The 41,315-nt window shown below is 66.8% G+C and carries 29 protein-coding genes; 14 read left to right on the top strand and 15 right to left on the bottom strand.

What is annotated here, in order from left to right:
- Positions 1-109: 109 nt before the first annotated feature.
- Positions 110-2,008, bottom strand: a complete 1,899-nt coding sequence (lepA, locus tag AWC14_RS22925; protein WP_045376273.1) for a translation elongation factor 4 — start codon at positions 2,006-2,008, stop codon at positions 110-112.
- A 51-nt stretch (positions 2,009-2,059) separates the two neighbouring features.
- Between lepA and AWC14_RS22920 the strand changes: the two genes are divergently transcribed.
- Complete coding sequence (locus tag AWC14_RS22920) at positions 2,060-2,647, top strand: type II toxin-antitoxin system PemK/MazF family toxin (RefSeq protein ID WP_045376216.1); 588 nt, start codon at positions 2,060-2,062, stop codon at positions 2,645-2,647.
- A 3-nt stretch (positions 2,648-2,650) separates the two neighbouring features.
- Here AWC14_RS22920 and AWC14_RS22915 read toward each other — a convergent pair whose 3' ends face one another.
- The 3 genes from AWC14_RS22915 to AWC14_RS29795 form a co-directional block, all read right to left on the bottom strand.
- Positions 2,651-3,079 (bottom strand): CBS domain-containing protein, encoded by a 429-nt coding sequence (locus AWC14_RS22915; RefSeq protein ID WP_045376219.1) that lies wholly within the window; start codon positions 3,077-3,079, stop codon positions 2,651-2,653.
- A gap of 94 nt (positions 3,080-3,173) precedes the next feature.
- Positions 3,174-3,410 carry a hypothetical protein gene (locus AWC14_RS29800; RefSeq protein ID WP_235215850.1) on the bottom strand — a complete coding sequence of 79 codons (237 nt, stop codon included), beginning with the start codon at positions 3,408-3,410 and terminating at the stop codon, positions 3,174-3,176.
- Between the two features lie 33 nt (positions 3,411-3,443).
- On the bottom strand, positions 3,444-3,830 hold the full coding sequence (locus AWC14_RS29795; RefSeq protein WP_235215851.1) for a hypothetical protein: 387 nt from the start codon (positions 3,828-3,830) through the stop codon (positions 3,444-3,446).
- Between the two features lie 166 nt (positions 3,831-3,996).
- Here AWC14_RS29795 and rpsT point away from each other — a divergent pair, with 166 nt between their 5' ends.
- The gene (gene rpsT, locus AWC14_RS22905; RefSeq protein ID WP_045376222.1) at positions 3,997-4,257 is read left to right on the top strand and encodes a 30S ribosomal protein S20; all 261 of its coding nucleotides are present in this window, start codon (positions 3,997-3,999) and stop codon (positions 4,255-4,257) included.
- A gap of 64 nt (positions 4,258-4,321) precedes the next feature.
- On the opposite strand, the gene holA is transcribed toward rpsT, so the two are convergent.
- From holA to AWC14_RS22890, 3 genes are all read right to left on the bottom strand, one after another.
- Complete coding sequence (gene holA, locus AWC14_RS22900; protein WP_082632590.1) at positions 4,322-5,272, bottom strand: DNA polymerase III subunit delta; 951 nt, start codon at positions 5,270-5,272, stop codon at positions 4,322-4,324.
- An 81-nt stretch (positions 5,273-5,353) separates the two neighbouring features.
- A complete protein-coding gene (locus tag AWC14_RS22895) occupies positions 5,354-6,850 on the bottom strand; it encodes a ComEC/Rec2 family competence protein (RefSeq protein ID WP_045376276.1) in 1,497 nt (498 codons plus the stop codon).
- 47 nt (positions 6,851-6,897) lie between these two features.
- A complete protein-coding gene (locus AWC14_RS22890) occupies positions 6,898-7,734 on the bottom strand; it encodes a ComEA family DNA-binding protein (RefSeq protein WP_045376279.1) in 837 nt (278 codons plus the stop codon).
- A 240-nt stretch (positions 7,735-7,974) separates the two neighbouring features.
- On the opposite strand from AWC14_RS22890, the gene AWC14_RS22885 reads away from it, so the two are divergent.
- From AWC14_RS22885 to AWC14_RS22870, 4 genes are read left to right on the top strand one after another with little or no spacing between them, the layout of a single operon-like run.
- Positions 7,975-8,961, top strand: coding sequence for an NAD-dependent epimerase/dehydratase family protein (locus AWC14_RS22885; protein ID WP_045376225.1), 987 nt, complete (start codon positions 7,975-7,977; stop codon positions 8,959-8,961).
- A gap of 52 nt (positions 8,962-9,013) precedes the next feature.
- Positions 9,014-10,171, top strand: coding sequence for an acyl-CoA dehydrogenase family protein (locus tag AWC14_RS22880; RefSeq protein ID WP_045376228.1), 1,158 nt, complete (start codon positions 9,014-9,016; stop codon positions 10,169-10,171).
- Between the two features lie 24 nt (positions 10,172-10,195).
- Positions 10,196-11,287 carry an acyl-CoA dehydrogenase family protein gene (locus AWC14_RS22875; RefSeq protein WP_045376231.1) on the top strand — a complete coding sequence of 364 codons (1,092 nt, stop codon included), beginning with the start codon at positions 10,196-10,198 and terminating at the stop codon, positions 11,285-11,287.
- 2 nt (positions 11,288-11,289) lie between these two features.
- A complete protein-coding gene (locus AWC14_RS22870; RefSeq protein ID WP_045376235.1) occupies positions 11,290-11,712 on the top strand; it encodes a PPOX class F420-dependent oxidoreductase in 423 nt (140 codons plus the stop codon).
- Positions 11,713-11,725: 13 nt separating this feature from the next.
- Here AWC14_RS22870 and AWC14_RS22865 read toward each other — a convergent pair whose 3' ends face one another.
- Positions 11,726-22,678, bottom strand: a complete 10,953-nt coding sequence (locus tag AWC14_RS22865; protein ID WP_045376238.1) for a type I polyketide synthase — start codon at positions 22,676-22,678, stop codon at positions 11,726-11,728.
- Between the two features lie 305 nt (positions 22,679-22,983).
- Between AWC14_RS22865 and AWC14_RS22860 the strand changes: the two genes are divergently transcribed.
- Genes AWC14_RS22860 through AWC14_RS22840 form a run of 5 tightly spaced genes read left to right on the top strand, consistent with a single transcriptional unit; the run spans position 22,984 to position 31,022 of the window.
- Complete coding sequence (locus tag AWC14_RS22860) at positions 22,984-24,405, top strand: condensation domain-containing protein (RefSeq protein ID WP_045376241.1); 1,422 nt, start codon at positions 22,984-22,986, stop codon at positions 24,403-24,405.
- A gap of 7 nt (positions 24,406-24,412) precedes the next feature.
- The gene (locus AWC14_RS22855; protein ID WP_268811698.1) at positions 24,413-27,388 is read left to right on the top strand and encodes an MMPL/RND family transporter; all 2,976 of its coding nucleotides are present in this window, start codon (positions 24,413-24,415) and stop codon (positions 27,386-27,388) included.
- Between the two features lie 44 nt (positions 27,389-27,432).
- Entirely contained in the window at positions 27,433-28,563 is a 1,131-nt protein-coding gene (pe, locus tag AWC14_RS22850; protein WP_057003458.1) for an acyltransferase PE, read from the top strand.
- Positions 28,564-28,611: 48 nt separating this feature from the next.
- On the top strand, positions 28,612-30,339 hold the full coding sequence (locus tag AWC14_RS22845) for an AMP-binding protein (RefSeq protein WP_057003457.1): 1,728 nt from the start codon (positions 28,612-28,614) through the stop codon (positions 30,337-30,339).
- Between the two features lie 32 nt (positions 30,340-30,371).
- Positions 30,372-31,022 carry a GAP family protein gene (locus tag AWC14_RS22840; protein ID WP_085241469.1) on the top strand — a complete coding sequence of 217 codons (651 nt, stop codon included), beginning with the start codon at positions 30,372-30,374 and terminating at the stop codon, positions 31,020-31,022.
- A gap of 25 nt (positions 31,023-31,047) precedes the next feature.
- Here the strand turns inward: AWC14_RS22840 and AWC14_RS22835 are convergent, their stop codons facing one another.
- Positions 31,048-31,950: a ParB/RepB/Spo0J family partition protein gene (locus AWC14_RS22835; protein ID WP_158089924.1), complete on the bottom strand. Its 903-nt coding sequence runs from the start codon at positions 31,948-31,950 to the stop codon at positions 31,048-31,050.
- Between the two features lie 251 nt (positions 31,951-32,201).
- Positions 32,202-33,437: an enhanced intracellular survival protein Eis gene (locus AWC14_RS22830; protein WP_045376253.1), complete on the bottom strand. Its 1,236-nt coding sequence runs from the start codon at positions 33,435-33,437 to the stop codon at positions 32,202-32,204.
- 25 nt (positions 33,438-33,462) lie between these two features.
- On the opposite strand from AWC14_RS22830, the gene AWC14_RS22825 reads away from it, so the two are divergent.
- The 3 genes from AWC14_RS22825 (at position 33,463) to AWC14_RS22815 (ending at position 37,978) form a co-directional block, all read left to right on the top strand.
- Positions 33,463-34,512: an NAD(P)H-dependent amine dehydrogenase family protein gene (locus AWC14_RS22825; protein ID WP_045376281.1), complete on the top strand. Its 1,050-nt coding sequence runs from the start codon at positions 33,463-33,465 to the stop codon at positions 34,510-34,512.
- Between the two features lie 161 nt (positions 34,513-34,673).
- Positions 34,674-35,102 carry an MmpS family transport accessory protein gene (locus tag AWC14_RS22820; protein ID WP_045376284.1) on the top strand — a complete coding sequence of 143 codons (429 nt, stop codon included), beginning with the start codon at positions 34,674-34,676 and terminating at the stop codon, positions 35,100-35,102.
- On the top strand, positions 35,099-37,978 hold the full coding sequence (locus tag AWC14_RS22815) for an MMPL/RND family transporter (RefSeq protein ID WP_081968047.1): 2,880 nt from the start codon (positions 35,099-35,101) through the stop codon (positions 37,976-37,978). The genes AWC14_RS22820 and AWC14_RS22815 overlap by 4 nt, the downstream gene beginning before the upstream one ends.
- On the opposite strand, the gene AWC14_RS22810 is transcribed toward AWC14_RS22815, so the two are convergent.
- The 5 genes from AWC14_RS22810 to nadD are packed head-to-tail and all read right to left on the bottom strand — an operon-like array spanning position 37,975 to position 41,146.
- Entirely contained in the window at positions 37,975-38,808 is an 834-nt protein-coding gene (locus AWC14_RS22810; protein WP_045376259.1) for a DegV family protein, read from the bottom strand. The two genes, AWC14_RS22815 and AWC14_RS22810, sit on opposite strands and share 4 nt — an antisense overlap.
- Positions 38,796-39,527 carry a diglucosylglycerate octanoyltransferase gene (gene octT, locus AWC14_RS22805; RefSeq protein WP_045376262.1) on the bottom strand — a complete coding sequence of 244 codons (732 nt, stop codon included), beginning with the start codon at positions 39,525-39,527 and terminating at the stop codon, positions 38,796-38,798. The genes AWC14_RS22810 and octT overlap by 13 nt, the downstream gene beginning before the upstream one ends.
- On the bottom strand, positions 39,517-40,179 hold the full coding sequence (gpgP, locus tag AWC14_RS22800; protein WP_045376264.1) for a glucosyl-3-phosphoglycerate phosphatase: 663 nt from the start codon (positions 40,177-40,179) through the stop codon (positions 39,517-39,519). The genes octT and gpgP overlap by 11 nt, the downstream gene beginning before the upstream one ends.
- Complete coding sequence (gene rsfS, locus AWC14_RS22795; RefSeq protein WP_045376267.1) at positions 40,176-40,544, bottom strand: ribosome silencing factor; 369 nt, start codon at positions 40,542-40,544, stop codon at positions 40,176-40,178. Before rsfS ends, gpgP begins: the two co-directional genes overlap by 4 nt.
- The gene (gene nadD / locus AWC14_RS22790) at positions 40,541-41,146 is read right to left on the bottom strand and encodes a nicotinate-nucleotide adenylyltransferase (protein WP_268811699.1); all 606 of its coding nucleotides are present in this window, start codon (positions 41,144-41,146) and stop codon (positions 40,541-40,543) included. Before nadD ends, rsfS begins: the two co-directional genes overlap by 4 nt.
- Positions 41,147-41,315: the final 169 nt, after the last annotated feature.

Below are 41,315 nucleotides of genomic sequence, written 5' to 3'. Positions count from 1 at the left end.
GGGTTCCAAAGTCCCATAGAGTGACCGGCGTGGCGGGCGACCCGACCCCATTTTCACGCCTGCGAGGCGGCCCCCGGAAGGGTCAGAGGGCTCGCGCCAAAAGGTGGCGCTACTTCTTCGCCTTGTCGCCCGCCGCGTCGGCCGACAGTGCTGCGACGAAAGCTTCCTGCGGCACGTCGACCCGTCCGATGGTCTTCATCCGCTTCTTGCCTTCCTTCTGCTTTTCCAGCAGTTTGCGCTTGCGGGTGATGTCACCGCCGTAGCACTTGGACAACACGTCCTTGCGGATCGCCCGAATGTTTTCCCGCGCAATGATTTTCGACCCGATCGCCGCCTGCACCGGCACCTCAAACTGCTGGCGCGGAATGAGTTCTTTGAGTTTGGTGGTCATCTTGTTGCCGTAAGCGGCGGCGGCATCGCGGTGCACGATCGCGCTGAACGCGTCGACGGGCTCGCCCTGCAACAGGATGTCGACCTTGACCAGCGCGGCCTCCTGCTCGCCGGCTTCTTCGTAGTCGAGGCTGGCGTAGCCGCGGGTGCGCGACTTCAGCGAGTCGAAGAAGTCGAAGATGATCTCGCCCAACGGCATGGTGTAGCGCAGTTCGACCCGTTCCGGTGACAGGTAGTCCATGCCGCCCAGCTCGCCGCGCCGGGATTGGCACAGTTCCATGATGGTGCCGATGAATTCGCTGGGCGCGATGATCGTGGTCTTGACGACGGGCTCGTACACGGTGCGGATCTTGCCCTCCGGCCAGTCCGACGGATTGGTGACGATCGTCTCGGTCCCGTCCTCTTTGACCACCCGGTACACCACGTTGGGCGAGGTCGAGATCAGGTCGAGGTCGAATTCGCGTTCGAGGCGCTCGCGGGTGATCTCCATGTGCAGCAAACCCAAAAAGCCGCAACGGAATCCGAAGCCCAGCGCCACCGAGGTTTCCGGCTCGTAGGTGAGCGCGGCGTCGTTGAGCTGCAACTTGTCCAGCGCGTCACGCAGATCCGGGTAGTCCGACCCGTCGACGGGATACAGGCCGGAGTACACCATCGGCTTGGGCTCGCGGTAGCCGGTCAACGGCTCGGTGGCGCCGTGGCGGGCCGTCGTCACCGTGTCGCCGACCTTGGACTGCCGCACGTCCTTGACGCCGGTGATCAGGTAGCCGACCTCCCCCACGCCCAGGCCGTCTGAAGCCTTGGGCTCGGGCGAGACGATGCCGACTTCGAGCAGTTCGTGGGTGGCGCCGGTCGACATCATCGCGATGCGCTCGCGCGGGGTGATCTTGCCGTCGACCACCCGCACGTAGGTCACCACGCCGCGGTAGATGTCGTAGACGGAGTCGAAAATCATTGCCCGCGTTGGGGCTTCGGCGTCACCCTGGGGCGGGGGAACCTGCTTGACGACGGCGTCGAGCAGTTCGGGCACGCCTTCGCCGGTCTTGCCGGAGACCCTCAAGACGTCGCTGGGTTCGCAGCCGATGATGTGGGCGACCTCGCCGGCGTAGCGGTCGGGGTCGGCGGCGGGCAGGTCGATCTTGTTGAGCACCGGGATGATCACCAGGTCGCGGTCCAGCGCCAGATAGAGGTTGGCCAGCGTCTGCGCCTCGATGCCCTGCGCGGCGTCGACCAGCAGCACCGCCCCCTCGCAGGCGGCCAGCGCGCGGGACACCTCGTAGGTGAAGTCGACGTGGCCGGGGGTGTCGATCAGGTGCAGGACATGGTCGGTATCGCCCACTCGCCAGGGCAGCCGCACGTTCTGGGCCTTGATCGTGATCCCGCGTTCGCGTTCGATGTCCATCCGGTCGAGGTACTGCGCGCGCATGGAGCGTTCGTCGACGACGCCGGTCAGCTGCAGCATCCGGTCGGCCAGCGTGGACTTGCCGTGGTCGATGTGGGCGATGATGCAGAAGTTCCGAATCTGCGCCGGCGCGGTGAAGGTCTGGTCGGCGAAACTGCTGATGGGAATCTCCTGGTACGACGAGCGCTGCGCTGCTGCGAGCGGGTATGTCCAGGGTATCGAGGCAGCGCCGTCGGGACACAATCGTGCCGGTCGTCCTATCCTGCGAACATGGCGTCACAGTGGAGGACGTTGCAGCGTTTTCAGAGGAACCTCGAGAATTTCGTGTTCAACGAGGCGCCCAGATTCATCCGCCAGCTGCAGAACTCGCCAAGCATCCAGCGCGGCATCAAGCTCGGCATGGACGTCCTCGCCGGCACCGCGGCGTCGCCGCCTACCGAGATTGCCGCGGGCCGGCCGGTCACTCGCACCAGCGTGCCGACCGCGCACCGGGCCCGCAAGCTGGTCTACGCCCCCGATCTGGACGGTCGCGCGGATCCCGGCGAGATCGTGTGGACGTGGGTGGCCTACGAGGAGGACCCCACCCGCGGCAAGGACCGCCCGGTGCTGGTGGTGGGCCGCGACCGGCAGACCTTGCTGGGCCTGATGCTGTCGAGTCAGGAGCGCCACGCCGACGACCGCGATTGGGTCGGCATCGGCAGCGGCAGCTGGGACGACGACGGCCGGCCCAGCTGGGTGCGACTGGACCGGGTCCTGGACGTGCCCGAAGAGGGGATCCGCCGCGAAGGCGCGATCCTGCAACGCGAGATGTTCGACGTGGTGGCCGCCCGTTTGCGGGCCGACTACTCCTGGAGCTGAGTCCTAACCCTGGGTGATGTAGGACTGCAGCTGCGCCTGCTCGGCCTCCAGCTCTTCCATCCGGCTCTTCACCACGTCGCCGATGCTGACGATCCCGATCAGCTTGCCGTTGTCGATCACGGGTACGTGGCGCACCCGGTTCTCGGTCATCAGCATGCTGATGGCGTCGACCGTGTCGGTCTTCTTACAGGTGGACACGACGGCCGTCATGATCTTGGCGACGGGGCGAGAAAGCACCGCAGGCCCGTGGGTGTGCAGCTGGCGCACCACGTCACGCTCGGAGACGATGCCGACGACGCCCTCGGGCCCCACCACCACCATGGCGCCGATGTTGTGTCGGGCAAGCCCCGCAAGCAGTTCGGTCACCGTTGCCTCGGGGTTGATCGTCACCACCGCCGCACCCTTGTTACGCAGCACGTCTGCTATCCGCATCGGGGCCTCCCGTTGTGATCCGGTTCACACCAGGCTACGGCCAACTCGGTCGGCGTGAAAGCGGCTGGGGGAAATGGACGCTGCCGGTCCTGAGTCAGCACGCCGGGGGCCTGGGGTTGCGGCCCAGGCGAGCGCCGGCCGCCAGCAGCCACGCCAGCGCCGAAACCCGGGCGATCGGCAGCATCACTCCCAGGACCGGCCAGATCAGCACCAGCGTCGCCAACCCGCTACAGGCAGCGAGCGCGAGGCCGATCCAGGCCAGCGGCCGCGGCAGTAGCCCCAGCGCCAGACCGGGCACCGACATCCCCGCGACAAGCAGGCCGAGCGCCACGATGTGCGCGGGTCCGCCGAGGAGAAACGCCAGCTAATACAGCGTCCGAGCCAGGGCGGCGTCGTGACCGACATCGGGTCGTGACAGCATCCAGCCCACCAAGCCCGTCAAACCGAGCGTGCCCGCGGCCAGGATTCCGCCGGTCAGGGCGATGGCCCCGGGCACGGCGGAGCCCAGCTCACGCAGCCCGGCGCCGACCGTCGCCGCGTAGACGGCCAGCGGCACCGCAGACGCGAAGACCCCGACGGCGATGACCTGCAGCGCCACCGGTTGCTCGGCTGCGTAGCGGTGAACCGCGGCGGCCGGCCCGTACGGCAGCGGCATCAGGCCGCCGAGGGCGACTCCGATCGCCACGGCTCCGAACAACAGGGTGATGCAGATGGCGGCCCACAGTGCCAGCATCGGGCGGCGGGCGTCCATAACCGAACGATAGGGTGGCGATCGCGTGTTCGACAGCCGTTTCCGCTGGCCAGTGGGCTCGGCTTTGGGAGAACGCCTCGGCTACTGATAACCTGGTCATTCGCTGCGGCCTGCCTGGCGCCTGCAGCCCCAAAACTCCCGCTGAGATCGACGAAGGAACTACCGCGTGGCCAACATCAAGTCGCAGCAGAAGCGCAACCGCACCAACGAGCGCCGGCGATTGCGCAACAAGTCGGTGAAGTCGTCGCTGCGCACTGCGGTGCGTGCGTTCCGCGAGGCCACCGAGGCCGGCGAAAAGGACAAGGCCGCCGAGTTGCTGGCGGCGACCAGCCGCAAGCTGGACAAGGCCGCCAGCAAGGGCGTCATCCACAAGAACCAGGCGGCCAACAAGAAGTCGGCGCTGGCCCGGGCCTTCAACAAGCTCTGAGCCGACGCTCGACCACACGCAAAAAGCACCCTGAAACCAGGGTGCTTTTGGTTTGTCGGCGTTGTCAGCGGCCCCGCTCGGCGACCAGTTCGGCGACCCGCCGCACGGCGGCTTCCAGCGCGTAGTCGGCGTCGGCGGCGGCACCCTTGACGTCGGCGTTCAGCGCGGCCACCCATCTCATCGCCGTCGCAACCATGTCGCGTGACCACCGCCGCGCCTGTTTCTGCGCCTTCTGCACCCGCCAGGGCGGCATCCCCAGCTCGCCGGCCAGGCGGTACGGATCACCCGACAGCGGCCCGACCCGGCCGATGGTGTGCACCGCCTCGGCCAGCGCATCGGCCAACACCACGTGCGGCTCGCCGCGCATCATCGCCCAGCGCAGCGCTTCGGCGGCTCCCTCGACATCGCCGACCACTGCCTTGTCGGCGATGTCGAAGCCCTTCACTTCGGCCTTGCCGCTGTGATAGCGCCTCACCGCCGCGGCGTCCACGCGGCCTCCGGTGTCGGCGACCAATTGTGAACAGGCCGAGGCCAGTTCGCGCACATCCGAGCCGACGGCGTCGAGCAGCGCGTTGACAGTCTCCTGGTCGACCTTGGCCCGCAGCGAGCGGAACTCGTTGCGGACGAAGTCGGCGCGTTCACTGGGCTTGGTGATCCGCGCGCACGGATGCACCTGTGCGCCAAGTGTTTTCAGCTGAGTGGCCAGCGCCTTGGCCCGCCCGCCACCCGAATGCACGACGATCAGCACAGTCCCCGCCGGAACGTCACCCGCCGCGGCGGCGATCAATTCGGCCGCCTCCTTGCCGGCTTCACCGGCCGCTTCGAGAACCACTACCCGCTCGTCGGCGAACAGTGACGGGCTCAGCAGTTCGGCGAGCTCGTAAGTGCCGACTTCGCCAGCCCGCAGCCTGCTCACTGGAATGTCGTCGGTGCCGGTCCGCTGCCGTACCGACCGCAGGACAGCGGCCACGGCGCGCTCGACCAGCAGTTCCTCGTCTCCCAGCACGAGGTGCAACGCCTGGTTCACCGTTCGATCGTGTCATGTGCGGCCGACAATGATCCGCTGGGTCAGTTGGCGGCGACCCGCTGCACTCGGCTACGCCGAGTTTGCGATCGCCGCCGGTATCAGGCCGGACAGCGACCATGCCACCAGCCCCACCGCGCCGACTGCCGCCGCCGCGCGAAACCACCGCCACCGCCACAGCACGACGGTCAGCACCGCGGCGGCGGCGACGAGCACCACGCCCGACGTGCCCGACGGCACCGGCACGCTGGCGGCCGGCACGGCCGCCGCCCAGTGCGCGATGTGCAGCACCCACCACAGTTCCGGACCGGTGAACCGAATCAGCAGCTGCGCGGCCGGCGGCCAGACCATGCACAGCGCGGCGGCGGCGCTGCCCAGCACGGTGATCGGGGCGATCAGTGCGGCGGCCGCGAGGTTGGCCGCCGCGGCCACCAGGCTGACCCGGCCCGAGATGCCCGCGACCAGCGGGGCGGTCACCACTTGCGCCGCCCAAGCCACGCAGACCGCGTCGGCCAGCGGTTTGGGCCAGCCGGCCGATACCAGCCGCGCCGACCAGACCGGCGCGATGACCACCAACGCGGCCGTGGCAACCACCGACAACGCGAAACCGACGTCGACCGCCAGCTGAGGCGCGATCACCATCAACAGCAGCACGGTGGCCGAGAGCGCCGGAATCGCCTGGCGCCGCCGCGAACTCAATAGGCCCGCCAACGCGATGGCGCCCATTACCGCTGCGCGCAGCACGCTGGCCGTCGGCTGCACCACGATCACGAACGCCAGCAGCGCCACCGCGGCCAGCGCGACCGCCGCCCGCGGGCCGATCAGCCGCGCGGTGAACAGCACCGCGCCGCACACGATCGTGACGTTTGCGCCCGACACCGCGGTGAGATGCGTCAGCCCGGCTGTCCGGAACTCTTGGCCGGTGATGGCGGTGACCGTCGACGTGTCGCCGAGCACCAGCGCCGGCAGCATCGCGGCTTGATCGACCGGCAGCACGCGACGCGCCGCGGCGGCGAACCGATCACGCACGGCGTGCGCGGCACGATAAACCGGCGCGGCGCTGCCGGTCGTGGGCGCTCCGATCGCGTTGACCACCGCCACCGTCAGGTCACGGCGGATAGGACGGGTGATCCGCGCCCGAAACTGCACCGGTTGACCCACCATCACCTCATGGAAAGTGGTCGCGGACGCGAAAACCACTACACGACCGCTGATTTCGTGGTCTGCAAGCCGCTGGGCGGTGGCGCGGAACATCAACCGACCGCGCCCCAGCGACACTGCGCTCTCGCTGGGTGTGACCGTGATCCGCGTGGCCGTTCCGAACGCCGCGGTGATCGGGTGGCGCGCGACCGCGTTGGCGCGCAACGCGATCGCGAACCCGAAGCCCGCCCCCACCACACCGATTGCGACCAGACCGATGCCGAACGTGCGCAGTCGCGACGCGCGCGCCGACAGCGCGCCCGTTACCGCGGTCAAAACCCCCAGGGCCGCAAGCAGGTTGCCCACCGGCCAGACGATTCCCGCGGCGGTGACCAGCCAGCCCGTCAGCGCGGCCGGCACCAGACGCACATCCAGCCGCGCCGGCGCCGGGCCGCCGAACGGGTTGTGCACGGCCCTCAGACACGTACCAGTGTGCGCAACTTTTCCAGCCGCGCCGGGCCGATGCCGTCGACCTCGGCGAGCTGGTCGACGCTGTTGAATTTGCCGTTGGCCTCGCGCCACGCCAGGATCGCAGCCGCGGTCACGGGCCCGATGCCGGGCAAGGTGTCCAGCTGTTGCACCGTCGCGGTGTTCAGGTCGATCACCTCGCCCGGCTTGGCCGACGTGGGCCTGGCCGGCTTGCCCGGCGCCGCGGGCGCGGCCGGCGCGGCCGAGCCCGGGTTGACCGAACTGCCCAGCGCGGTCGGTTGCCCTTTCGGCGGCGCGACGCCGACCACGATCTGCTCGCCGTCGCCGACCTGGCGGGCCATGTTCAACCCGATCGTGTCGGCGCCGTCCACGGTGCCGCCGGCGGCGTTGAGCGCGTCGGCGATCCGGGCGCCGGGCGCCAAGGTGACCAGGCCTGGGCTGTGCACCAGGCCGACCACGCTGACCACCACCGGCGGGGCCGGCCCGGCCGACGGGCTCGCACTCGGGCTACGGGTCGCCGACGAGACCATCTCCACCGGCGGCAACTTCGCCGACGCCACTGGCGCCGGCCGATCGCGCACCAGCGTGAACACGGTCACCAGCACGGCGATGGCGGCGATCACCGCCAACGCGATTGCGCCGGCCCGGCCGGGATCGGCGCGTACCCGGGCAAGCAGGCTCTGCTGCGCGGAGCCGTCCGGAATCCACCGCGGCAGCAACGAATTGGGGTCACCGTCGCCGTCATCGTCGGTCGCGTCGTTTCCGGCGTCGGGTTGGGCGCCGAGGCGCCGGTGCAGCCGCTCGGCAGGCAGTTCTGTTCGCATGCGCCGACGGTAGGTGCGCCGACCGTCACCGGCGCTCGCCGCGCGCCGTGCCGAAGCCGGGCTGTGGAGGAACACCGAACTGTGCACAACCCAGGTTTGACGATCGACCACGCGGGTAGCCGGGCGCTATGAATCTCAGGGACGCTGCCAAGCCGCCCGTCGCCGTGGTCGCCTCGGTTGCCGGCATAACCGTGGTCGGCGTCTTCTGGTGGCGCCGGCGCTCCGGCCGGCGGCGCTGACATGGGGCTCACCGTTGCGGTCACCGGGCCGACCGGCGAGATCGGCACCTCCGCGGTGGCGGCGCTGGAGCGGGACCCGGCCGTCGACCGCATCATCGGCATGGCCCGTCGCCCGTTCGAGCCGTCGTCCCGCGGATGGACCAAAACCAGCTACCGGCAGGGCGACATCACCGACCGCGAGGCGGTGGACGCGCTGGTCGCCGACGCCGACGTCGTCGTCCACCTGGCGTTCATCATCATGGGGTCGCGCGAAGAAAGCGCCCGGGTGAACTTGGCCGGCACCCGCAACGTCTTCGAAGCGTGCGCGGCCGGTTCCGCCGAGGGACGCCCCCACCGCCTGGTGTATAGCTCGTCGGTGGCCGCCTACGGGTACCACGCCGACAACCCGGTCCCGCTCACCGAGGACGTGCCGCCGCGGGGCTCGCCCGAGCACTACTACTCCGAGCAGAAGGCCGCCTGCGAAGCGGCCCTCGCGGAGATCACCGCGGGGTCGCCGCTGGAGGTGTTCATTCTGCGCCCGTGCATCGTCGCCGGCCCGCAGGCGCACGCGCTGGCCGAGGCGATGCCGTGGAACCGCATCCCGTACGCGGCCGCCGCGACCCGGGTGTTGCCGCTGCTCAAACCGCCGGTTCCCGACCCCGGTAACCCGCTGCAGCTGGTGCACCACGACGACGTCGCCGCGGCGATCGCGCTGGCGGCGACGGGTTCGGCGCCACCGGGCGCTTACAACATCGCGGGCGACGGCGTGCTGTCCGTCTCCGACGTGGCCGCGGCGCTGGGCGGCCGGCCGGTGCGGGTTCCGGCCGCGGCGGCGACGGCGGCGTCGGGGGTGATCGCCAGGCTGCCGTTCGTGCCCTCGACGGCGGAATGGCTGCACGTGGCGCGCACGTCGGTGGTGATGGACACCACCAAGGCCAAGACGCAGCTGGGCTGGACACCGCGCTACACGTCGGCCGAGACGTTGGGGGCGCTCGCCGAATCGCTGTGAGGACGGGGGCGCTAACGTGCAGGGCAGAGTTCACCGACTACAGGAGACTGCCATGCAACTGGCGCTCACCGCGGAGGAAGCCGCCTTCCGCGACGAACTGCGCACCTTCTACACGACGCAGATCCCGGCCGACGTCCGCGAGCGGGTCCGCCTGGGGCAAGTCAACCGTGACGACATCGCCACCAGCCACAAGATTTTGCACGAGCACGGGCTCGCGGTGCCCAACTGGCCGGTCGAGTGGGGCGGCAAGGACTGGACACCGGCCCAACACCAAATCTGGCTCGACGAGATGCAGTTGGCCTGTGTGCCCGAACCGCTGAACTTCAACGCCAAGATGGTCGGCCCGGTGATCGCCGAGTTCGGTTCCCAGGAGACCAAACAACGCTTCCTGCCGCCCACGGCCAGCCTGGACATCTGGTGGTGCCAGGGCTTCTCCGAACCGGAGGCCGGCTCGGACTTGGCCTCGCTGCGCACCACCGCCCTCCGCGACGGCGACAGCTATGTCGTCAACGGGCAAAAGACCTGGACCACGCTCGGGCAGTACGCGGACTGGATCTTCTGCCTGGTGCGCACCGACCCGCAGGCACCCAAAAAGCAGGCCGGCATCTCGTTTTTGCTGATCGACCTGGACACCCCGGGGATCACGATGCGGCCGATCAAGCTGATCGACGGCGGCCACGAGGTCAACGAGGTGTTCTTCTCCGATGTCCGGGTGCCCGCCGATCAGCTTGTCGGCGAGGAGAATCAGGGCTGGACCTATGCCAAGTTCCTGTTGGGCAACGAACGGACCGGCATCGCCGGGGTCGGCCGCACCAAGGTCCGCCTCGCCGAGGTCAAACAACGCGCCACCGAGACCGGCCTGATCGACGATCCGCTTTTCGCGGCCCGGCTCGCCGAAGCCGAAAACGACGTGCTGGCACTGGAACTCACCCAGCTGCGGGTGACGTCGAGCTCGTCGGGCGGTAAGCCCAACCCGGCGTCGTCGGTGCTCAAACTGCGCGGCAGCCAGTTGCAGCAGACGGCCACCGAACTTCTGGTCGAGGTCGCCGGCCCGGATGCGCTGCCGTTCGACGCCGGCGACGAGATCGCGTCACCGGCATGGGCGCAGCACAGCGCGCCGCATTACCTGAACTACCGCAAGACGTCGATTTACGGCGGCAGCAACGAGGTGCAGCGCACCATTATCGCGTCGACGATTCTCGGCTTGTAGATAAGTAGGAGCGTGAGGTAAGCCATGGACTTTCAGTTGAGCGACGAGCAGGTGCTGCTGCGCGACACCACCCGCGACCTGCTCGCCCGCAGCTACGATCCCGAAAGCCGGCTCAAGGTCGTCGACACCGAGCTGGGGTGGAGCCGCGAGGTGTGGAGCCAGCTGGCCGACACCGGAATACTCGGCCTCGGTTTCGACCCCGCCGAGGCGGGGCAGCTGGAAATCATGGTGGTGCTCACCGAAATTGGGCGCCGGCTGGCCCCCGAACCGGTGGTCCACGCGGCGCTGGGCCCGGGCGCGATCATCGCCGAGCTGGGCACCGAGACGCAGAAGCAGCTGCTGGACGAGGTGGCGGCCGGCCAGCGGCTGTTGGCGTTCGCGCACCTCGAACCGCGCGGCGGCGACGCGACAACGGCTGCGTCGCAGGGTGATTCATGGGTTTTGAGCGGCCGCAAGAATCCCGTGCTGGCCGGCGACTGCGCCGACACCCTCGTGGTCAGCGCCGGATTGCCCGACGGCGGGACGGGACTGTTTGTGGTCGACGCCGGTGCCGTCACCCGGCATCCGTATCAGACGTTCGACGGTCAACGCGGCGCCCAGATCGACCTGGACCAGACGCCCGGCGAACCGTTGGGTGCGGTAGGCGACGCATCGGCGGCCATCCGCAATGCCGTGATCCGCATCCAGTCGGCATTGTGCGCCGAGGCCGTCGGCGCCATGGAAGAAGCGCTTCGGCTGACCACCGATTACCTCAAGACCCGCAAGCAGTTCGGCGTCACACTGAACACCTTCCAGACGCTGACCCAGCGGGCGGCCGACATGTACGTCTCACTCGAACTGGCCCGCAGCATGAACTACTACGCGGCAATGTCGATCGCCGACGGCAACCTCGACCCGGTGATCGCGGCCCGGGCCAAACTGCAGATCGGCCGCTCGGGCCGGCACATCGGGCAAGAAGCGATCCAACTGCACGGCGGCATCGGCATGACCGCGGAATATCCGGTCGGCCACTATGCAGCCCGGCTCACCGCGATCGAGCACACATTGGGTTCGTCGCACGACCAGCTGCATGTCCTCGCCGACCACGTCGGCGACTACGACGTCGTCACCCTGTAGGCATGGCCGAGCTCTCCGCGGACATCGTCGAATTTCTGTCGGCGGGCACTCGCACCGGCATGCTGGGATACGCCGCCTCCGACGGCCGTCCGCTGGTCGCTCCGGTGTGGTTCATCGTCGACGATGGCGAGCTGGTGTTCACCACCGGCCGTAATACCGCGAAAGGCCGTGCGCTGGAACGGGATTCACGCGTGGTGATCTGCGTGGACGACCCGCATCCGCCCTACTCGTTCGTCCAGGTGCAGGGCATTGCCACGACGGTCGAGGATGCGCCCGAGCTGCTCGACATCGCGACGCGGATCGGCGGGCGCTACATGGGCATCCACCGCGCAATCGAGTTCGGCCGGCGCAATGCCGTTCCCGGCGAGCTGGTGGTACGAGTCCGCCCCACCAAGGTCGTCGCCGCGTTCAACATCGCCGACTAGGCGACCGCCGAACTCAACTCGGCTGTGGCGCTGCGACGGATTCCGGCTCGCCCGACTGCGATTCCGATTCCCCCGGCAGCTGACCGGCCAGGTACTCGGCCAGCCCGCCAATTGTCGGATAGTCGAATACCGCGGTGGCATTGATCGTGAACATGCCACCGAACTGGCTGTGCAACCGGTTGCGGAGCTCGATCGCCATCAGGGAATCCGTCCCCAGGTCCAGGAACCGACTGGTTGCGGCGGGCGGTTGAGCGAGCCGCAGGAAACCCTGCACTTCGCGCTGCAGGAACTCGGTGATGAAGCCGGCGCGCTGCGCCACCGGTATCTCCTGCAGTTGGCGAAGCAACTCAGCATCACCGCTGGTCTCCCCGACGGCACTGGGCAACACGAGGTCCAGAATTGGTGGGCGAGAACTGCCCAGCACCTTCATGGCGCGCTGCCAGTTCGCCTTGAGGACGGTGGCCTGCGCGGTTCCGTTCGCCACAACCTCGGCGAGCGCGCCGAGGGCCGCCGAGGGCTCCAGCGGAATCAGGCCTTGCGCAGTGAGATTGGCGCGGGCGGCCTCCGAAGACGCCATGCCCCCTTGTCCCCAGGGACCGAAGTTGACGCCAGTCGCCGGCAAGCCCCGCGCCTGCCGTTGCGCGACCAGCCCGTCGAGCAGCGCATTGGCAGTCGAGTAGTTGGCCTGGCCGGGTGAACCGAGCAAGCTGGACACCGACGAGGACACGATGAAGAAGTCCAGCTCGTCGTCTGCCGTCAACCGGTCCAAGTAGCAGGCACCGAACGCCTTGGGCGCCAACGTGGTTCGGAACCGGTCCAGGCTCTGCTCAGAAAGCAGGGCGTCGTCGAGCACGCCCGCCAGATGCGCCACTCCCGCGAGCGGCGGCAACTCCGCACGAATCCGCTCCAGCAGCGTGGCCACTTCCGACTCGTCGCCGACGTCGGCCGCAAAGGTGTGGATGCGGCACCGGTAGCGCTCGGTGATGTCCTCGATTGCCCGCCGCGCGTCCGCATCGGGTGCGCGCCGGCTGGTCAGCACGATGTCGCCGGCGCCGAGTTGAGCCAAATACGACGCCATGTGCAGGCCGATCGCGCCGAGCCCGCCGGTGACCAGATAGCTTCGATCACCGCGCGGCTGTAGCGGCTTCGGCATTTGCAGCACGATCTTGCCGATATGCCGCGCCTGCTGCATGCGCCGAAACGCCGTCTTGGCCTCCGTCAGTGGGTAGATCTCGGCGGGCAGCGGCGTCCACTCGCCGCTGGCCAACCCGTCCGACACCTCGTCCAGCAGGCCACGAATCCGCTCGGGCTCCTGCACGCAGGCCCAGTCCAACGCGACGATCTCATACGAGATATCGGGACGCGCCGCCGCCATCTGCTCGCGCGTCCAGATGTCGCGCTTGGCGATCTCGACAAAACGGCCATTGCGGGCGGTAGCCCGTACGGTCGCTTCGATGAATCCCTCGTTGGTCAGGCTGTTGAGAACCACGTCAACACCTGAGCCGTCGGTGTCGGCCAGGATCTGGTCCGCGAAATCCGTACTGCGCGAATCGTAGACGTATTCCACACCCAGCTTGCGCAGTGTCGCGCGTTTGTAGGCGCTCGCGGTGGCGAACACGGTCGCGCCTTTCCGTTGCGCCATCTGGATCGCGGCCAGCCCGACACCACCGCTCGCGGCGTGAATGAGCACCCGGTCACCGGGCTTCAGCTGCGCCCAGTCGAACGCGAGGCGTACGGTGAGCGCCGCGGCGGGAATCGTCGCCGCATCAACGGCGCTCAGCCCGTCGGGCAGCGGCGCGAGCAACTGAACCGGCACATTGAACCGGCTGGCGAACGCACCCTGCATGAAACCGTAGACGCGTTGACCGATCTCGAGTCCGGTGACGCCGTCGCCCAACTGTGTGACGACGCCGGCAAAGTCGCCGCCCAGCGGGCCCGGATCCCCGGGGTAGAGGCCCAGCACGTTGAGCACCTCGCGGAAGTTCAAGCCACCGGCCTCGACCCGCACCTGCACACAGCCCTCGGATGGCGGCGCCACTTCGGTCTCGGTCAGACGCAGGTTGTCGATCGCGCCGCGTTCGGTCGGCGCCAGGACGTAATCGGCTGCACGCGGCACCGCGAGGTGACCGCTACGTGACCATTGCAGCAACCGAGGCGTGAAGAACTTTCCTTGCCGCAGCGCGAGTTCAGGTTCGCCGACCGGTGTACCCAGAAGACCGGCCAGCGCGTGCACGGCCTCCTTGGAACCGTCGCAATCGAGCAGCCTGCAACGCAGCGCCGGTTCCTCGTTGACGATGGTGCGCCCCAGCCCCCACAGCGCCGCCTGCACCGGGTCGACCGGCTCGCCCGACTCGGTTGCCACGGCCCGTTCGGTGACGATCCACAGCCCGTCGGGAAGTTTGACTGCCTCGTCGGCCTGCAACGTGTGGACCGCGCTGAGCAGATGAGCAATCTCGCTTTCCAGCCGCGCGGCCGCTTGCGCGCTCGACTCGTCTGCACTCGCTCCCGCGCCGCGCCAGACGATGCCGGAGAACGGCATCCCGCGCTCGTGCGCCGCTGCGATCAGCTTCCCCAGAAGTTCTGGATCCGTCTTCCGGTCGAAAGAGATGCAGCCCGGCAGTTCGGCCGCGAGTTCGTCGAATCCGGCGACCAGCCATGTGCCACTGGTACTTCCGACACCATCCAGCGACGGTGGGGCCGGCACCTCGTGCCAGCCAAGGCTGTACAGCAGCCTGGTGGAATCGCCGCCGAGCCCACGCAACAACGCCTCCCGAGGCGCACGCTTGACCGTGAACTCGCGGATCCCGCCCAGGTGGCGGCCATCTCGATCGACGAAATCGATATCGAAGACTTGGGTTTCGCTGTCGAGGGCGCTGGCATGCCACCTCCCGCGGCAATAAAACCGCCGGGGCATCTTCTCCCGCAACATCACTTGCCCGTAGCGCAGCGGCAACAGCAGATCGTTCAAACCCTGTTCGGCCGCGACGAGCGCCGGAAACGCCGGGAACACGACGCCGGTGCACAGATCGAGCAGCACCGGGTGCATCGGCTCGGTTCCGAGGTGCTCGGCGAGTTCGTCGCCGACGACGAGATCGCCGATCGCCTCACCCTCGCCGACCCACAGCGACTTCAGGGAACCGGACCAGGTTGTCCCCCATTCCAGCTCGCTCGCGGCGAACGACTCGAACAGTTCGGCCGGACGCATGCGGTCCGACCGTTCGATGGCCGCCTCGATGGACTCAGCAGGATCGGGCGCCGGCTCGTCGTCGACACCGCTGACGACGGTGCCGTCCGCGTTCAACGCCCACTCGGCATCACGGACACCGTAGGGCCGGCTGTTCACCCGGAAACTCCAACCCCCGTCCTCGAGCGGATGCAACGTCAGCTGCACCTCGCGAGAGTCCTTCTCGGGCAGGATGATCGGCTCGTAGAAAATAACGTCTTTCACCCGGGCCGGCGGACCGACCGCGGCCAGGGCCATCGCCGCATACGTCGCCCCGGGGACGACCACGGTGCCGTAGATGACGTGATCGGACAGCCACGGCTGCGATTTGACGGACAGCCGGCTGGTGTACACGGTGTCGCCCGAGGCCAGATCCTTTGCGGTGCCCAGAATTCCGGATGCAGCGGCGCCAACCCCTCCGGCTATGGCGAACGCGCCGGTCTTGGGCCAGAAGCGACGGCGCTGGAACGGGTACGTGGGCAACTCGAGCCTGCGCCGCGGCTGCCGATGCAACGCGTCGAATGTGGGCCGATGGCCGCTGACATAGGCCCCCGCCAGAGCTTCTGCGATCTGGCGACGGTCACCGACGCCCTTGCGTAGCGAAACGATCGCACGCGGCGCGGCCAGGTGTTCCGGCCAGACCTGCACCGCCGCCCCGGTCAGCACCGGTTGCGGACCGATCTCCATCAACACCGAGCACCCCAGCGCCGCCACGGTGCGCACGCTCTCGGCGAACTGCACCGGCTGGCGGGAATGCCGCCGCCAATACCCCGCGTCCAGTGGGGTTGCCGCCGTGAGCACGGTGCCGGTGCGGTTGCAGACCAGCGGCAAGGTCGGCGCAGCGAACTGCAACCGCGCTGCGTACGACTCGAACTCGCCGAGCACCGGTTCCAGCAACTCCGAATGGAAGGCGTGGCTGGTTTCCAGCCAGCTGCAGCGGATTCCGTCGTTGCCGAACGTGGCGACTATCTGCTCGAGATCCGCGCCCGGGCCGGACAGCACCGTGTTGGGGCCGTTGTAGGCCGCGACCGACACCCGAGGAAATTCGGTGGCGACTTCCTCGACGTGCTTGGCGTCGGCGAACACGGCGACCATCCGGCCGCCTTCCGGCAGGCTGCCGAACAGCCTGCCCCGCTCGGCCATCAGCCGCGCCCCGTCCTCGAGGCTGAACACCCCGGCGACGCACGCCGCCGCGTATTGGCCGACGCTGTGCCCCAACACCACATCGGGTTCGACGCCCCACGACTGCCACAGCCGGGCCAGGCCCATCTCGACCGCGAAGAGCGCCGGCTGCGCAAACGAGGTGTGCCGCAACGTCTCTGCGACATCCCGGTCGGCGGCGAACAACACCTCCAGCAACGGTCGCGGCAGGATGCCGTCGACCGCGTCCGCGCAGCGAGTCACCGTTTCTGCGAAAACCGGCTCGGCGGCGAACAACTCGCGCGCCATCCCCGGATGCTGGCTGCCCTGACCGGTGAACAGCCATGCCGTCGTCGGCCGGTCGGCGCACTCGCCACGCAGCACGCCGGGCCGCAGCCGGTTCTCGGCCAAGTCGGCCAGGCCGTCTCGGGCTGCCCGGACCGAATCCACCACCAGCGCCGCCCGGTGTTCGAAATGCGATCGCCCCACCCCGGCCGTCAGGCACACATCGGCGACGTCGACGTCCGGGTGGCTGTCCAGCCAGGAGCCGTAACGTTGCGCCAACGCCACCAACGCTTCTGGCGACCGCGCCGAGAGCGGCAGCACGCTCACCGCATCAGCGTGAGCGCCCGACTCGGGCTCCTCGGTGGCCGCCGGTGGTGGCGCCTCTTCGACCAGCACGTGCGCGTTGGTGCCGGTGAATCCGAACGAGCTGACCCCGGCCCGCCGCGGCCGGCCGTTGGTCTGCCACGGAGTGGGCTTGTCCACGACTTGCACCGGCAGCGAATCCCACGGGATGTGCGGCGAGGGGTTGTCGAAATGCAAACTGGCGGGCAGCACTCCGTGTTGCAGCGACAACACGACCTTGATCAGACCGGCGGCCCCTGATGCCGACTCGAGGTGGCCGATGTTGGTCTTGACCGATCCCATCAGCAGCGGACGGCCCGAGTCACGGGCGGCGCCGTAGACCGCGCCGGCGGCCTGCGCCTCGATCGGGTCACCCAGCGGGGTGCCCGTCCCGTGCGCCTCGAGGTAGTCGACGTCGCCGCCGCTCAGACCGGCACGGGCCAGGGCCGTCGCGATAAGCCGTTGTTGTGCACCACCATTGGGTACAGTCAAGCCGCTGGACGCGCCGTCCTGGTTGACCGCGCTGCCCGGGATGACTGCGGCAACCCGGTCGCCGTCGCGCACCGCGTCGCTGAGCCGCTTGAGCACCAAAATCCCGCAGCCTTCGCTGCGGACATAGCCGTCGGCGGAGGCGTCGAACGTCTTGCACCGCCCGACGGGCGACAGCATCCTGGCGCGCGAGGCCGCGACGACGGTGACCGGACTCAGCAGGACGTTCACCCCGCCGGCCAGCGCCAGATCGCAGTCCCCGGAATGCAATGCCTGGCAAGCCTGGTGGACGGCCACCAGCGACGAGCTGCATGCGGTATCGACCGCCACCGCAGGCCCTTCGAACCCCAATGCGAAGGCAACCCGACCGGAAATGGCGTTGAGCGCATTGCCGGTGATGAAGTAGGGCTCGATTTTGTCGATCGACTCGGCAGAGAGCAGATGGGCGTATTCGTTGGCGGCCACGCCGGCGAAGATGCCGGTTCGGCTGCCGCGCAATGCGGACGGTGCGTAGCCCGCCCGTTCGAGTGCCTCCCACACCGTTTCGAGCATCAGCCGCTGCTGCGGCTCGATCCAGACGGCTTCGCGCGGCGAGATCCCGAAGAATTCCGGATCGAATCCGTCGATTTCGTCGAGGAATCCACCGCAGCGCGTGTAGGTCTTGCCGGCAGTATCCGGATCCGGGTCGTAGAACTCGTCGATGTCGAATCGGTCCTCCGGAACTTCCCGGATCGCGTCGACACCGCCGGACAACACCTCCCAGAACGCTTCCGGATTGGGCGCGCCCGGGAAACGGCATGCCACCGCAACGATCGCGATCGGCTCGTCGGTGCGTGTCGGGGCTGTCGACGCCGGCTGGGGCGCTGAAGCTTTTTCGCCAAGCGCAAGCACGTCGCCGAGCAGGTAGTCCACCACGTCGGACAGACGTGGGTAGTCCATTGCCAGCGTCGCCGGGATCTCCTTGCCCACTCCTTGTTCGATGCGGCGCCGCAATTCCACTGCCATCAGCGAATCCATGCCGAGATCGAAGAATCCGGCGTTCTCCCGGATCTCCGCGGCATCGACGCGCGTCACGTCTGCTACCGCGTCGCGCAGGTAATCCGTCATGAGTTTCCTGCGCTGCTGCACGGGAGCATGCGTGAGCCGCTCGACCAATTCGGGCTTGCCCGACGGCGTCGTTGCCGGGACCGCGCTGGGCGCCTCGCGTTCCAACTCCGCCAGGAATGCGCGCCTGCCCGTTTGTTGGTAGAGCGGCAGGAAGCGGGCCCAGTCGATGCGGGCCACCACACCTTGCGCCGACGACGGTGCCGCCATGGCATCGGCCATACCCGCGAGCGCATCGGCAGGCGATAGCGTCCGGACTCCGCGCTGATCCAGCCGCGCGCGAGCCTCCGCGTCGGCCATTCCCGCCGACCACGGACCGAAGTTCACACTGGTGCCGGGAACACCCTGCTCGCGCAGCCGCCAGGCCAGCCCGTCGAGGAAAGCGTTAGCGGCGCCGTAGGCGGTCTGACCGAAGCTCCCCCACACCGAGGCGATCGAGGACGTGCTCAGGAAAAAGTCCAGCTGAAAATCAGCGGCTGCTTCGCTCAAATGCCAGGCACCCCAGACCTTCCCGGCGAAAACACGATCCACTTCCGCCTCGTCGAGGGCGCTCAGCGGTGTGGTACCGACCTCGCCCGCGGCATGCACGATGCCGGCCAACGGCGGAAGTTCGGATCGCACGGTGGACAACAGGCGTGCGACGTCGTGCGCGTCGGAGACATCGGCCGCGGCGACCCGGAATTGGCAACCGTGTTGTTCGCTCGACGCGTCGATGCGCCGTTGTGCCGCTTCGCTGGGCGAGCGTCGGCCGGTCAACACCAGGTGCCGGGCGCCGTGGGCGGCCAGGTATCCGGCGATTTCCAGTCCCAGGGAACCGAGCCCGCCGGTCACCAAATACGTTGCGTCACTGCGCAGTACCAGTGGTGCAGCGCTCGGCTGCTCAACGCGTCGAACCAGCCGGGGAACGTAGACCGCCTGAGCGCGCAGGGCTAGTTGGTCTTCCCTGATCGCCGAGTCGCGCGCAGCGGCCGCTATCTGGTCGATCAGCCGCGACCATTCCTCGGCGGTGCCGTCGGCCAGATCCGCCAGCCCGCCCCATACGTGCGGATGCTCGAGTGCAGCGGCACGCCCGAATCCCCACAGGCAGCTTTGGTCCGGTGACACGGTGTCGGCGTCGGTGACTCGTTGTGCGCCGCGAGTCACCAGCCAGATGGGTGTGCGCACTTCGGCAGCGACGGCGGCGCGGAAGAGTCGCCGTGTTCCGCCCAGGATGTGGTGCTGCATCCGCAACAGCGAACGCATCGACGGCGCGGTGTCGGGGCCGACGGCCGCGAGATGCAGGATTCGTAGGGCCGGTTCGTCTGCTGCCGCAGCGCGCAGTGCGGCCGCGAGCTGTTCCTCGTCCGCGTCGCACACCGGCAGCCCGAAAAGCCGATACTGGTGTCCGCGAGCGCTCAACACGTCCGCCAAAGGCTGAGCGGCAGCGGCATCGTCGCCGATGAGCAGCCACGTGGATGCCTCGCGGGCTTCCGCATCTGCGACCGTGGACCTCTCCCATCGGAACTCGTAGCGGGCGTCCGAGATCGACTGGGATTTGCGCTGCTGGTTGTGTTGTGCGGCAAGCTTTGTCAACACATCGAGGGTCTGACGATCGTCACTTGCGGCGTCGATCAAGGCCGCGAGCTCTTCGATGCGGCCATCCTCCAGAAGGCGAATGGCCTGCGACCGCGCCGCGCCGTGCTGTTGCTGGTCACGGTTGGGCCGATTGTCCCGGAACCAGTACTGGCGATGCTGGAATGGATAGGTGGGCAGGTCGAGCTTGCGCGCCGGGCCCAAGACAGTGCCGAAGTCGGGCTGGTGGCCCAGGACATAGGCGTCGGCGAGGGCTTCGGTGATCTGCCGGTGGTCGGCGGTGTTGCGACGCAACGACGCGATCGCTCGCGGTGCGGTGGCCGGGTCGGGCCATGCCCGCAGCGCGGCGGCGGTGAGCACCGGCTGCGGGCCCATCTCCAGCAGGACTTTACAGCCGAGATCGGCCAGGGTGCGCACGCTCTTGGCGAATTCCACCGGCTGCCGCGCGTGGCGACGCCAGTAGTTGCCGTCCAGCTTGACGCTTCTGCCGAGCGTGGCGCCGGTGCGGTTGCACACCAGAATGCGTTGTGGCGAACGGTAATTGAACTGGTCTGCATATGACTCGAACTCGTCGAGGATCGGGTCGAGCAGCGCCGAGTGGAACGCGTGGCTGGTGTCGAGCCAGTCGCACCGGACACCGTCGGCACTCAGGCGGGCTACCGCATGCTCCAGATCCTGTGCGGGTCCTGACAATACGGTGTTGGCGCCGTTGTAGGCCGCTACAGACAAATTCGGGAACTCGTCGGTGAGGCTCTCCACGCGCTCGGCGGCGGTGAACACCGCGACCATCCGGCCGCCCGCGGGCAAGCTGCCGAAAAGGCGGCCGCGCTCGGCCATCAGCAAAGCACCGTCCTCGAGGCTGAGCACGCCCGCGACACACGCCGCCGAATACTGGCCGACGCTGTGGCCGAGCACCACGTCGGGTTCGAAGCCCCAGGACTGCCACAGCCGAGCCAAACCCATCTCCACCGCGAACAAGGCAGGCTGGGCGTACGACGTCTGTCGCAACGTGTCGTCGCCCTCCGGATCGAAAATCACGTCGAGCAACGGTTTTTCGAGAACATCGGCAACCACTTCGGCGCATCGGGTCAGCGTCTGGGCGAAAACCGGCTCGGTGTCGAACAGCTCGCGGGCCATGCCCGGGTACTGGCTGCCCTGACCGGTGAACAGCCACGCCGTTTTGGGTGCGTCGTCGGATACGCCGCGCACCAAACCGGGCGCGGGACGGTCGTCGGCCAGTGCCGTTAGCAATTCGGTGGCCGATTGCCTGGAATTGACCACCAAGGCGGCCCGGTGCTCCAAGTGTGCTCGCGCTGCCCCGGCGGTGAAGCACACGTCGGCCAACCCGGCCTCCGGGTGTGAGCTCAGCCAGGTGCGGTAGTGATCGGCAAGCTGCACCAAAGCGTCGGGAGTGCGCGCCGACAGCGGAAGTACGCGGAATCTCCGGTCCCCCGGCCCCTCGACCGGAAGCGGTGCCACCGCGCGCTCGCCCGACTCCTCCGGCGCTTCGGAGAGGATGACGTGCGCGTTGGTGCCGGCGAACCCGAACGAGCTGACTCCTGCAATACGGGCCTGCCCGTTGCGTTCCCATGGGGTCGCCTCCTGCACCACCTGCAGCGGAAGCCGGTCCCAGGGAATGTGCGGCGACGGATTGCGGAAGTGCAGGTGCTGCGGCAGCAGCCCGTGCTCGAGCGACAGGACCACCTTGATCACACCTGCGATCCCGGCCGCTGCTTCCAGATGCCCGATGTTCGTCTTCACCGAGCCGATCAGCAGCGGCCGGCTCGCCTCGCGCCCGGCGCCGAGCACCGCGCCCGCGGCCTGGGCCTCGATCGGATCGCCCAGCGATGTCCCGGTCCCGTGTGCCTCCAGGTATCCGACGTCGCTGGCGGCCAGACCGGCGTGTTTCAGCGCCGCGGCGATAACCCGTTGCTGGGCAACACCGTTGGGCACCGTCAAGCCGCCCGATGCGCCGTCCTGGTTGACCGCGCTGCCCCGGATCACGGCCCGGATCCGGTCGCCGTCGCGGATCGCGTCTTCGAGCCGCTTGAGAACGATGACACCGCAACCCTCGCCGCGTACATAGCCGTCCGCAGCCGCATCGAATGTCTTGCACCGGCCGTCGGGCGCGAGCATGTGTGCACTGGAAAAAGTGATCATCGTTGCGGGCGTGAGCAAGACGTTCGCGCCGCCGGCCAGCGCGAGGTCGCATTCCCCCAACCGAAGCGCTTGGCATGCCTGGTGGATTGCCACCAACGACGAGCTGCACGCCGTGTCGACCGCGACCGCCGGGCCCTGCAGCCCCAACCGGTAGCTGATCCGCCCGGCCGCCGCGGCATTCGAGGTCCCGATGGCCATATAGGCTTCGATTTCGGAGTACGTCAGCTCGTCAGATGCCATCCCCAGGTAGTCGTGCGTGGACAAGCCGACGAATACGCCGGCGTTGGTATTCGCCAAAGCCGTTGGTGCGGTGCCCGAATGCTCCACGGCCCGCCACGCCGTCTCCAGCAAAAGCCGATGCTGCGGGTCCATCAACCTGACCTCGCGCGCCGACATACCGAAAAATGGCGCGTCGAACCCAGTTACGTCGTCGACGAAACCTGCCCGCCGGGTCACGACCTTGCCGGGCGCGTCGGGATCGGGGTCGAAGAATTCATCGGCATCCCACCGCTCCTGCGGCACCTCCGAGACCGCGTCCCGGCCTTGGCGCAGCACATCCCAAAACTCATCCGTGTTGGAAGCACCCGGGAAACGCGCCGCGTAGCCGACGATCGCAAAACCTGACTGCTGCTCGCCCTCGGCGGGTGCCATACGGCTGTCCTCTCTGTTGGGGACGGTGAAGATTCGGTCGTCGCGCGCATCCGCGCGGCTCGGTCGCGCATCAGAATTGCTGCCGCGGGCCGGGATTGCAAGTGCGTTGCCGGCACCGGTGCGGGGCACCGTACCGCAAGGTATGGCTCTCGGACAAGTGTTGCGTGCCGCGTGATTTGGCGTGTGCGATCCCAGCGGCTACGGCCGCCGCCGACACTGGGCGACACCGCATGCGAAGAGGGCTATGTTGGGTCTCGCTGTCAGCCCTGACCGCATGAGCCGATCACACCGAGGAGGACGAAGTCTTGCGCATCGGGAAGATTACGATCGGCTCACTCGAGAATTGGACCTTGACCCCGGGCCTCGTCACGTCGTGGCACCCGACGGACGTGGCGCTGGCAAAGGTCCGGCAAGCGCCGGTCAGCTCGGTACCAGTCAGTTACATGCAGGGCCAGCATCTTCGCAACTACCACGAGCGGACCGTCGCGGGGCTGGACTTCTCCCGGCAAATCATCGCTACCTGCGAAGTGCCTGGGCGATGCGACATTTCCGCGATGAACGAGGCCCTCAACGCCTACCTGCGTCGGCACGACACGTTCCGCAGCTGGTTCGAGCGCACAGGCAACGGAGACTTTGTCAGGCACACCATCAGCGATCCCGCAGATATCGAGTTTGCGCCGAGGAAGCACGGCCACATGACGGCTGACGAGGTACGCGCTCACGTCGTGGCCATACCGAATCCGCTGGAGTGGGGCTGTTTCAGCTTCGGGATCGTCCAAAGCGAGAACCACTTCACGTTCTTTGCCGCAATGGACCATGTGCACGGGGACGCGACGCTGATCGGCACCACGATGCTCGAGGCCAACGGCATGTACTCGGCGCTGAGCGCAGGCGGTGAGGCCCTTACGCTTCCCGAGCCAGGCAGCTACGACGACTTCTGTACCCGCGAACGGCAGTACACCTCAACGTTAACCGTAGATTCACCTGAGGTGCGGGCGTGGATCGAGTTCGCCGAGAACAACAATGGCGGCTTTCCTGAATTCCCGCTCCCATTGGGCGATCCATCGGAGCGGTGTGCCAGCGACCTCGTCTCCGAACTCCTGATGGATGCCGAACAGACCGAGCGGTTCGAATCGGCCTGCTCAGCGGTGGGCGCGCGCTTCGTCGGCGGCTTGTTCGCCTGCATCGCGCTGGTGGAGCATGAGTTCACGGGTGCACCAACGTACTACGGTCTTACTCCCCGCGATTCCCGCACCGGCGCCGACAACTTCATGACACAGGGCTGGTTTACCGGCTTGATCCCGATCACCGTGCCGATAGCTGCGGCCTCTTTCGGCGACGCTGCGTGGATGGCACAGGCGTCGTTCGACTCAGGTCTGGACATGGCAAAGGTGCCGTACTACCGCGTGCTGGAGCTGGCACCCTGGTTGAGCTGGCCACAGCCAAATTTTCCGGTGTCCAACTTCTTTCATGGCAACGCTGCTCCACTCAACGCCGTGCTCGCAGCGGCTGACCTGGGACTGGCCAACAACATCGGAATCTACTCGGACGGCCGGTATTCCTATCAACTGACCATCTACGTATTTCGGTACGGCGAAGGCACCGCGATGGCGATCATGTATCCCGACAACCCGATCGCCGAGAAATCAGTTGCCCGTTACTTCGAGGCGATGAAGTCGGTGTGTATGCGGGTCGCCAACCACGGGCACTGGGGACGCGTCGCATGAGGGCAATGTGCAACGGCTAGCCGATTTTGTGGTGCGGTGGCCTTGGATAGTGATCGGGATCTGGGTCACGCTGGCGGTCGCACTCCCACTGACGTGTCCGTCCCTGGGCGAGATGGCCCAGAAACATCCGCTCGCCATCTTGCCCAGCGATGCCCCGTCGAGCATCACGGCCCGAAAGATGACCGAGGCGTTTCACGAATCGGGCTCAGAAGACCTCCTACTGGTGGTCCTGACTGACGACAAGGGGCTTGGTCCCGCCGACGAAGCCGTTTACCGCAAACTGGTGGGCGCGCTGCGCCAGGACACCCGAGATGTCTTGATGTTGCAGGATTTCGTCAGCACGCCGCCCCTGCGTTCGGCCGTGACCAGCAAGGACCACAAGGCGTGGGTGCTGCCGGTCGGGGTCGCGGGCGAGTTGGGCACCCCACAGTCCTACGCCGCTTTCAACCGCATCAGCGAAATCGTCGAAAACACCGTGGCCGGAACATCCTTGACGGCCAATCTCACCGGTCCCGCGGCAACGGTGGCCGACCTTACGGTTTCGGGCAATCGGGATCGCATGCCGATTGAGCTGGCGATCGCGGTTTTGGTGCTGATCGTGCTGCTGGTGGTCTACCGCAGCGCGGTCACCATGCTGCTGCCGTTGCTGACGATCGGGTTGTCCCTGGTGATCGCGCAAGCCGTGGTAGCCGGATACTCCCAACTGACGGGTTCGGGCGTCTCGAACCAATCCATCGTATTTTTGAGCGCGATAATGGCTGGCGCCGGAACGGATTACGCGGTGTTCCTGATCAGCCGCTATCACGACCATTTGCGGTTAGGGGCAGATTTCGACCAGGCCGTCAAGCGGGCGATGATCTCGATCGGAAAGGTGATCGCCGCGTCCGCCGCCACCGTCGGAATCACGTTTCTGGTCATCAGCTTCGCCCGAATGGGCGTGTTCAAGACGGTCGGAACGTCGTCGGCGATCGGGATCGGCGTGGCATTCCTTGCCGCGGTGACGTTGCTGCCGGCGATCCTGGTCCTTGCCGGGCCACGCGGCTGGGTCAAGCCACGGCGCGAGCTGACCGCGCTGTTCTGGCGGCGCTCGGGCATTCGCATTGTGCGCAGGCCCAAGCTGCATCTGGTTGCCAGCGTGCTTGTGTTGATCGCGCTGGCGGGCTGCGCCGCCTTCGTGCGCTACAACTACGACGATCGCAAGGCCGTGCGGGCTTCCGCGCCGAGCTCGATCGGATACGCGGCGCTAGAGCGCCATTTCCCGGTGAACCAGTCGATCCCGGAATACATCCTGGTCTCCTCACCGCGTGACCTGCGCACGCCGCAGGCCCTGGCAGACCTGGAGCAAATGGCACAGCGAGTCAGCCAACTGCCGAATATCGCTGCGGTCAGCGGCATCACGCGTCCCGCCGGAACTGTGCCGAATGAATTCAAGGCCACCTATCAGGCGGGCGCAATCGGCACCGTCCTGGCCGACGGATCCACGCTGATCAACGATCACACCGACGACCTCGATCGGCTGGCCGACGGGGCCGGCACGCTGGCCGACAACCTCAACCATGTGCGCAGCCAGGTCAGCCGGTTCGCTGCCAGTGTGCAGAACGTGGTCGACTCCTTCTCGTCGATGAAAAACCAATACAGCGGCGACACTTTGGTCAAGGAAGTCGACACCGCGGCCAAGCTCGTCGACCACGTCAACTCCCTCAGCAATGCCATGGGCTGGAACTTTTCGGCCGGCAAGAACATGTTTGCCTGGATAGGCCCGGTGCTGGCAGCGTTGCAGGGCAACCCGGTCTGCGATCTCGACGAGTCCTGCAGCGCTACTCGCGGGACGTTCGAACGGCTGGTCGCAGGGCGCGACCAGGAAGACCTCGACGCGATCAGCGATCTGTGGGGGCAACTGCAGTCGTTCCCGGACAAAAAGTCCCTCAACGCATCGGTAGACCGCGTGCGTGGGGCACTCGCAAACCTCACCAAGGTGATGCATTCCATGGGAATGGACCAGCCCGGTGGCCTGCAGGCGAACCTGAACAGCATGCAAGACGGCGCCAACCGATTCGCCGGCGGGAGCCGGCAAGTGGCCGAGGCGGTGACCCAACTCGTCGACCAGGTCAAACAATTGGGTGCCGGGCTCGATCAGGCATCGGCCTTCTTGTTGTCGCTGAAACGTGAGGCCTCGCAACCGGCGATGGCCGGATTCAACATCCCGGCCCAGCTGCTGCACTTGAAGGAGTTCAAGAACGCCGCCAAGATCTTCATCTCAGCGGATGGCCACTCGGCGCGTTACCTGGTTCAAACCAAACTCAATCCGTTCAGCAGCGAGGCCATGGATCAGGTCAACACAATCACCCAGACCGCCCGGGGCGCCCAAGCGAATACCGCATTGGCGGACGCCACGATATCGATGGCGGGATACACCGTCGGGCTCAAAGACACCCGCGACTACTACCGACACGACATTCGGTTCATCATCGCGGTGACCCTCATCGTCGTGCTTTTGACCTTGACGGCGCTGCTGCGTGCGATTACCGCACCGCTGTATCTGGTTGCTTCGGTGGTCATTTCGTACTTGTCGGCGGTGGGCATCGGCACCCTCGTTTTCCAGTTCATGCTCGGCCAGCAGTTACATTGGAGCGTGCCTCCGCTGGCATTCGTGGTTTTGGTGGCGGTCGGCGCCGACTACAACATGCTGCTTGTCTCCCGAATGCGTGAGGAGTCTTCGCACAGCATGCGTTACGGCATCATTCGCACCCTGAGCTCGACCGGCGGCGTGATCACGGCGGCGGGTCTGATCTTCGCTGCGTCGATGTGTGGGCTGTTGTTCTCCAGCATCAGCACCGTGGTCCAAGGCGGTTTTGTGATCGGTGTGGGAATTTTGCTGGATACCTTTGTAGTACGCACCATCACGGTTCCCGCCATCGCTGCCCTCGTCGGGCGGGCCAACTGGTGGCCGTCGCGGCGCAACCCAGTTAGCGCGCACACCTGATGTATGTGAAACTACGAGGCGATGCCGAGCGGTCAGGAGTGCGGATGAAGAAACTCCTCGCAGGAGTCACGGCGCTGGTAACTGTCAGCGCCACAGGCTATTTCGGCGTCAGGACCGCGTCGGCTGACGACACGCCCGTCGGCGGGCCGCCCACCCCCGGCGCGCCGGGCGACCAGACCGCGTTCGCCCTCGGCGGCGCGCACGTTCTCGGCATCCCCTACGACGAGTACATCCGCCAAGAGGGAGCCCAATGGTTCCCCGGCCAGAAGCGCGAAATCGTCCGCTACCCGGCGGGTCAGGTGCAGGGCCACGTACTGGAACGATTGTTCCCGGGCATCGGCAAGATCGGCGAACAACTGCTCCCCGGCCTGGGTCTGGACGGCCCCAGCGTCGGCGAGTCCGTCGACGTGGGAGTAGACAACCTCGATGCGGCGATCCGCACCGGTCGCCCCGGCACCGCGATCGGCTTGTCCGAGGGCGCTTTCGTGGTCGACGGCGCGCAGGCCCGGCTGGCCAATGACCCGACCGCTCCCCCGTCGGACCAACTGAACTTCGCGACGTTCGGCGACCCGGTCGGGCGCCACGCCTTTGGGGAGAGCTTCCTGACCGCAATGTTCCCGGTCGGCAGCGTCGTTCCCGCACTCGACTACACCATGGCACCGCCGTATGAGAGCCAGTACGACACATACCGGTTCGTGGCCGCGTACGACTCGATCGCGGACTTCCCCGACCGTCCGGACAACTTGTTTGCCCTGGGCAACACGCTGATGGGTCTTGCAACCGGTCATACCGCGGTGGCCTTCACCAACCCGAGCATGGTGCCGCCGCAGAACATCCGGACGACGATCAACTCGCGGGGCGCCAAGGACACCACGATCATGGTTCCGGAAAAGCACCTCCCGCTTGTGATGCCCCTGGCTTACATCGGGATTCCGGAAGACACGCTGAACAAGCTCGACGCGATCCTGATGCCCCGGGTGAACGCGGGCTACTCACGCAACGACGACCCGGCGACCGCTCCGGTTCAGGTGGATCCGGTGCACGGGTTCGACCCGGCGGAAGTCACCGCGCCCGCCAACCAGGCGACATTCGGCGGCGGCGCCGACCCACTCTCGCAGATCCTCAGCGGTGCCATGTCCGTGTTATCGCACCGCGCAGGACAGTCTGACCACTGACTGAAAACCGACAGACCGACGAACCAGTACGGACATGACGTGACCCCTATGCCTCAGTCATCCATCCTTTCGATGCTGCACGGACGTGCGAGCCTGCGGCCCAACGACATCGCGTTCACCTTCACCGACTACGACGACGACTGGGCCGGGGTGCCCGAGAACCTGACCTGGTCGCAGTTGTCCCGCCGAACGCACAATGTGGCCCGCGAGCTCAGCTTTCATGGCTCGGCCGGAGACAGAGCAGTGATCCTGGCTCCGCAGTCACTCGATTACATCGCGGCGTTTCTGGGATCCATGCAGGCTGGACTCATCGCGGTGCCACTGCCCTTGCCGCACCGCGGCTCGAGCCACGAGCGGGTAGGCGCGGTTCTTGCCGATACGTCGCCCTCCGTTGTTCTCACAACATCCGCGGTCGCCGAAGATGTCGCCCAATACGTCGACGAGGCACACATGGACTCGGTGCCCAAGATCGTCGAAATCGATTCGATGAATCTGGACGCGGATGGCGAACCAAGCGTTCGGACAGCAGATCTGCCAAGCATCGCGTATTTGCAGTACAGTTCGGGCTCGACCCGACTACCGACCGGGGTCATGGTCTCGCACCGCAACCTGCAGGCGAATTTCGAGCAGCTGATGCGCAGCTTCTTCGCCGACCGCAAAGCCCCAACGGAAGCCACCATCGTGTCGTGGTTGCCCTTCTACCACGACATGGGTTTGGTGCTGGGAGTCTGTGCACCAATCCTGGGCGGCTATCGCGGCGAGCTGACGAGTCCGGTGTCGTTCTTGGAACGGCCGGCCAGATGGGTTCAGTCGCTGGCCCACAATCCTCGCGCGTGGTCGGCGGCACCAAACTTCGCCTTCGACTTGGCTGCCCGCAAAACAACCGACGCTGACCTGGCCGGACTCGACCTTTCAGACGTACTGGGCATCATCAGCGGCGCCGAGCGTGTCGAGCCGGCGACCTTGCAACGCTTCGTCGACCGGTTTGCGCACTTCAATTTTCGGGACCACATGTTGCGTCCTTCATATGGCTTGGCGGAGGCGACCGTGTTCGTGGCCGCTGGCACATGGAGTGAATCGTCGCCGGCGGTTCATTTCGACAGCGAGAAGCTGGGCGCGAACCGCGCCGAGCGGTGTGCCGCCGGCACCGGCACAACGCTGGTCAAATACCAACTGCCGCAATCGCCCATGCTGCGGATCGTCGACGTCGACACCCACCGCGAGTGCCCGCAGGACGTGGTCGGCGAGATCTGGGTGCACGGCGACAACGTCGCCGAGGGCTACTGGCGCAAGGAGCCCGACGAGCAGCGCTGCTTCGGCGCGACGCTCGCCGAGCCTTCGCCGGGAACGCCGGCCGGGCCGTGGCTGAGAACCGGCGACCTCGGTTTTGTCTACGAAGGTGAGCTGTTCATTGTGGGGCGCATCAAGGATCTGCTGATCATCCGCGGGCGTAATCACTATCCCGAGGACATCGAGACGACGGTCCAAGAGATCACGGGCGGCCGGGTCGCGGCGATATCGGTTCCGGTGAACAGTACGGAGAAGCTGGTCACCGTCATCGAACTCAAGAAGCGCGGCAACGACGACGCGACGCACTGGCTCACCAGCGTCAAAAGCGACGTCACCTCAGCGATATCGAACGCACACGGCTTGAACGTCGGTGACCTCGTGTTGGTCCCGCCGGGCTCGATTCCCACCACGACGAGCGGCAAGATCCGGCGCGCCGCGTGCGTCGAGCAGTACCGGCAGGATCAGTTCACCCGGCTGGACGCCTAAGCGGGCCGCGCTGGGCGCACCCCGAGACACCAATGCTGGTCACCGTCCTGGTCATGGCCCTGGCAGTCAGCATCGAACCTTTCCGGATCGGGATGACCGTGCTGATGCTCAACAGGCCCCGGCCGGCGCTGCAGCTGCTGGCGTTTCTCTGCGGCGGTTTCGTGATGGGAACAACCGTGGGTCTGGTTGTGCTGTTCGTCTTTCGACGCAGCCTGCTCGGATCCACGTACTTCACCGTGCCCAAAGTTCAGATCCTGATCGGGCTGCTGGCGTTGTCGATCGCGGTCCTCGTGGCGATCGACGCCCGCGGGCGGTTGGGTTCGCGCCCGGCGCGGTTGGCGACGTCGGGCAGGCGACTGCTGAGCGGGGATTCGCTGTCGGTCGCGGGAATCGCCGGTTTCGGCATTGCATTGCCGTCAGTCGACTACCTGGCGGCGCTCGCGGTCATCCTCGCCTCGGGCGCGGCGGCCCTGACGCAGGTCGCGGTGTTGTTGATGTTCAACGTGGTGGCGTTCGCCTTGATCGAGATTCCGTTGCTGGCCTACCTGTTGGCGCCCCGGGCAACCGCGAGATCGGTGGCGGCGCTGCACGACTGGATTCGATCGCGGCGGCGCCGTGACGTCGCGCTTCTGCTGGCCGCGTTGGGCTGCGGGTTCGTCGCGGTCGGCGTGGCCGGCCTCTGATTGTTGAGGTGCGAGCCTGCGTGAGCTACGAACCGTCGAATTGGTCCGCGATTTCCTGCCACGCACGAGCGTATTTCCGTGCTATCTCGGCGATTGTGCCCGAGCAGTGGATCGGAACAGCTTCAGCGAACTCGTTACAGGCGCTAATTGCCAACACGACGGTGGAGAGCAGCCGCAGCAGGGCGCGTCCTCTCTCAGAAGATCTGACTGACGGATCTTTTCTCAGCCGTTGAAGCAGATCGTGCCCCTGGACTTTGGGCGACACGCGCGACGGAGTTGTGGCCGTCGCCGCCGGCTGAGCGCGCGTACCCGAATCTTTGGCGAGATTATCGGGCAGCGGATTCTTACCGTTGCCGACACGCTGGCGCACGTCGCGCGCCGTGGTGACCGAAACACCCGCCTCGCGGGCTATCTCCCGTAACGACGCGCGCGGATTCATCGACAAATATGCGGCCGCACGTCGCCGCCCATTGACCGGGCTTGCCGGCCGGACTTTTCCGTCCCGACCCAGCCGTGGGCCCAACTGGGAAATTTCCTCAGTTGCACACCCACGCAATTTGCCGACCGTTTTGTTCGACACTCCCGTGATCAGCGCAATGGACCGATCGGACCAGTGCGGGTAGGACCGCACGATTCGCTGCGCCGCCGCCTTGCGTTCGGCGAGGGTCAACGGCAGGCCATGGGTGACATTCAAATGGACGGCGAGCGCGAAAGCGTCAGCGTCATTGCCGTCGAAAAACCTCGCCGGTATCGTGTCCTCGCCGCGCATTTCGGTCGCGCGCAGCCTATGCACGCCGTCGATCACCCACATCGAGGGCCGGTGAACGACTATCGGTGGTAACGGCAACGGTGATTGCGCCAAGATCTTGACGTAGTGCTCGTTCGTCTTGCTCTTCCTGGGTGTGTAGGAATCGCGAATCGAAGCCACCGGAACATTCTCGACTGGCAAAGAATTACTTCGCCGTACCCATTCCCCCACTGCATGCGCTGACGACGGGCCCGAGTTACCGTACGCGTCCATCAAACCGTGAGACGGACTTCCGGTGACCACAGCAATGCCACGATGAACACGTCCTCGCGTACCTACGCTCCAGTATCTTACTCTTGAGTAAGTACCGCAAGCGGTGACCGATTGTCAACGTCGCCCGCGCCGTCGGCTAACCGTGGCCGACGGCAACGTCAGAAGCCGAAGCCCAGCTGAGCAGGCACGTCGCTGGCGAACGCCGCTTCCAGACGTCGCACCAGCGCAGAGTCCTTGGCGCGCAATCGGTTCGCGGCAGCCAACGCCGACGCGTGATGAGCTCCCAGATACAGGCTGCCCAGCACGTCGAGGTCCATCTCGGCCTCGGCGGGCGCGTCGCTGGGCGCGCACCGAGCGCGACCGCCGCTGATTTCCAGCGCGAACCGGCCGCCGTCGCCGCGGAATGCGTCGGACACCTCGAACACCGTCGACAGGTCCGCCTGGTAGGTACGGGCCGTAAGCGCCGCGGGAATGTCCATGATCCGCAACCAGAGATCGTCCTGGCGTCCGGTGGTGCGGGCCAGCCGGCTGTCGGACAAGAGGTAGGGCAACGGGTCGTCCGGATGAGTCTCGACGGCGACGGTCTCGATCAAGTCCAGCCCCAGCAGGGTGCGCCACAGCGCGACATGCGCATCGGTGGTTACCGCCTTGAGTTCGCTCACTCGCGCAAGGCTCTTGTCGTCGTTGTGCACCCGGTACAGCGCATAGCCATCGGGATGCACGAACGCAAACCACGGGGTGCCGCCGCGGCGGGTGGCCTCCCGGTCAGCGAGCAGCTCGTCCCACAAGACCTGCGGACGCGCCAACCCGCCCGGTGTACGCCGGCGCCACCGCTCGTAGATGGCGGCGAGATCCTTGCCGTGCTGCGCAGGCCGCACCAGGCGGACACCGCCCGGGTCGGGGGCGTGGTCGTGGAAGCGGGCGAAGCGGCGGTCGATGGTCAGTGCCTGTTCGATGGTGGCCGGGCCGTACCCGAACCGTCCGTAGATGCCGCCCTCGCTGGCGGTCAGCGCCGCCATCGGATAGCCCGAATCGCTTATCCGCCTGTGTAATTCGGCCAACATCGCGCGCAGCAGGCCGCGCCGCCGGTGGGTCGGTGCGACGGACACGCCGCTGAGCCCGGCGGTGCGCACTACCGCTCCACCGGGCACGGTGAGCTCGAAGTCGAGATACACCGCAAACCCGACGACGGCCTCCCCTATCGAGCGGTCACACACCACCACCGCAGCGTCGGCGGGCGTCAGGGCCCGCCCAGCGGCGATCGAATCCGGGTGAGTGGACACGCCGAAACTGGTGTCGTCCAACAACAGGACCGCGGGCCAGTCGTCGTCGGTGACCGTGCGCAGCGTCAGGGGTTCGGGCAACTCGGCGGTCACAGAATCCGACAGTGGCACAAACGCACCCGAATATCGTGGGGCGGTGACTACACCGCTGCGGGTAATTCAATGGACCACCGGCAACATCGGACGGCGATCGCTACACGCCATCATCGGCAGACCCGACATGGAGCTGGTCGGGGTGTACGCCCACGGGCAGGACAAGGTCGGCGTCGACGCCGCCGAACTGTCCGGCTGGCCGGAGCCGACGGGCGTCAAGGCCACCAACGACATCGACGCACTGCTCGCGCTGAAACCCGATGCCTGTTGCTATAACCCGTTGTGGGCAGGCATCGATGAGCTGGTGCGGCTACTCGAATCCGGCGTTAATGTCTGCACGAGCGCGGCGTGGATCACCGGCGGCAAGCAGACGCCCGAAGACCGGCAGCGCATTCTGGATGCCTGCGAGCGCGGCGGCTCGACGATCTTCGGCAGCGGCGCGCATCCGGGCATCACGAACATGGTGGGCATGGTGCTGTCCGGCTGCTGCGAACGCGTCGACGAGATCCGCATCACCGAGTCGGTGGACTGCTCCACCTACGAGTCGGCGGGCACCCAGACAGCCATGGGCTTCTCGCAAGACCCCGATACGCCGGGCCTGGCCGAAAGCGTGCGGCGGGAAAGTGAGGTGTTCGCCGAGGCGGCGGCGATGATGGCCGACGCCATCGGGGCGAAGCTCGACAAGATGACCTTCGACGTCACCTTCACCGCGGCCACCGCCGACAGCGATCTGGGCTTCATGAAAATTCCGGCCGGCACTGTCGGCAGCGTCTACGGCTACCACCGCGGGTGGGTGGGCGAGCGCAATGTGGTCAGCGTCGGGTTCAACTGGATCATGGGTGATCACGTGACACCGCCGAAGCCGCTCGAACACGGGCATGTCATCCAGGTGTTCGGCCTGCCCAACATGCGCACGGTGATTCACTGTCTGCCGCCGAAGGATTGGACGGAGCCGGGTTTCATGGGCCTGGGCATGATCTACACGGCGATGCCGGTGACCAACGCCGTGCCCGCTGTGGTGGCCGCCCGACCGGGAATCGTGACGCTCGCCGACCTGCCACCCGTGACGGGCCGGGCGACGGGGACCCGGTGAACGCTCCCGTGCCCTACGGTTTACGATACTTAGGCAGGCGAAGGTTCCGTTGACGACGGCGACAGCGGATCGCACCACGGACACCTTTGCTGCCTGGGTCGATCCGTGGCTGACACACTCGTACGAATGATCGTGGACCTGGAGGTGACGGGGTGAGCGCGATTGCCAGGTTGGCCAAGCGAGCGTGGATCCCCCTGGTCCTGGTCGTCGTGCTGGCGATCTCGGGTTTGCTCGTCTCGCGGTTGCACCGCATCTTCGGTTCGCAGGATCTCAATGCGGGGGCCGGCGCCGGGATCGAGATCGTGCAGTTCAACCCGAAGGTCGTCACCTATGACGTATGGGGTCCGGCCGGGACCACGGCGAGCATCAACTATTGGGACGCGGAAGCCAACACGCATCAGGTTGACGGAGCGCCACTGCCGTGGTCGTACACGATCAGCACGACGCTGCCCGCCGTCAGCGCCAACATCATGGCCCAGGGCGACGGGGATCAAATCGGTTGCCGCATCACCATCGACGGTGTGGTCCGCGAAGAGAAAACCGTTGACGGCGAAAATGCCCAGACCTTCTGCCTGGTGAAGTCCGCATGAGCACTGAAACGAACACCCGCCCCCACCGGCCCGTTATCCCGCACACGATCAGGTGGTTGGCGGTGCCGATCATCCTGGGTTGGGTCTTTGTGACCGTCGTCGTGAACACCATCGTGCCGTCGCTGGAAGTCGTGGGCGAGGCGCATTCGGCGCCGATGGCGCCGATGGATGCGCCGTCGATGAAAGCGATGATGCGCCTGGGCCACAACTTCAAGGAATTCGATTCCAACAGCACGATCATGGTGGTGCTGGAAGGCCAGCAGCCGCTCGGCGACGCCGCACACCGCTACTACGACGACATAGTCCGTCAGCTGCGCAAAGACCCCCAGCACGTGCAGCACATCCAAGACTTCTGGAGCGACCGCCTGACTGCGGCCGGCGTCCAAAGCGCCGACGCCAAAGGCGCTTACGTGATGCTGAACCTCGCCGGCAACCAGGGCACCACGCAGGCCAACGAATCCGTCGAGGCAGTCCGGGATGTTATCAAGCACACCCCCGCGCCGCCCGGTGTGCAGGCCCACGTCACCGGTCCGGCGGCGCTGTCCGATGACATGCACGTGATCGGCAACGCCAGCCTGGCCAAGATCACGTTGTTCACTTTGGGCGCGATCGCGGTCATGTTGTTCCTGGTCTACCGCTCCCTTGTCACCACGCTGGTCCAACTTTTCATGACCGGCGTCGCGTTGGCGTCGGCACGAGGCATCGTCGCGGTGTTGGCCTACCACAACGCATTCGGGCTGACCACGTTCGCGGCGAACATCCTGACAATGCTGGCGATCGCCGCCGGCACCGATTACGGGATCTTCCTCATCGGCCGCTATCAAGAGGCGCGCCGGGCCGGTGAGGATCGGGAAACCGCCTACTACACCACCTTTCACGGGGTGGCCCCGGTCGTGCTGGGGTCGGGTCTGACGATCGCCGGGGCGGTGTACTGCCTCAGTTTCGCGCGGCTGCCGTGGTTCCACACGATGGGCGCACCGGCGGCGATCGGCATGCTGATCGTGGTGGCGGCCGGTCTCACGCTCGGGCCGGCGGTGCTGTTCGTGGGCAGCCGTTTTGGCCTGTTCGAGCCCAAGGGCGCGGCGCGGGGGCGGCTGTGGCGGCGCATCGGAACCGCGGTAGTGCGGTGGCCCGCACCGATTCTGGCGGTGAGCGGCGCGGTGGTGCTGGTCGGCATGCTGGGCCTGCCCAGCTATGTCACCAGTTACAACGACCGCTACTACCTGCCGACCAGCGCACCGTCCAACATCGGCTACGCCGCCGCGGACCGGCATTTCTCGCAGGCCAGAATGAATCCGGACATGTTGATGGTCGAGGCCGACCACGATATGCGCAATCCCGCCGACATGCTGGTCTTGGACCGCGTGGCCAAAAACGTGTTGCGCGTGCACGGCATCGTGATGGTCCAGGACATCACCCGCCCGCTCGGGATTCCGATTCAGCACAGCTCGATACCGTTTCAGAACAGCATGCAAAGCCAGATGCTCATGCAGAACATGGCGTTTCTGAAGGAGCGCATGGGCGACATCCTCAAGATGGCCGACGAAATGCAGGTGACGATCAACTACCTGGAACGCATGCTCGACATCACCAAGGGTCTGTCCGACACCACGCACGACATGTCCAGCGTCACCGACGACATGGTCGCCGTCACCGACAAAATGCGGGACCACCTAGCGGATTTCGACGATTTCTGGCGGCCCATCCGCAGCTACTTCTACTGGGAGAAACACTGCTTCGATATTCCGATCTGCTGGTCGCTGAGGTCGATCTTCGACGCCCTGGACGGAATCGATCAGCTGGACGAACAGTTCGGCCGCATGTCCAAGGACATCCACAGTATGGATGCCCTGCAACGCGAAATGGTCGCGATCTTGCCGCCGCAGATCCAGAGCATGAAAACCACCCATGCATTGACGTTGACCATGCACAGCACCTTCCAGGCGATGATCAACCAGATGGAGTCGATGAGCGACACCGCCATCGTGATGGGGCAAAGTTTCGACAACTCCAAAAACGACGACTTCTTCTACCTGCCTCCGGAGGCATTCGATAATCCGGACTTCAAACGTGGTCTGGTGCAGTTCTTGTCGCCCGACGGCAAGTCGGCGCGCTTCTTCATCACCCATCAGGGCGATCCCATGACGCCGGAAGGGATTTCGCGCGTCGATGCGGAGCGGACCGCCGCCCAGGAGGGGCTGAAGCAATCATCGCTGTCGGATGCCAAGGTTTATCTCGGCGGTACGGCCGCGACGTTCCGCGACATGCACGACGGCGCCAAATACGACCTGATGATCGCGGTGGTGTCCTCGCTGACACTGATCTTCATGATCATGCTGCTGCTCACCCGCAGCGTGGTCGCCGCGCTGGTCATCGTCGGCACCGCGGCCAGTTCGATTGCCGCATCGTTTGGGCTCTCGGTGCTCATCTGGCAAGACCTGTTCGGGATCAAAATCCACTGGATCGTGATGGCGCTGTCCGTCATCATCCTGCTGGCCGTCGGATCCGACTACAACCTGCTCCTGGTCTCCCGGTTCCGCGAAGAGATCCACAACGGCCTCAAGACGGGGTACATCCGGTCGATGGCCGGCACCGGTGGGGTGGTGACGGCCGCAGGTTTGGTGTTCGCGTTCACCATGGCCGCCATGCTCGGCAGCGATCTACGGGTCCTGGGCCAGTTCGGATCCACCGTCTGCATCGGTCTGCTGCTCGACACGCTGGTGGTGCGCACCTTGTTCATGCCTTCGATGGCGACGCTGTTGGGCCGCTGGTTCTGGTGGCCGCGGGTTGTCCATCCCCGCGGCGACCACGCCCGCCGGCGGCCCGAACCGCTGAGCGACGACACCGCGCCGTTACCGGTACCGGCCCACCGCTAGTCCGCAACCTCCACGCAGACGGCGAGCGCACCGGCGCCGACGTGCAGCGCCAGCACTGGGCCCAGGTCGGTCACGATCGCCGGTTCGCACGCCGGCAGCCGCTCGGCCAGCGCAGCGACGACGGCGTCGGCGCCGTCGGGGTTGGCGACATGATGCACGGCAAGCGCCGCAGGGCGGTCCCCGACCACCTCGCAGACCCGGTCGATCATCGCCGTCACCGCCTTGCTGGCGGTGCGAACCCGTTGCGCCAGAACGAGTTTGCCGTCGTCGATGCGCAGCAGCGGCTTGAGTGACAGTGCGGTGCCCAGCCAGGCCGCGGCACCGCCGATCCGTCCGCTGCGGCGCAGGTTGTCCAGCCGGTGCACGACGATGAAGCCGTGATTGCGGCTCACCGCGGCTGCGGCGGCCTGCGTGACAGTGTCCAGGTCGGCCCCCTCGGCGGCGGCGCGGGCGGCGGCCAGCGCTACGAAACCGGTGTTCATCGCCGTCGACCTCGAGTCGACGACCCGCACCCCCGAACCGATCTCGGCGGCCGTCGCCTCGGCGGCGCCGACGGTCCCGGACAGCGCCGCCGACAGGTGCACCGCCACCACCCCGTCGCCGCCGCTGTCGGCCAGCGCCTGCCGGTACACATCGGCGAGTTCGGCCGGAGTGGCCGCGGCGGTGGTTGCCCCGGGGCGCAGGTGAACGTCGTCGGGAACCTCGTCGACGCCGTCGCGCAGGTCGACGCCGTCGAGCAGGATGTGCAACGGGACCTGGCGGATCCGCCACTTACGCCGCAGGTCGTCGGGCAGTCGCGACGACGAATCGGTGACGACTACGACGGGCATGGATCCACGCCGGCTTCCGCCAGCGCCTTGAGCATCAACTCGGCGACCGCGTGGTGGGCCTCGAAATTCCAGTGGATACCGTCGGGGTTGCCGCGACCGGCCATGACGTGTTCGGCGACCGCGGCTTTCAGGTCGACCAGCGGAATGTCGTGCTGCTGGGCCCATTCGGTGATCGCGGCGGCCGTGGCGGGCCGGCCGTGATGGGCCTTGCCGTAGGTCTCGGCGATGTGCACCGACGGCAGCGACGCCACGATCGGGATGCCTGGCCGATTGAAATCGATTGCGCCGCGGGTCGCTTCGAGGTATTCGGCGCTCAGGTGCGGCGGCAGCGCGGCCCGGGCGAACGGGGAAAGCCGTGGCTGCAGCCAGCCGTAGCCGTCGCGCACCCAGCGCCGCAGCCATGGCGGGCGCACGTAGCGGATCAGCTCGCGCAGCGCCGTCGGCAACACCGACGGCAGCGAGTCCATCCCGCCGGTCGCGAAGATCACCGCGCCTGCTTTCGGCAGCGCCGCCCAGGCCCGCGGGTCCTGCGTTGCCGCCCACCAGACGTCGCGGCAGGTCCACCCGATACGGCCGATCAGCTCGACATCCCAACCTAGTTGTGCGCCAACGATATTGGGCCAGATTCGCGGATCGTCGGCGGGCAGGCCGCCCGTCGGGCCGTAATAGGCCAGCGAGTCGGCGAAGATCAGCAGCACCGGCCGCGACTCAGAGGACATCGCCTGCGACCTGTGCCGAAGCGTTCCACACGTCGAGGCGCCAGCTAATGCCGGCCAAGGCGGCGTCGTCGTCGGAATGGCCGGACAGTTGCGTCCAGCTGGCGTTGCCCATTCCGCCCAGCGCGGGCCAGTTTTCGACGGGCAGCCTCAGCAGTGCCGCCGTCAGCGCGGCGATCAGGCCGCCGTGCGCCACCAGCACCACCGGTCGCTCGTCGGCGCCCCATTCCTGTTCGCCGGTGACCAGTTCGCCGATCAGCGGCATGCTGCGGCCGGCCACGTCGACCCGGCTCTCCCCGCCGTGCGGCGCCCAGGTGGCGTCCTCGCGCCAGGCCAGCCGGGCCCCGGGTGCGGACGCATCGATCTGGGTGTGCGTCATGCCCTGCCAGTCGCCGAGATGCGTTTCGCGCAACCGGTTGTCGACCCGCAACCGCAGGCCGGTGCGCTCCCCCAGCACCACGGCGGTATCGTAGGCGCGCCGCAAATCCGAGGTGACGATCAGCAGCGGCTGATGCTTGCTCAGCACCTCGGCCGCGGCGACGGCCTGCGCGCGGCCCAGCTCGCTCAGCTCGGTGTCCAACTGGCCCTGCATCCGGCTGCCGAGGTTGAAGTCGGTCTGCCCGTGCCGCAGCATCAGCAGCCGGCGGATCTTCACGACGCGCCCTCCAGGTTCACATCCACCGTCGGGCAGTCACGCCAGAGCCGGTCCAGGGAGTAGAAGTCGCGTTCGTCCTGGTGCTGGATGTGCACGACGATGTCGACGTAGTCGAGCAGGGTCCAGCGGCCCTCGCGGGCGCCCTCGCGGCGTGCCGGCTTGTAGCCGGCCCGGCGCATCTTCTCTTCGACCTCGTCGACGATGGCGTTGACCTGGCGCTCGTTGGACGCCGACGCGATCACAAAGCAGTCGGTGATGACCAGCTGGCCGGAGACGTCGATGACCACGACGTCGTCGGCGAGTTTGGCCGCGGCAGCGTTCGCGGCCACCGTCGCCATGTCGATGGCTTCCTGGGTTGCCGTCACGTCTCGGCCCGGGGTTTGCGGTAGAGCTCGCGTTTGGAGATGTACTGCACGACGCCGTCGGGCATCAGGTACCACAGCGGCCGGCCCTCGGCGGCGCGCCGGCGGCAGTCGGTCGACGAGATCGCCAGTGCCGGAATCTCGAGCAAGGTGAGCGCGTCGTCGGGCAACCCCTCGAGGACGTCGGCGAGATGCTCGCGGCCCAGTTCGTAGCCGGGCCGGCTGACCCCGACGAACCGCGCCATCGCGAACAGCTCCTCCAAGTCATGCCAGGACAGGATCGATGCCAGCGCATCGGCGCCGGTGATGAAGTAAAGGTCTGAGTCGGGGTTGACCGTGTGCAGATCCCGCAACGTGTCTTTGGTGTAGGTGAGGCCGCCGCGGTCGATGTCGACCCGGCTCACCGAGAACCGGGGGTTGGACGCGGTGGCGATCACCGTCATCAGGTAGCGGTCTTCGGCCCCGCTGACCTGCCGGCTCTTCTGCCACGGCTGGCTGGTCGGCACGAACACCACTTCGTCGAGGTCGAACCGGTCGGCGACTTCGCTGGCCGCGACCAGATGGCCGTTGTGGATGGGATCAAACGTCCCACCCATCACTCCCAGCCGCCGCTTTCGCACGATCTGCCAGCTTACTGGAGGTGCCCCTCTCCTCCGCGAGCGTGCGTGTCGTCGGTCGACACGCCGTTCAAATTCCGGGGTTTGCGCTCAGTGTCAGGGTGATGGTGCTGCGTTGCGGTGTGTCAGCGTGACAGGGCCGCTTCGTGGTGGTTGG

The sequence above is a fragment of the Mycobacterium kyorinense genome, from assembly GCF_002101735.1.
Taxonomy (GTDB): domain Bacteria; phylum Actinomycetota; class Actinomycetes; order Mycobacteriales; family Mycobacteriaceae; genus Mycobacterium; species Mycobacterium kyorinense.
The sequence above is the reverse complement of the archived record's forward strand: the minus strand, read 5'-3'. Positions and strand labels throughout refer to the sequence as shown.

Bases quoted from the DNA above. Each gene is read 5' to 3' on its own strand.
- AWC14_RS22815 (WP_081968047.1), top strand. From the start codon at position 35,099: ATGAGCACTGAAACGAACACCCGCCCCCACCGGCCCGTTATCCCGCAC.
- AWC14_RS29795 (WP_235215851.1), bottom strand. From the start codon at position 3,830: ATGGACGCCCGCCGCCCGATGCTGGCACTGTGGGCCGCCATCTGCATC.
- AWC14_RS22810 (WP_045376259.1), bottom strand. From the start codon at position 38,808: ATGCCCGTCGTAGTCGTCACCGATTCGTCGTCGCGACTGCCCGACGAC.
- AWC14_RS22915 (WP_045376219.1), bottom strand. From the start codon at position 3,079: ATGCGGATAGCAGACGTGCTGCGTAACAAGGGTGCGGCGGTGGTGACG.
- AWC14_RS22890 (WP_045376279.1), bottom strand. From the start codon at position 7,734: ATGCGAACAGAACTGCCTGCCGAGCGGCTGCACCGGCGCCTCGGCGCC.
- AWC14_RS22885 (WP_045376225.1), top strand. From the start codon at position 7,975: ATGGGGCTCACCGTTGCGGTCACCGGGCCGACCGGCGAGATCGGCACC.
- AWC14_RS22870 (WP_045376235.1), top strand. From the start codon at position 11,290: ATGGCCGAGCTCTCCGCGGACATCGTCGAATTTCTGTCGGCGGGCACT.
- AWC14_RS22880 (WP_045376228.1), top strand. From the start codon at position 9,014: ATGCAACTGGCGCTCACCGCGGAGGAAGCCGCCTTCCGCGACGAACTG.
- AWC14_RS22845 (WP_057003457.1), top strand. From the start codon at position 28,612: ATGCCTCAGTCATCCATCCTTTCGATGCTGCACGGACGTGCGAGCCTG.
- pe (WP_057003458.1), top strand. From the start codon at position 27,433: ATGAAGAAACTCCTCGCAGGAGTCACGGCGCTGGTAACTGTCAGCGCC.
- AWC14_RS22865 (WP_045376238.1), bottom strand. From the start codon at position 22,678: ATGGCACCCGCCGAGGGCGAGCAGCAGTCAGGTTTTGCGATCGTCGGC.
- octT (WP_045376262.1), bottom strand. From the start codon at position 39,527: ATGTCCTCTGAGTCGCGGCCGGTGCTGCTGATCTTCGCCGACTCGCTG.
- AWC14_RS22840 (WP_085241469.1), top strand. From the start codon at position 30,372: ATGCTGGTCACCGTCCTGGTCATGGCCCTGGCAGTCAGCATCGAACCT.
- AWC14_RS22920 (WP_045376216.1), top strand. From the start codon at position 2,060: ATGGCGTCACAGTGGAGGACGTTGCAGCGTTTTCAGAGGAACCTCGAG.
- AWC14_RS22875 (WP_045376231.1), top strand. From the start codon at position 10,196: ATGGACTTTCAGTTGAGCGACGAGCAGGTGCTGCTGCGCGACACCACC.